Annotated in this window: 60 protein-coding genes and 2 riboswitches (1 of these 62 cut by a window edge); of the genes, 32 read left to right on the top strand and 28 right to left on the bottom strand. The window is 72.3% G+C overall.

Annotated features, from left to right (window positions below; all coding sequences use genetic code 11):
- Positions 1 to 17: 17 nt before the first annotated feature.
- Entirely contained in the window at positions 18 to 1,403 is a 1,386-nt protein-coding gene (locus L7N97_RS12045) for an IS701 family transposase (RefSeq protein WP_237478510.1), read from the bottom strand.
- A gap of 107 nt (positions 1,404 to 1,510) precedes the next feature.
- Between L7N97_RS12045 and L7N97_RS12040 the strand changes: the two genes are divergently transcribed.
- Entirely contained in the window at positions 1,511 to 1,792 is a 282-nt protein-coding gene (locus L7N97_RS12040; RefSeq protein ID WP_237478198.1) for a hypothetical protein, read from the top strand.
- 59 nt (positions 1,793 to 1,851) lie between these two features.
- On the opposite strand, the gene recA is transcribed toward L7N97_RS12040, so the two are convergent.
- From recA to L7N97_RS11995, 9 genes are all read right to left on the bottom strand, one after another.
- Complete coding sequence (gene recA, locus L7N97_RS12035) at positions 1,852 to 2,943, bottom strand: recombinase RecA (protein ID WP_237478509.1); 1,092 nt, start codon at positions 2,941 to 2,943, stop codon at positions 1,852 to 1,854.
- A 245-nt stretch (positions 2,944 to 3,188) separates the two neighbouring features.
- Positions 3,189 to 3,458 (bottom strand): hypothetical protein, encoded by a 270-nt coding sequence (locus L7N97_RS12030; RefSeq protein WP_237478508.1) that lies wholly within the window; start codon positions 3,456 to 3,458, stop codon positions 3,189 to 3,191.
- Between the two features lies 1 nt (position 3,459).
- Positions 3,460 to 3,978 carry a Panacea domain-containing protein gene (locus L7N97_RS12025; protein WP_237478507.1) on the bottom strand — a complete coding sequence of 173 codons (519 nt, stop codon included), beginning with the start codon at positions 3,976 to 3,978 and terminating at the stop codon, positions 3,460 to 3,462.
- Positions 3,979 to 4,156: 178 nt separating this feature from the next.
- A complete protein-coding gene (rpsD, locus tag L7N97_RS12020) occupies positions 4,157 to 4,774 on the bottom strand; it encodes a 30S ribosomal protein S4 (protein ID WP_237478506.1) in 618 nt (205 codons plus the stop codon).
- 243 nt (positions 4,775 to 5,017) lie between these two features.
- Positions 5,018 to 5,962 carry a flagellin N-terminal helical domain-containing protein gene (locus L7N97_RS12015; RefSeq protein WP_237478505.1) on the bottom strand — a complete coding sequence of 315 codons (945 nt, stop codon included), beginning with the start codon at positions 5,960 to 5,962 and terminating at the stop codon, positions 5,018 to 5,020.
- A 383-nt stretch (positions 5,963 to 6,345) separates the two neighbouring features.
- A complete protein-coding gene (locus L7N97_RS12010) occupies positions 6,346 to 7,575 on the bottom strand; it encodes an aspartate aminotransferase family protein (protein ID WP_237478504.1) in 1,230 nt (409 codons plus the stop codon).
- Positions 7,572 to 8,603, bottom strand: coding sequence for a phosphotransferase (locus L7N97_RS12005; RefSeq protein ID WP_237478503.1), 1,032 nt, complete (start codon positions 8,601 to 8,603; stop codon positions 7,572 to 7,574). Before L7N97_RS12005 ends, L7N97_RS12010 begins: the two co-directional genes overlap by 4 nt.
- Before the next feature lie 91 nt (positions 8,604 to 8,694).
- Positions 8,695 to 9,210: a Shedu anti-phage system protein SduA domain-containing protein gene (locus L7N97_RS12000; protein ID WP_237478502.1), complete on the bottom strand. Its 516-nt coding sequence runs from the start codon at positions 9,208 to 9,210 to the stop codon at positions 8,695 to 8,697.
- 115 nt (positions 9,211 to 9,325) lie between these two features.
- Positions 9,326 to 9,592: a hypothetical protein gene (locus tag L7N97_RS11995; RefSeq protein WP_237478501.1), complete on the bottom strand. Its 267-nt coding sequence runs from the start codon at positions 9,590 to 9,592 to the stop codon at positions 9,326 to 9,328.
- A gap of 211 nt (positions 9,593 to 9,803) precedes the next feature.
- Here L7N97_RS11995 and L7N97_RS11990 point away from each other — a divergent pair, with 211 nt between their 5' ends.
- The 3 genes from L7N97_RS11990 to L7N97_RS11980 all read left to right on the top strand — a co-directional run bounded on the left by L7N97_RS11990 (position 9,804) and on the right by L7N97_RS11980 (position 11,626).
- Entirely contained in the window at positions 9,804 to 10,019 is a 216-nt protein-coding gene (locus tag L7N97_RS11990; RefSeq protein WP_237478500.1) for a hypothetical protein, read from the top strand.
- 112 nt (positions 10,020 to 10,131) lie between these two features.
- Positions 10,132 to 10,710, top strand: a complete 579-nt coding sequence (locus tag L7N97_RS11985; RefSeq protein WP_237478499.1) for a DUF1134 domain-containing protein — start codon at positions 10,132 to 10,134, stop codon at positions 10,708 to 10,710.
- Between the two features lie 31 nt (positions 10,711 to 10,741).
- On the top strand, positions 10,742 to 11,626 hold the full coding sequence (locus L7N97_RS11980; protein WP_237478498.1) for a coiled-coil domain-containing protein: 885 nt from the start codon (positions 10,742 to 10,744) through the stop codon (positions 11,624 to 11,626).
- Between the two features lie 57 nt (positions 11,627 to 11,683).
- Here the strand turns inward: L7N97_RS11980 and L7N97_RS11975 are convergent, their stop codons facing one another.
- A complete protein-coding gene (locus L7N97_RS11975; RefSeq protein WP_237478497.1) occupies positions 11,684 to 12,142 on the bottom strand; it encodes a hypothetical protein in 459 nt (152 codons plus the stop codon).
- An 81-nt stretch (positions 12,143 to 12,223) separates the two neighbouring features.
- Positions 12,224 to 13,255: a GTPase ObgE gene (gene obgE, locus L7N97_RS11970; protein WP_237478496.1), complete on the bottom strand. Its 1,032-nt coding sequence runs from the start codon at positions 13,253 to 13,255 to the stop codon at positions 12,224 to 12,226.
- Between the two features lie 348 nt (positions 13,256 to 13,603).
- On the opposite strand from obgE, the gene L7N97_RS11965 reads away from it, so the two are divergent.
- On the top strand, positions 13,604 to 13,885 hold the full coding sequence (locus tag L7N97_RS11965) for a hypothetical protein (protein WP_237478495.1): 282 nt from the start codon (positions 13,604 to 13,606) through the stop codon (positions 13,883 to 13,885).
- Between the two features lie 39 nt (positions 13,886 to 13,924).
- On the opposite strand, the gene L7N97_RS11960 is transcribed toward L7N97_RS11965, so the two are convergent.
- A complete protein-coding gene (locus L7N97_RS11960; protein WP_237478494.1) occupies positions 13,925 to 14,608 on the bottom strand; it encodes an MgtC/SapB family protein in 684 nt (227 codons plus the stop codon).
- Between the two features lie 221 nt (positions 14,609 to 14,829).
- Here L7N97_RS11960 and L7N97_RS11955 point away from each other — a divergent pair, with 221 nt between their 5' ends.
- Positions 14,830 to 15,297 carry an SRPBCC family protein gene (locus L7N97_RS11955; protein WP_237478493.1) on the top strand — a complete coding sequence of 156 codons (468 nt, stop codon included), beginning with the start codon at positions 14,830 to 14,832 and terminating at the stop codon, positions 15,295 to 15,297.
- A gap of 15 nt (positions 15,298 to 15,312) precedes the next feature.
- On the opposite strand, the gene L7N97_RS11950 is transcribed toward L7N97_RS11955, so the two are convergent.
- From L7N97_RS11950 to L7N97_RS11940, 3 genes are all read right to left on the bottom strand, one after another.
- On the bottom strand, positions 15,313 to 16,572 hold the full coding sequence (locus L7N97_RS11950) for a D-amino acid dehydrogenase (protein ID WP_237478492.1): 1,260 nt from the start codon (positions 16,570 to 16,572) through the stop codon (positions 15,313 to 15,315).
- Between the two features lie 72 nt (positions 16,573 to 16,644).
- Positions 16,645 to 16,751: riboswitch (glycine riboswitch) on the bottom strand.
- A gap of 1 nt (position 16,752) precedes the next feature.
- Positions 16,753 to 16,845: riboswitch (glycine riboswitch) on the bottom strand.
- A 77-nt stretch (positions 16,846 to 16,922) separates the two neighbouring features.
- Entirely contained in the window at positions 16,923 to 17,696 is a 774-nt protein-coding gene (locus L7N97_RS11945; protein ID WP_237478491.1) for a class I SAM-dependent methyltransferase, read from the bottom strand.
- 148 nt (positions 17,697 to 17,844) lie between these two features.
- On the bottom strand, positions 17,845 to 18,681 hold the full coding sequence (locus L7N97_RS11940; RefSeq protein ID WP_237478490.1) for a pyruvate, water dikinase regulatory protein: 837 nt from the start codon (positions 18,679 to 18,681) through the stop codon (positions 17,845 to 17,847).
- A gap of 534 nt (positions 18,682 to 19,215) precedes the next feature.
- On the opposite strand from L7N97_RS11940, the gene hemE reads away from it, so the two are divergent.
- The 9 genes from hemE to ilvC all read left to right on the top strand — a co-directional run bounded on the left by hemE (position 19,216) and on the right by ilvC (position 25,289).
- Positions 19,216 to 20,277: a uroporphyrinogen decarboxylase gene (gene hemE / locus L7N97_RS11935; protein ID WP_428980986.1), complete on the top strand. Its 1,062-nt coding sequence runs from the start codon at positions 19,216 to 19,218 to the stop codon at positions 20,275 to 20,277.
- Between the two features lie 24 nt (positions 20,278 to 20,301).
- Complete coding sequence (gene hemJ, locus L7N97_RS11930) at positions 20,302 to 20,733, top strand: protoporphyrinogen oxidase HemJ (RefSeq protein ID WP_237478489.1); 432 nt, start codon at positions 20,302 to 20,304, stop codon at positions 20,731 to 20,733.
- Positions 20,734 to 20,871: 138 nt separating this feature from the next.
- Positions 20,872 to 21,816 carry a lysylphosphatidylglycerol synthase transmembrane domain-containing protein gene (locus L7N97_RS11925; RefSeq protein WP_237478488.1) on the top strand — a complete coding sequence of 315 codons (945 nt, stop codon included), beginning with the start codon at positions 20,872 to 20,874 and terminating at the stop codon, positions 21,814 to 21,816.
- A gap of 43 nt (positions 21,817 to 21,859) precedes the next feature.
- A complete protein-coding gene (locus L7N97_RS11920; RefSeq protein ID WP_237478487.1) occupies positions 21,860 to 22,930 on the top strand; it encodes an AI-2E family transporter in 1,071 nt (356 codons plus the stop codon).
- A gap of 68 nt (positions 22,931 to 22,998) precedes the next feature.
- On the top strand, positions 22,999 to 23,202 hold the full coding sequence (locus L7N97_RS11915) for a type II toxin-antitoxin system VapB family antitoxin (protein WP_237478486.1): 204 nt from the start codon (positions 22,999 to 23,001) through the stop codon (positions 23,200 to 23,202).
- On the top strand, positions 23,202 to 23,564 hold the full coding sequence (locus tag L7N97_RS11910; RefSeq protein ID WP_237478485.1) for a PIN domain-containing protein: 363 nt from the start codon (positions 23,202 to 23,204) through the stop codon (positions 23,562 to 23,564). Before L7N97_RS11915 ends, L7N97_RS11910 begins: the two co-directional genes overlap by 1 nt.
- 49 nt (positions 23,565 to 23,613) lie before the next feature.
- A complete protein-coding gene (locus L7N97_RS11905; protein ID WP_237478484.1) occupies positions 23,614 to 23,874 on the top strand; it encodes a ribbon-helix-helix domain-containing protein in 261 nt (86 codons plus the stop codon).
- On the top strand, positions 23,874 to 24,173 hold the full coding sequence (locus L7N97_RS11900; protein WP_237478483.1) for a type II toxin-antitoxin system RelE/ParE family toxin: 300 nt from the start codon (positions 23,874 to 23,876) through the stop codon (positions 24,171 to 24,173). The genes L7N97_RS11905 and L7N97_RS11900 overlap by 1 nt, the downstream gene beginning before the upstream one ends.
- 15 nt (positions 24,174 to 24,188) lie before the next feature.
- Entirely contained in the window at positions 24,189 to 25,289 is a 1,101-nt protein-coding gene (gene ilvC, locus L7N97_RS11895) for a ketol-acid reductoisomerase (RefSeq protein WP_255721651.1), read from the top strand.
- A 40-nt stretch (positions 25,290 to 25,329) separates the two neighbouring features.
- On the opposite strand, the gene L7N97_RS11890 is transcribed toward ilvC, so the two are convergent.
- Positions 25,330 to 26,337, bottom strand: coding sequence for a hypothetical protein (locus L7N97_RS11890; RefSeq protein WP_237478481.1), 1,008 nt, complete (start codon positions 26,335 to 26,337; stop codon positions 25,330 to 25,332).
- Positions 26,312 to 27,676, bottom strand: coding sequence for an MBOAT family O-acyltransferase (locus L7N97_RS11885; protein ID WP_237478480.1), 1,365 nt, complete (start codon positions 27,674 to 27,676; stop codon positions 26,312 to 26,314). Before L7N97_RS11885 ends, L7N97_RS11890 begins: the two co-directional genes overlap by 26 nt.
- Before the next feature lie 97 nt (positions 27,677 to 27,773).
- On the opposite strand from L7N97_RS11885, the gene pdxY reads away from it, so the two are divergent.
- The 4 genes from pdxY (at position 27,774) to L7N97_RS11865 (ending at position 30,927) form a co-directional block, all read left to right on the top strand.
- Positions 27,774 to 28,622 (top strand): pyridoxal kinase PdxY, encoded by an 849-nt coding sequence (gene pdxY / locus L7N97_RS11880; RefSeq protein ID WP_237478479.1) that lies wholly within the window; start codon positions 27,774 to 27,776, stop codon positions 28,620 to 28,622.
- Between the two features lie 85 nt (positions 28,623 to 28,707).
- A complete protein-coding gene (locus L7N97_RS11875; RefSeq protein WP_237478478.1) occupies positions 28,708 to 29,235 on the top strand; it encodes a Dps family protein in 528 nt (175 codons plus the stop codon).
- A gap of 79 nt (positions 29,236 to 29,314) precedes the next feature.
- Positions 29,315 to 30,196, top strand: a complete 882-nt coding sequence (locus tag L7N97_RS11870; RefSeq protein WP_237478477.1) for a PhzF family phenazine biosynthesis protein — start codon at positions 29,315 to 29,317, stop codon at positions 30,194 to 30,196.
- The gene (locus tag L7N97_RS11865) at positions 30,193 to 30,927 is read left to right on the top strand and encodes an NUDIX hydrolase (RefSeq protein ID WP_237478476.1); all 735 of its coding nucleotides are present in this window, start codon (positions 30,193 to 30,195) and stop codon (positions 30,925 to 30,927) included. The genes L7N97_RS11870 and L7N97_RS11865 overlap by 4 nt, the downstream gene beginning before the upstream one ends.
- Here L7N97_RS11865 and L7N97_RS11860 read toward each other — a convergent pair.
- From L7N97_RS11860 to L7N97_RS11850, 3 genes are all read right to left on the bottom strand, one after another.
- Positions 30,905 to 31,249, bottom strand: coding sequence for a hypothetical protein (locus L7N97_RS11860; protein WP_237478475.1), 345 nt, complete (start codon positions 31,247 to 31,249; stop codon positions 30,905 to 30,907). The two genes, L7N97_RS11865 and L7N97_RS11860, sit on opposite strands and share 23 nt — an antisense overlap.
- A 138-nt stretch (positions 31,250 to 31,387) precedes the next feature.
- On the bottom strand, positions 31,388 to 31,723 hold the full coding sequence (locus L7N97_RS11855; protein ID WP_237478474.1) for a hypothetical protein: 336 nt from the start codon (positions 31,721 to 31,723) through the stop codon (positions 31,388 to 31,390).
- Positions 31,724 to 31,903: 180 nt separating this feature from the next.
- Positions 31,904 to 32,860 carry a cation diffusion facilitator family transporter gene (locus L7N97_RS11850; protein WP_237478473.1) on the bottom strand — a complete coding sequence of 319 codons (957 nt, stop codon included), beginning with the start codon at positions 32,858 to 32,860 and terminating at the stop codon, positions 31,904 to 31,906.
- Between the two features lie 290 nt (positions 32,861 to 33,150).
- On the opposite strand from L7N97_RS11850, the gene L7N97_RS11845 reads away from it, so the two are divergent.
- A complete protein-coding gene (locus L7N97_RS11845) occupies positions 33,151 to 34,566 on the top strand; it encodes a DUF2254 family protein (protein ID WP_237478472.1) in 1,416 nt (471 codons plus the stop codon).
- A gap of 9 nt (positions 34,567 to 34,575) precedes the next feature.
- On the opposite strand, the gene L7N97_RS11840 is transcribed toward L7N97_RS11845, so the two are convergent.
- Entirely contained in the window at positions 34,576 to 35,271 is a 696-nt protein-coding gene (locus L7N97_RS11840) for a L,D-transpeptidase (RefSeq protein ID WP_237478471.1), read from the bottom strand.
- A gap of 213 nt (positions 35,272 to 35,484) precedes the next feature.
- Here L7N97_RS11840 and L7N97_RS11835 point away from each other — a divergent pair, with 213 nt between their 5' ends.
- Complete coding sequence (locus L7N97_RS11835; protein ID WP_237478470.1) at positions 35,485 to 36,894, top strand: FAD/NAD(P)-binding protein; 1,410 nt, start codon at positions 35,485 to 35,487, stop codon at positions 36,892 to 36,894.
- A 40-nt stretch (positions 36,895 to 36,934) separates the two neighbouring features.
- On the opposite strand, the gene L7N97_RS11830 is transcribed toward L7N97_RS11835, so the two are convergent.
- Positions 36,935 to 37,639: a 2OG-Fe(II) oxygenase family protein gene (locus L7N97_RS11830; RefSeq protein WP_237478469.1), complete on the bottom strand. Its 705-nt coding sequence runs from the start codon at positions 37,637 to 37,639 to the stop codon at positions 36,935 to 36,937.
- 211 nt (positions 37,640 to 37,850) lie between these two features.
- On the opposite strand from L7N97_RS11830, the gene trxB reads away from it, so the two are divergent.
- Both trxB and L7N97_RS11820 read left to right on the top strand, forming a co-directional pair.
- On the top strand, positions 37,851 to 38,852 hold the full coding sequence (gene trxB / locus L7N97_RS11825) for a thioredoxin-disulfide reductase (protein ID WP_237478468.1): 1,002 nt from the start codon (positions 37,851 to 37,853) through the stop codon (positions 38,850 to 38,852).
- A gap of 132 nt (positions 38,853 to 38,984) precedes the next feature.
- Positions 38,985 to 39,878, top strand: a complete 894-nt coding sequence (locus tag L7N97_RS11820) for a LysR family transcriptional regulator (protein ID WP_237478467.1) — start codon at positions 38,985 to 38,987, stop codon at positions 39,876 to 39,878.
- Between the two features lie 181 nt (positions 39,879 to 40,059).
- Here the strand turns inward: L7N97_RS11820 and L7N97_RS11815 are convergent, their stop codons facing one another.
- Genes L7N97_RS11815 through ribD form a run of 3 tightly spaced genes read right to left on the bottom strand, consistent with a single transcriptional unit; the run spans position 40,060 to position 44,695 of the window.
- A complete protein-coding gene (locus L7N97_RS11815; protein ID WP_237478466.1) occupies positions 40,060 to 42,573 on the bottom strand; it encodes a response regulator in 2,514 nt (837 codons plus the stop codon).
- Positions 42,574 to 42,575: 2 nt separating this feature from the next.
- Entirely contained in the window at positions 42,576 to 43,649 is a 1,074-nt protein-coding gene (gene ribA, locus L7N97_RS11810) for a GTP cyclohydrolase II (RefSeq protein ID WP_237478465.1), read from the bottom strand.
- A gap of 26 nt (positions 43,650 to 43,675) precedes the next feature.
- Positions 43,676 to 44,695, bottom strand: coding sequence for a bifunctional diaminohydroxyphosphoribosylaminopyrimidine deaminase/5-amino-6-(5-phosphoribosylamino)uracil reductase RibD (gene ribD / locus L7N97_RS11805; protein WP_237478464.1), 1,020 nt, complete (start codon positions 44,693 to 44,695; stop codon positions 43,676 to 43,678).
- A 193-nt stretch (positions 44,696 to 44,888) separates the two neighbouring features.
- Here ribD and hpf point away from each other — a divergent pair, with 193 nt between their 5' ends.
- Positions 44,889 to 45,539, top strand: a complete 651-nt coding sequence (gene hpf, locus L7N97_RS11800) for a ribosome hibernation-promoting factor, HPF/YfiA family (RefSeq protein ID WP_237478463.1) — start codon at positions 44,889 to 44,891, stop codon at positions 45,537 to 45,539.
- A gap of 103 nt (positions 45,540 to 45,642) precedes the next feature.
- Entirely contained in the window at positions 45,643 to 46,107 is a 465-nt protein-coding gene (locus L7N97_RS11795; RefSeq protein WP_237478462.1) for a PTS sugar transporter subunit IIA, read from the top strand.
- A gap of 18 nt (positions 46,108 to 46,125) precedes the next feature.
- On the opposite strand, the gene L7N97_RS11790 is transcribed toward L7N97_RS11795, so the two are convergent.
- Positions 46,126 to 47,010, bottom strand: coding sequence for a methyltransferase domain-containing protein (locus L7N97_RS11790; RefSeq protein WP_237478461.1), 885 nt, complete (start codon positions 47,008 to 47,010; stop codon positions 46,126 to 46,128).
- Positions 47,011 to 47,085: 75 nt separating this feature from the next.
- Between L7N97_RS11790 and L7N97_RS11785 the strand changes: the two genes are divergently transcribed.
- From L7N97_RS11785 to L7N97_RS11775, 3 genes are all read left to right on the top strand, one after another.
- Entirely contained in the window at positions 47,086 to 48,237 is a 1,152-nt protein-coding gene (locus tag L7N97_RS11785) for an SPL family radical SAM protein (protein WP_237478460.1), read from the top strand.
- A gap of 262 nt (positions 48,238 to 48,499) precedes the next feature.
- Entirely contained in the window at positions 48,500 to 48,736 is a 237-nt protein-coding gene (locus L7N97_RS11780) for a hypothetical protein (RefSeq protein WP_237478459.1), read from the top strand.
- 59 nt (positions 48,737 to 48,795) lie between these two features.
- Positions 48,796 to 50,397 carry an OpgD/OpgG family glucan biosynthesis protein gene (locus tag L7N97_RS11775; RefSeq protein WP_237478458.1) on the top strand — a complete coding sequence of 534 codons (1,602 nt, stop codon included), beginning with the start codon at positions 48,796 to 48,798 and terminating at the stop codon, positions 50,395 to 50,397.
- Between the two features lie 120 nt (positions 50,398 to 50,517).
- Here the strand turns inward: L7N97_RS11775 and L7N97_RS11770 are convergent, their stop codons facing one another.
- On the bottom strand, positions 50,518 to 51,666 hold the full coding sequence (locus L7N97_RS11770) for a hypothetical protein (RefSeq protein ID WP_237478457.1): 1,149 nt from the start codon (positions 51,664 to 51,666) through the stop codon (positions 50,518 to 50,520).
- 370 nt (positions 51,667 to 52,036) lie between these two features.
- Between L7N97_RS11770 and L7N97_RS11765 the strand changes: the two genes are divergently transcribed.
- The 4 genes from L7N97_RS11765 to L7N97_RS11750 form a co-directional block, all read left to right on the top strand.
- Positions 52,037 to 52,357: a c-type cytochrome gene (locus L7N97_RS11765; RefSeq protein ID WP_237482203.1), complete on the top strand. Its 321-nt coding sequence runs from the start codon at positions 52,037 to 52,039 to the stop codon at positions 52,355 to 52,357.
- Between the two features lie 2 nt (positions 52,358 to 52,359).
- Positions 52,360 to 52,755 (top strand): VOC family protein, encoded by a 396-nt coding sequence (locus L7N97_RS11760; protein ID WP_237478456.1) that lies wholly within the window; start codon positions 52,360 to 52,362, stop codon positions 52,753 to 52,755.
- 79 nt (positions 52,756 to 52,834) lie between these two features.
- On the top strand, positions 52,835 to 53,383 hold the full coding sequence (locus L7N97_RS11755; protein WP_237478455.1) for a twin-arginine translocation signal domain-containing protein: 549 nt from the start codon (positions 52,835 to 52,837) through the stop codon (positions 53,381 to 53,383).
- A 59-nt stretch (positions 53,384 to 53,442) separates the two neighbouring features.
- A protein-coding gene (locus L7N97_RS11750) for a GMC family oxidoreductase (RefSeq protein ID WP_237478454.1) crosses the window boundary here: on the top strand, positions 53,443 to 54,105 show its 5' end (the start). Its footprint extends 912 nt past the window's final position; 663 of the gene's 1,575 nt are visible here — the first part of the coding sequence; its start codon is at positions 53,443 to 53,445; its stop codon lies off the right edge, out of view.

Here is a 54,105-nt window from a genome sequence, read left to right as displayed (position 1 = left end):
GCTCGACTTTACGCATTTCAGGCAGCGCGGCACAGTGTGTCGATCCACCGGTCGAGGAGGTCGGGGTGAATTTTGACGGGGTCTCGGCTGGGCGGGGACGTTGATGAAATCTGCGGCCACCATAACGCGCGGCGGACGTCGGCGAGCGCGTCGCTGAAGGTTGGCAGGCGTTTGTCGTACCAAGCTGCGGTCTGTGGGCGGATCGGTCCGGCCCGGGTGTGCAGCTCGTGTGCCCAGAGCGTGACGAGGGAGTACAAGGCGAGCAAGGCAGGTGTGGTGCGCAGGATGGCCTTGTCGGACCATTGGCGCTGGGTCTCGACGCCGAGGTGCCGGCGGACCTCCTGGAAGGTGGTCTCGATGCGCCAGCGCATGACGAACCGCGTGAGGATCGCCTCGGCGGTGAGGTCGGCGTCGGTGCACAGGAACGCCTGCGCGTCACGGGTGCCGGACGGATCGCGCACCAGCACCCAGCGGATCGGCTGGGGCGGCAGGCCGGCCTTGGACCAGAGCGCCGTGGCCGAGGTGTATTCGAGCCTGCAGGTTTGGCCGCCGTACCATTCGGTCAGCGTCACCTTTGTCCAGACGGTGGCCGGGTCGCGCAGCACGGCATCGAGCTTGGGCACTCGCTTTCCTTTCAGGGCGGGGCGGCCGCGCCGGCCTGGAACGCGCGCGGGGGCGGGTTCGAACAGGTTGGCGTCGAGGCGCAACCGCGTGATCAGGGTGACGTGGCGGCGCACGGCGGCGATGAGGTCGAGCGCGGCGAAGCTGCTGTCGGCCACCACGGTGACGCGGCGGCTCCCCAGCCAGCGACTGCTCTGCAGGATGGCCTGACGCGCCCAGTCGGTCAGGGTCTTGTGGCGCTGGCGATGCGCCTGGCTCCAGCGCTCCGAGGGGGCCAGCACGGTGAGAAAGGGCAGCGCCCAGCGCCGGCCCGCGAAGGGGACCGGGAGCATGACGGCCAGCACGAGCCAGCGCAGGCCGCTGGTCTTGACGAAATGGCCTTTGGACGAACGGACGGGGTCACGATAGATGCCGCGCGCCGCGATCTTCGGCCCCCATCGTCGCTCCACGGTGTCGTCGATGCCGATGATCACCTCGCCGTCCGGCGACAGCACGGCGACGAGGTGCCCGAGCAGCCTGCGCGCCACGTCGCGCGCATCCCACCGCGCCCGGCTCAGGACGTCGTGGTATCGACCGAAGCCGGGTTTTCCGGCCAGTCCCATCACGCGCAGGGCTTGCGTCACGGTTCGTCCGCCGGGCGACAACACCGCACCGGCCACCAGCACGAGGACTCGGGTCCAGACTGGTGCAGTGAAGCACGGGCGCAGTACGGTCAGCCATGTCGACAAGATCGCTGGCACAGCGGAAAGGTCGGAAGGGGGGCGTTGGCGATGGGGTCTCATCCCGGCCGTAGAATCGCATCGCCGTTGTTCAGCAAGCCCTGCATCCAGCCCATCAGAGCGCAAACGGTCCGTGACGGGACCAGTCCCTCGGAATATCCTGCGCCGCCATGGACGACGACGTCATCATGCGCATCGCGCAGTTTCGAAGCCCGCGTGGTTCTCTCGTGGCCGAGCGGCGCAACCGGGGCTACACGCTCTACGATGCGCGGTCGGGCACACCCGTCGCCCGCCTGCGACCGGCAAAACCCGACGGCCACTTCGAAGTTCTATACTGGTCCCTGTGGAAGGAGCGCTGGTCCTCGACCGGCCCCTTCGGCAGCACTATCCTCGCCCTCGACGACGCCCTCACCTGCATCGCAGCCGAGGACATCTTCTGGGTCAGCACCTGATGCGCCTCCAAAAATGCGGAAAGTCGAGTTCAGGATACGTCAACCTGTGGTCCGGCGGATCACTCCGCCGGCGGCGTGTCGTCGTCCTCGTCGGTCTCGGGCCCGCCCGTCTCCAGGATGCGGTCGGCGATGAGGCCCGAGTTCTCGCGGATGGCGGCCTCGACCTTGCGGGCGACGTCCGGGTTGGTCTTGAAGAAGGTTTTGGCGTTCTCGCGGCCCTGGCCGAGCCGCTGGCTGTCGTAGGAGAACCAGGCGCCGGACTTCTCGACGATGCCGGCCTTGACGCCGAGGTCGATCAGCTCGCCGACCTTGGAGATGCCTTCGCCGTACATGATGTCGAACTCGACCTGCTTGAAGGGCGGGGCGACCTTGTTCTTCACCACCTTCACGCGCGTCGAGTTGCCGGTCACCTCGTCGCGGTCCTTGATCGAGCCGGTGCGGCGGATGTCGAGGCGGACGGAGGCGTAGAACTTCAGCGCGTTGCCGCCCGTGGTGGTCTCGGGCGAGCCGTACATCACGCCGATCTTCATGCGGATCTGGTTGATGAAGATCACCATGGTGTTCGACCGCGAGATCGAGGCGGTGAGCTTGCGCAGCGCCTGGCTCATCAGGCGGGCCTGGAGGCCGGGCTGCACGTCGCCCATCTCGCCCTCGATCTCGGCGCGCGGCGTCAGCGCCGCCACCGAGTCGACCACCAGCACGTCGATCGCGCCCGAGCGCACCAGCGTGTCGGTGATCTCCAGCGCCTGCTCGCCCGTGTCGGGCTGCGAGATCAGGAGGTCGTCGAGGTTCACGCCGAGCTTGCGGGCGTAGACGGGGTCGAGCGCGTGCTCGGCGTCCACGAAGGCGCAGACGCCGCCGTTGCGCTGGGCTTCCGCGATGCAGTGCAGCGTCAGCGTGGTCTTGCCGGACGATTCCGGCCCGTAGATCTCGATCACGCGGCCGCGCGGCAGGCCGCCGACGCCGAGCGCGATGTCGAGGCCCAGCGAGCCGGTCGAGATCGTCTCGATCTCGACGGCCTTCTGGTTCTTGCCGAGCCGCATGATGGAGCCCTTGCCGAAGGCCCGCTCGATCTGCGACAGCGCTGCATCGAGCGCCTTGGTCTTGTCCACGGAGGATCCTTCAACGAGGCGGAGGTTGCTCTGGCTCACGGCGTGCTGTCCTTCTGACACGGGCGATCCCGCCCCGCAACTGAGGTGAATGTACTCGTTTTGTTCTCGCCCGCAAGGGCCGGGACGGGACGCGGCGAAAAGATTCCGGCGGGCCGAAGTCCCCGCGCGGCCGGGCCTTGATGCACCCGGTCGTTGCGGTCATCCCGACCTGTGGAACGAACCCCGCGACTGCTTCGCCTACGGGCGGGCGCGGTGACGGGTCGAGCCGAACCGCGGACGCGCGTTCAAGCCGGGCCGATCTCCTCGACATGACGGAGCGTCACGGTGCGATCGGCTTCGATGGTGAAGACGACGTAGAGGGAGGGCACGCCGTCCAGAGGCGCGGTTCGAGCGTAGCGAAAACTGAACAGGTCGCTCTCGAACCTGTCGAAGCCGAAGGGGTTGCGGCGCAGACCGTCGATGACGGCGTCCAGCGCTGGATCGATGATGCGATAGCCGCCCAATCCGGCGACGCAGGCTTCGAACTCCGGGCTGTAGACGATCGTCCGATCCATCTCAGAGCGACGTCCAGCCTTTCGCGGCCGCCATGGCCCCGAAGCGCAGTCGCTCGTCGGCCGTCATCTTGCCGTCGGACAGAAACACGGCCTCGTAAGGGATCGGGTCGAGGAACTTCCGGCTCCTCCAGGCGACGCCGTGGGACAGGTCGCTCGCCTGAGTGGCCGACATGGACCAGTAGAAGCGGATCGCCTCTTCCACGTAGTCGATGTCGTCCGGGCTGAACGCCCTCAGGCTGGGCGCGACATTGGCGACCGGCCGGAGTTCGACGTAGCCGTCGGCCATCTCCCGGCGCGAGAAGGCGATCGAGCCCTCCGCTTCGAGCTCGGCCAGGACCAGCGGCATCTCGAGCGGCGCCGGGCCCGCGGCGAGCTTCTGATAGGTGCGGCCGGTCACGGGCAGGCGGCGCTCGGCATAGGCCCGGAAGTCGGCCCGCCAGAGGATCTTGTTGAGCTTCACCTTGCCGAACCGGTCGGCGGCGCTGCAGCGCTGGCAGACGAAGAGCACCAGCTCGCGCAACCTGGCCTGGCCACCCGGAAGCTCGATGCGAAACGAAAGGGGCCCGCGCTCGCTCATGGTGCCAGCATAGCGTGTCGGGGCGGACCACGCCAAACTTTCGATCGCGCTGCATCGGTGAGGGACATGAAAAAGGCCGCCCGGAGGCGGCCTTCCCTGTCGCTCGCGCGGGACCCGAGGATCAGCGCGAATAGAACTCGATGACGAGGTTCGGCTCCATCTGGACCGGGTAGGGCACCTCGGTCAGGCCCGGCACGCGGGTCATGACGGCGGTCTTCTTGGCGGCGTCGTGCTCGAAGTAGTCCGGCACGTCGCGCTCGCCGAGCTGGCCGGCCTCGATCACCACCGCGAGCTCGCGCGAGGAGTCCTTGACCTCGATCTTGTCGCCGACCTTCACGAGGTAGGAGGCGATGTTGACGCGCTTGCCGTTGACGCGGATGTGGCCGTGGTTGACGAACTGGCGGGCCGCGAAGATCGTCGCGACGAACTTGCAGCGGTACACCACCATGTCGAGGCGGCGCTCGAGCAGGCCGACGAGGTTCTGCGAGCTGTCGCCCTTCAGGCGGATCGCCTCCGCGTAATACTTGCGGAACTGCTTCTCGGAGATGTTGCCGTAGTAGCCCTTGAGCTTCTGCTTGGCCTTGAGCTGGGTGCCGAAGTCGGTCGGCTTGCCCTTGCGGCGCTGGCCGTGCTGGCCGGGGCCGTATTCGCGGCGGTTCACCGGGCTCTTCGGGCGGCCCCAGATGTTCTGGCCGAGGCGGCGGTCGATCTTGTACTTGGACTGTAAGCGCTTGGTCATCGCGTCCTCTCTGTTCACAAGGTGAGGAACGCGCCCTCCTCCGCCGGACCGCGAGGTCCGGCCGACAGGCAGCTCACCGATGGAATGGGAACGGCCGCGGGTGCGTCGCCGGGGCCCTTGCGGCCCCGAGCATGTTCACCCCCGCGCGGCCCGGACGGCCCCGCGGGGGTGAGGGTGGCTGGTTAATCGCGGGGCGGGAGCCTGTCAACCTTCGGGGTCGAGGACGCCGCCCGGTGCTGCGCCTTACTGGCCGAACAGCTTGAGGATGAGCTGGCTGTTCTGGTTGGCGATGGACAGGGCCTGGATGCCGAGCTGCTGCTGGGTCTGCAGGGCCTGCAGGCGCGTCGAGGCGACGTTCATGTCGGCGTCCACCAGCGAGCCGACGCCCGACGTCACGGCGTCCGACAGCGACTGCACGTAGCTCTGCTGGTTGGTGATGACCGAGGACGCGGTGCCGAGCTGGGTGCCGGCGCCCGTGACCTGGGTGATCAGGGCGTCCACCGCGGTCTGCAGCGTCTTGAGGTCGGTCGCGCTGGCGCTGGTGATGTCCACCGCGAGCAGGCTGCCCGCCGCGTAGGTGCCCGCGCTGCCGGCCGTGCCGGCGGTGCCGTTGGCGCCCGTGCCGAGGCCGCTGATCGCCAGCGCCAGGATGCCGCCCGAGCCGGCCACCTGCGTGCCGGCCGTGCCCACCGTGTTGACCTGCAGGGTCTGCACGGAGGTCGTGCCCGAGGAGCTGCGGGTGAAGGAGGCCACGAAGGAGGCGCCGCTGGCCTGCGACCCGTCGAGCAGGTTGACGCCGTTGAAGGAGGCCGAGGACAGGATCGAGATCAGGCTCTTCTGCTGGGCCGAGATGTCGGTCTGCACGCTGGCCTGGGAGGTGCCCGGCTGCTGCGCGGTGACGAGGTCGGCCTTGATCTTGTTCAGCAGCGTCAGCGTCGAGGTGACGGCCGCCGTGGAGGTGCTGACCACGGAGGCGCCAAGGTTCAGCGCGTCCGACACCGCCGAGAGCGCGCCGGTGTCGGACTTCAGCGTGGAGGAGATCGACCAGTAGGCCGCGTTGTCGGACGCCGTCGCGACCTTGAGGCCGGAGGAGATCTGCGACTGCGTGGTGTTGAGCGCCTTCTGCGTCGCAGACAGGTTCTGCAGCGCCGTCATGGCGGAGGCGTTGGTGAGGATGCTTGAACTCATGGCGGCGAACTCGCGGGGTTTGGGCTCGATCTCAGACGGGTCCCGGCACGCCGTCCCTGGGCGCATCGATCAGGCGCGCCCGCGCAGGGAACTCCGGTCCGACTTGCGGCCACCCTGGCGCGCTAACCTTACCGCGGCCTGAATGGTGAACGGGCCCCTCCGCCGCGGCGGGCGCGTGAACCAAGACGTAGTTAACGGAACGTTCCGTAGGCGCCCTTCCGCAGCGCGGGCCGGCGGGCTAACCCCCGTTGACGCGACACCTCCGGAGCCCGCATGAGCCGAAACCCCGCCGACCGAGACGCCGACCGCCTGGACGGCCTCGAGATGCGCTTCGCCGAGCAGGAGCGGCGGCTGCCGGCGGAGCCGGACGCCCCGCCGCCCCACTATTGAAGGCGGTCCCCCGACAGCGCCTCGTCCATCCGGTCCGCCAGGAGAACGGCGTGCCCGGCCCCGAAGACCAGCGGCGGGCGGATCTTGATCACGTCGGCCGCGGCTCCGCAGAGCCCGACCAGCACGCCCCGCCGCCGCAGCCCCTCGACCAGCCGCGCCGCCGCGGCGGGCCCGGCCGCCACCTCGACCCCGAGGTAGAGCCCCGCGCCGCGCACGGCGCCGAGGCACCCGTGACGCGCCGCGAGGGCGAGCAGCCGCGCGCGCAGCAGCGCGCCGGACGCGGCGGCCCGCGCTATCAGCCCCTCGTCGCGGATCACGTCGAGCACGGCGAGCCCCACGGCGGCCGACACGGGGCTGCCGCCGAAGGTGTTGAAGTAGCGCGAGCGCGCGCCGAACTCCGCGAGATGCTCGGGCCGCGCCATCACGGCCGCGACCGGGTGGCCGGCGCCGAGCGGCTTGCCGGCGGTGACGAGATCCGGCACGATCCCGTGGCGCGCGAAGCCCCACATGTGCGTGCCGGTGCGGCCGAGCCCGGCCTGCACCTCGTCGGCGATCACCAGCGCGCCCGCGCGCCGCGCCGACGCGCAGGCCCCCGCCACGAGGCCGGGCGGGTCCGGGAACACGCCGTCGCTGGTGAACAGCGTGTCGAACAGCAGCGCCGCCGGGCGCACCCCCGCCGCGGCGAGCGCGTCGAAGGCGCCCGCGACGTCGCGGGCGAAGGTTTCGGGGTCGCGCGGCGCCGGCACGGTGCGGACGTGGGGGCCGAGCGCCACGCCGGCGCCGAGCGAGGGCGACATCTCGGCGAGCGCCGCCGTGACGCCGTGGTAGGCGTTGGCGGTGACGACCACGCCGGTGCCGCCCGTGACGCAGCGCGCGATGCGCAGCGCCAGGTCGTTGGCCTCGCTGCCCGTGCAGGTGAACATGGCCTGCGAGATCGGCGGCGGGCAGGTCGCCAGCAGCCGCTCCGCGTAGTCGAGCACGGCGTCGTGCAGGTAGCGGGTGTGGGTGTTGAGCGCCGCGGCCTGCCGGGCGAGCGCCTCGACGACGCGCGGATGGCAGTGCCCGACGGAGGGCACGTTGTTGTAGGCGTCGAGCACGCGGCGCCCGTCCGCCTCGATCAGCCACACGCCCTCGCCCCGCACGGGGCGCAGCGGCTCGGCGTAGAGCAGCCTGTAGGCGGGGCCGAGCAGCCGGCGGCGGCGGTCGAGCGCGGATTCGCTCATGGCGAGGCTCCCGGGGCGCGCAGGCGCGCCACCACGCGGTCGCGGCCGCGGCGGGGCGGCAGCGCCATCGCGCGGTCGAGGGCGAGGTAGGCCCCGGCGGCGTGGCGCGTCGCGTGGCCGCCCTCCTCCCGGGCGGCGCGCCACTCGTACATCAGCACCCGGAGGGCGAGGCGCGCGAGGGCGAGGTCGAACAGGATCTCGGCCTCGGCGGCGGCGAGCGGCTCCGCCCGCGCCCAGCCCGCGGCGAAATCGGCGACGGCCTCGGCGGGGTCCGCGTCGCCGAGGCCGTAGGTGCAGGCCACGGCCAGCTCCGCGACCCGCGGCCCGTGCAGCAGGTCGCCGAAGTCGATCACGCCCGCGACCGCCCCGGCGTCGACGAGGACGTTGGCGCCGTTGAGGTCGTTGTGGATCGGGCCCGCTGGCAGGGCCGCGGCGGCGGGCCGGACCTCGGCGGCGAAGCGCTCCAGGAAGGCCGCCAGCCAGTCGCCGCGGCGCCGGTCCGCCATCGCGGCGGCGACCGGCGCCATGCGGTCGAGCCGCATCAGGTCCCAGGGCAGGCTGCGGCGCAGCGCGGGATGGCCGAAGCCGCCCAGCGCCGCGCTCAGGGCCGCGGCGGCCCCGCCCACGGCGGCCCTGAGCGCCGCCGCGGGCGGAGCGGCGTCCCACGCCCGACCCTCCACGAACGTGGTCAGCATCGCCTCGGCGCCCCCGACCGCGAAGGTTTCGGCGCCGTCCCGCGCGGGGATCAGGCGCGGCACGGCGAAGGGCAGCCGCCGTCCTCCGAGGTGGAGCAGCACGGCGCGCGCGAGGGACCGCGCTTCGGGCGGCTCGGCGGCGTTGAACAGCTTGAGGACGGCGCGGGACCCGTCGGGCCGGCGGACCAGCATGTTGCGGTCGCGCTCGCCCGGCAGCGCGCTCACGCGCGCCTCGATCGCGTGGTGAACGCGCAAGGCGTCGACGAGGAGGGCCTCGTCGACGGCCGGCGGCGGCGTGGTGAGCAGGTCCATGCCGGCGGGGGATGGAGGCACGGCGGGGCTCCCTCGAGACAGGCTCGCAGGAGCATCGGCCGGGGGGCCGGGGTCAAGGGGCGGTGATCGCGACATTGCGAGGGTGAGATCGTCAGGCCTCGGCAGCGCAGCTGCGTGCGAAATCGAGCGTACTCTCGAAATGCTGAATCAGGTCATCGTAGGTCTGAAACAGGATTCTGCAGCTCGCGATCGACGTCTTGCCGTGTCGCCACATCAGTCTCGACCTTTCATGCCCGACGAGGGACGCGTCGCGCCCGCACACGAGCACGTAGGTCTCGCTCGACTGCTCCACCCCGAGGGCGGATTGGAAAATCCGGGACTGCTGTGACTCGTTCTTGGCCCATGACCAGTCCGCGATCTGACTGAAGCCATGCTGGATCTGCTGACCCCAATGCCGCATCTGATTGGTGCCGCCCGGTCCGAAGATGCTGTTCTCTTCGGCTCCCTCGAATTCGATCAGGACGAAATGCTGTCCATGTCCGGCGATGAAATCCGCGCGAAACACGCCGGCGATCTCGAATTCGAATTTCTGCACCGTCGGATACCGACGGCCGTCATACATGCCCATCAACGGACCGAGAGCGGGGAAGCTCCTCAGCTTCGCCACGACCTCACGCTCCCCGCAGTATGGGGTGGCACTCAGCCATTCGCGCAATGCAGACAGTTCCGCCTCCGCCGCGGCCAGCGAGAAGCGAGGTGAGCCAGCCAGAACCGACACAGCATCAAACCAACTTCTGATCGTCGGTGAACAACGACAGGATCAGGAAGCCCCCGTGCTCGAGCCTCTTCGCCACGACCCTGTAACCCTTGATCCGGAAGATGAGATGCCCGGATGTCGCATCGACCTTGTAATCGGCCACCTCTGCCGTGCTCAGTTCGTGGACGATGTCTGGATCGACGTCACGCGCCGCCATGCGGAACCTGGCGTGTTCAGACAAAAAGAGATGAACGGGACCCTCGCTGAGGATCGGGTTCGGAGCCATGCCCACGGCGTCGTCTCCATGCCAGCCGGTGTTGGGACTATAGGCTGGTATCACGCGCGGACCAAACCGCGGCGTCCTCCATGTGATCGAGCGCCGCACAGCCTTCGCCCGCGCGGCGCGCAGGCCAGGGCTGCATCGGCGGGTCCGGGAAAGCCCCGCTTCCGCCCACAATCCCGCCCAGGCTCGCGCCAGATCGACGTTTGCCGAGGACACAGCGATGACGCGTACCCTGCTCCCCGTGGCCCTGGCGGCCGCGCTGCTCGCCGCCGCGGCGGCTCCCGCCCTCGCGGTGTCGATCAAGCACACCAGCCGCGTCGACGGCGATCCCGAGGCCGCCGCGGCTCCCCGCTCCGCGAGCCGCGCGACGCCGCCGGCCGACACCAGCGGGCCGCACTATTTCGACAAGCTCCACGAGAACGGCACCCGCGGCTGACGCCACGCGCCGGACACGATCCGGCCCTATGCGGGAGGCCCGATCGCGTTCTATGACGGGTCGCGGCGCGGCGCCCTCCCGGCGGCGCGCCATCCGTGCGAGGCTGTGACCGATGGTGGAGTTGTCGCGGAGGTCGGTGCTGGCGGCTTTGGCCGGTGCCGCGATGCCGGCCGTGATCCCGGCCGCCTCCCGGGCGCAGGGCGCGCCGCAGCGCTTCTCCACCGAGGACCTCGTCGACAAGGGGCACCACTTCTTCGGCAGCGTGTCGCGCGGCATCGCGCTGACCATCGAGGAAGCGGCGCGGCGCTTCGGCCAGCCCAACGGCTACATCCTGGGCCAGGAGGCCGGGGGCGCCTTCATCGGCGGCCTGCGCTACGGCGAGGGCCTGATGTACACCCGCAACGCCGGCGACCAGAAGGTCTACTGGGAAGGGCCGTCAATCGGCTTCGACGCCGGCGCCGACGGCGACCGCACCATGATGCTCGTCTACGGGCTGCCCTCCACGCAGGCGATCTTCCAGCGCTTCGGCGGGGTCGACGGCTCGGCCTATTTCATCGGCGGCTTCGGCTTCACGGCGCTGACCAACGACCGCGTCGTGGTGGTGCCGATCCGCTCGGGGGTGGGAGGGCGGCTCGGCATCGCCCTGTCGTACCTGAAGTTCACGCCGCGACCGACCTGGAACCCGTTCTGACACGGCGGCCCTCCCACGCAGCGGGCGGCGCGTGATCCTCGACGTCCTCGTCTTCGCGCTCGGCTTCATGGTGGCCGGGCTCCTGGCGCTGGCGGCCCTGCCGGCCGTGTGGCGGCGCGCCCTGCGCCTGACGGACGAGCGGCTGAGCCGCCTCGTGCCGCTGTCGGCGGAGGAGATCGCGGCCGAGCGCGACCACCTGCGCGCCGCCCACGCGGTGGAGCAGCGGCGCCTGGAGCAGAGGCTCGAAGGCTCCGAGACCGACCGGGCCGCGCTGCGCGTCGAGGCGGCGCGGCGCGAGGGCCGCGTCGCGATGCTCGACGAGGCCGCCGTCCGCGCCCAGGTGCGGATCGCCGAGCGCGACGCCGAACTCGCCGCGGTCCGCCGCGAGGCGGCCGAGCTGTGGGCCGGCCACGGCGCCGAGGCCCTGGCGCTCGACGCGCTGGCCCGGCTCGCGGACCGGCGGCTGGAGGAGATCGCGGCGCTGGAAGCCGAGCGCGACGCGCTGCGCCACGATGTGGACCGCAACCGCGGCAGCCTGGCGGGGCTGGAAACGCGGCTGATCGGTGCGGAAGCGCGCGGCGGCGACCTCGAACGGGAGCTCGCGCAGGCGCGGCGGGACGCGGCGGCGGCGGCCGAGCGACCGGTTTCGGAGCGCGGCGCGGCGGCGCCGGCCCCGGCGCACGCGGACCAGGCCCACGAGATCGAGGCCTTGAGGGCCGAGCTGGCCTTCATGGCCGAGCAGGCCCTCTCGGCGGAGCGCCGCGCCACGGAGAGCCTCAAGGCCTGCGAGGCGCTGAAGGCGGAGCGCGCCGCCTCGGTCCCCGCGGGTCCGCGCGGCGACGCGGACCTCCGGGCCGCCGTCGCGGCGCTGGCGGACGAACTCATAGGCGCCGTGCGCCCGCCCGCGGGGGCGTGACCGGGCTCCACCGCCGCTTCACGCGCCGAGCGGGATCCCGCCCGATCGCGATCGGACCTACCCGCAGGTCGCGTAATGCTGGCGCAGGACGTCGTAGCCCATCATCTGCGGCCGGCCGGAGGGCAGCCCGCCGTAATGGGCCTTGAGCCACTGCTGGACGAAGGGCGGGTAGACGTCCGTGATGGCCTCCCCGATGTCGGTGATGGCCATGGTCCCCGTCCCCTTGGTGGGCTGGTGGAAGCCGAAGCGGGCGGCGGGCCCGACGCAGATGCGGTCCGGCGGCAGCGCGAGGATCAGCGCGCAGGCCGACACGCAGGCGCCCGTCACGCGCACGTGCGTCCCGGCCCTGTCGTAGTCGATGACCCGCGCCACGTGGGCCCGGATGTTGCCGCCGTTCTGGCCCGCGATCGTGACCTCGGCGGCGGGCGGCGGCAGGTCCATCGGGACGTAACCGCCCCCACCCGGCGGCACGCTCGTCAGCGCCATCACGATCGCGAGTTTGTCGGCCATGCTCATGGTGATCTCGTTCCACCCGGGGACGAGTCAGCTTGAGCTAAATGTTATCGAATGTCATCGTCTCGCTGCGGCGTGCGACGTTCAGGGTCGCCACGGCGGCGCCTCGGCCTCCGCGGCCTCGCGGTTGTGCTGGTCGATCGTGCGCAGCAGCCCGCCCAGCGCCTCCGTCACGCCGATGCCCGCCACGGCGGACAGCTTCAGGGGATCGCGCTTGGCGGCGCGCTTCAGACGCGCCATCTGGGTCTTCAGCGTGTCGGGGTCGACGGCGTCGACCTTGCTGAGCGCCACGATCTCGGGCTTGTCGATCAGCCCCGCCCCGTAGGCTTCGAGCTCGTGGCGGATGGTCTTGTACACCTCGCCGGCGTGGTCGCCGGTGGCGTCGACGAGGTGGAGCAGCACGTTGCAGCGCTCGAGGTGCCCGAGGAAGCGGTCGCCGAGGCCGAGCCCCTCGTGGGCGCCCTCGATCAGGCCGGGGATGTCGGCCAGCACGAACTCGCGGTCGCCGACCCGCACGACGCCGAGGCCGGGCTTCAGCGTGGTGAACGGATAGTCGGCGATCTTGGGCTTGGCGGCCGACACGGTGGCGAGGAAGGTCGACTTGCCGGCGTTGGGCAGCCCGACGAGCCCCGCCTCGGCGATCAGCTTCAGCCGCAGCCAGACGGTGCGCTCGATGCCCTCCTGGCCGGGGTTGGCGCGGTAGGGCGCGCGGTTGGTCGAGGTGGTGAAGTAGGTGTTGCCGAAGCCGCCGTTGCCGCCCCGCGCCAGCACGATCTTCTGGCCCTCCTCGGTGAGGTCGGCCAGCAGGGTCTCGCCGTCCTCCTCAAAGATCTGCGTCCCGGCCGGCACCTTCAGCACGGCGTCGGCGCCCTTGCCGCCGTGCCGGTTCTGGCCCATGCCGTGCATGCCGGTCTTGCCCTTGAAGTGCTGCTGATAGCGGTAGTCGATCAGCGTGTTGAGCCCCTGCACGCATTCGACCACGACGTCGCCGCCCTTGCCGCCGTCGCCGCCGTCGGGGCCGCCGAACTCGATGAACTTCTCGCGGCGGAACGAGACGCAGCCCGCGCCCCCGTCGCCCGAGCGGATGTAGACCTTGGCTTCGTCGAGGAACTTCATGGGGCGGAGATAGGGGTTCGCGGCGCCGCGGTCGAGGGCCGAGGCGACGTCAAGGCTCCGGGGCTCGAAACCGATCCGCCGATCGCCGCAGCCGGCGAGGCACGGAGGGCACCGGATCGGGACGCCGCCGCGTCGATCCACGGCCGTGCCGCGGAGAGTCTTCACGACCGGGCACGGACGGGACGATCGCGTTTCCCGCACGGCGCCCGGCGGCTATTCTCATCCATCGAGCACTCACCATCATTTGTTACAGTGCATTTTTCTCGATCTTGTGTAAAATTCGATCAAAAATCGATGCGATGTTTGATCGTCGGCGTCGCATGATCTTCATCCGAGCAGGAGGTTCGGATGAAGATCACGGCCAGGCAAGCATATGTTCTCGACAATCTGCACAGGATCACCATGCGTCCGGTCGGGGGCAGGCCGGCGCCCTTCCTCGACGGCGAGCCTTGCCGGCTCCAGATCAATTCGCTGGCGGCGAAGAGGCTGATCGCGTTCGACGGGCTCGGGCAGCCGGTGAAGATCGGCGATCACGACGGCATCTTCGTCACGCGGCGCGAGCGGGCGCGGCCGCGGGCGTCGCCCGGCGCCGGACCGGCCGAACAGGACAGGTCCTCCGGATCGTGCTGAGGTGGGCGGTCGATGCGGCTCCGGCGTGCCGGCCGCCAGTCAGGCCGTCTTGGCCTTGCCGACCTCCACGGAATGCACCCCCGGCGCGTCCTTCAGCGTCTCGGCGCCGGCGTCGATGTCGCGGCGCGACACGCGGGTCAGGGCCACGGTGGTGTGTTCCAGGTCGTTCGCCGTCGGCACCACGGTGACGCGCTTGATCTGGCCGCCGCGCAGACCGAGGATGCGCTTCAGCTCGTCGAGCGTGACGGCGTCGCGCTCGTGGTCGATCTCCAGGATGCAGCTCTGTACCCGGGCGCGGTAGGCCTCCTCCAGCGGCTTCACCCCGACCAGGATCGCCAGGATGATGGCGGTGGACAGGCCGGCCGCGAAGAAGAGGCCGCCGCCGGCGGCGAGGCCCACCGCCGCCACGGCCCAGACGCTGGCCGCGGTGGTGAGGCCGCGCACCACCTGCCCGCGCGCGATGATGGAGCCCGCGCCGAGGAAGCCGATGCCCGACACGACCTGGGCGGCGATGCGGGAGGGGTCGAGCGTGACGTGCTCCATGCGGATCGCGTGCTCGAATCCGTAGGCCGACACGATCATCAGGAGGCAGGCGCCGACGCTGACCAGCATGTGGGTGCGGATGCCGGCCGCCCACATCAGCCGCTCGCGCTCGAAGCCGATGAGGCTGCCGAACAGCGCCGCCACGGCGAGGCGCAGCGCGATGTCGAAATCGGAGATCATGGGGTCAGACTAGCGTCACCGCCGCCCCGCCGCCAGCAGCGCCCGCTCGACGGCTTCGACCGGCTCTCCGTCTACGGCCCGGTCGGCGACCGGATCGAGCCGATGCGGGCACGGTCCTGGCGAGGCGTCATGCCCCTCGCCGCGCCGGAAGCACACGGTCGAGCGATGGACGCCGCCCGTCCCCGCTGCCATCCTGGGCGCGTCCCACCCGAGACCGCGCCATGACGCCCGACGACGACCGCGACCTCGTCCTCAACCGCTTCGTCAACGCGCCGCCGGCGGCGCTCTACCGCTGCTGGACCGAGCCGGACCTCCTCAAGCGCTGGTTCGCCCCCGAGCCCTGGACGGTGCCGGTGGCGGAGCTCGACCTGCGCGTCGGGGGCGCGAGCCTCGTCGTGATGCGCGGCCCCGACGGCACCGACTACCCGAACCGCGGCGTCTACCTGGAGCTCGTGCCGGACGAGCGCATCGTCTTCACCGACGCCTACGTCGACGCCTGGACGCCCTCCCCCAAGCCCTTCATGACCGTCGCGCTCGCCTTCACGCCCCACGAGGCGGGGTGGACCCACTACACGATCCGGGCCCGCCACTGGACCGCGGCCGACCGCGAGGCCCACGAGGCGATGGGCTTCCACCAGGGCTGGGGACGCTGCGCCGACCAGTTGGCGCGCCTCGCCGAAGGGCTGTAGGCGCGCCGGGGACGCTCAGGCGGCGCGGCGCAGCCCGACCGCCTCGGCGTGGCCCACCTCCTCGGCGACCAGCTCGGCGGTGGCGGCCGACAGCGTCCAGCCGAGGTGGCCGTGGCCGGTGTTGTAGAACACGCCGGGGCGCTTGCCGCGGCCGACGCGCGGCAGCATGTCGGGCATCATCGGGCGGAGGCCCGCCCAGGGCACGACCTTGGAGGTGTCGACGGCGGGGAAGAGCTGCCGCGTCCAGTCCACCAGCGGCTTCACGCGGTCGGCGCGGATGTCGCGGTTCTCGCCGTTGAACTCGGCCGTGCCGGCGACGCGGAAACGGTCCTGCCCGAGGCGGCTCGACACGATCTTGGTCTCGTCGTCGAGCAGGCTCACCCAGGGCGCCGCGCGGCGGCTCTCGCCCTGGAGGTCGACGGTGATCGAGTAGCCCTTCACGGGGTAGATGTTGACGCGGTCGCCGAGGCCGTGGGCGAGCGCGCGGCTGGCGAGCCCGGCGCAGATCACCACGCCGTCGACCGTCATCGACTCCGGGGCGCCCGGTGCGGCGCCGTGCTGGTGGGCGGGCGACCAGCGCACCGCGTAGCCCTCGGCCTGCGGCTCCACGGCCGACACGTCGGCGTCGTAGACGAACGTCGCCCCGCGCCGCAGGCAGGCCTGCGCCAGGCCGCGGGTGAAGCGGTGGATGTCGCCGGTGCAGTCCGACTCCGTGAAGAAGCCGCCGAAATAGTCTCCGTGCAGCGCGGGCTCGATCGCCTTCATCTCGGAGGGCGTGACCGGGCGCCGGTCGAGCCCGCCCCGGCGCAGCAGCCCGTTGACGTGGGCGGCGTGGTCGTAGCCCGCCCGGTTGCGGTAGACGTGCAGGATGCCGCGCTTCTCGAGGTCGAAGTCGATGCTTTCGCGGGCCGCGACGGCGAAGAGGCGCTCGCGCGCCGCGATGGCGAGCTTGGTGGTCGCGACCGTGTTGGCCTCGTAGCGCGGGATGTTGGCGACGAACTCGGCCAGCCAGGAATACTTGTGCCAGGAGGGCCGCGGGTTCAGCAGCAGCGGCGCGTCGCCCTTCGCGAGCCACTTCAGGCCCTTGAGCACCGTGCCCCAGGAGTTCCACACTTCCGCGTTGCTGGCCGACAGCTGGCCGCCGTTGGCGAAGGAGGTTTCCATCGCGGCGTAGCGCTGGCGGTCGAACACCGTGACGCTGAAGCCGCGGTCGAGCAGCGAATAGGCGGTGGTGATGCCGGTGATGCCGGCGCCGATGACGGCGATGTGGTTCATGGGGGATGCACCTAGTGACAGCGGGACGGCGCAGAACCCGGGCCGCGCGCCGCGGCCGTCCGGTCCTGGCCCCTCTCTGTCACGGGTGCCTGAGAGATTGGCCGATCGCGGGTTGATCCCGCGCGGCGTCCCCTTCGGCGGGCGCGATGGGCGAAAACCCCGCGCCTCTCTCCAGAGTGCTCTCGCGCCGTGGTCCTTTTGCCTGAGAGTTTCCGGGGCGGTTGCTCCGTCGGCGCCCCGGATCGGGTCCGGGGTCTCTCCCGCAGCGCTTGGCGAGCCAGGGGAAGATGACAGGTCGGAGGGCGCGCCGCAACCCCGTGGTCCGACGATTGGTCAGGTCCGGGACAGCCTCAGGCGCATGTCCCCAGCTTCCGCAGCCACAGGCTCACCTCCGGCGCGCTGGGCGCGAGCGGCAGCGTCTCCACGACCGTCCCGGCCAGCAGCGCCGTGCGGGTCGCGACGTAGCGGCTGGCGAAGACCACCTCCCATCCGCCCCCGCCGAGCAGCGCCCCCACGGCCGTCTGTTCGGTGTAGCGGCGGCCCGCCCAGGCGCGCGGGTAGCCGTCGGGCAGGAACACGTCGTGGACGTGCACCAGCGCGCCGGCGGGCAGGCGCGGCAGCACGTCGAGCAGCAGCCGGTCGACCTCGCCGCCCTCCTCCACCACGTGGCTGGAATCGATGAACACGACGTCGTTCGCCGCGAAGGCCGCCGCGGCTTCCGCGTCCTCCGGCCCGAAGGGCCGCGCCGCGTGGCGCAGCGGCAGCCCGGCGAGCGGCGCGCGGGGCCGGGGATCGACGCAGGCGAAATCGGTCGCGAGGCCGCCGTCGGCGATCGCCTGGGCCATGAAGCGGGACGAGTGCCCGCAGCCGACCTCCAGGATGCGCGCCGGCCGCGCCTCGCGGACGATCGTGTAGGCCGCGACGGCGTCGAGCCGCGGGAACCATTCCTGCTCGAACCGGGCCGGCCGCTCGCCCGCGAGGCCGGGGCCGCCGCGGAGGATGCGGGCGAAGTCGGCGGCATGGCGCTCCGCCGCCCGGAGCACGGCGCGGAAGGAGGGCTCGGCCGCGGCGAAGAGCGGCATCAGGGCCGGGTAGGCCGGCCGAACGTCGGGCGGAAGGATCATGGAAGACGGGGCTGCGGAAATGCGGGCATTTCCGCAGCCCTTAACACGGGACGGCGCGACCGAGTCCCGTCGTCCACACCGGACATGACAGTATTGCGCGGGCCGAGACTTTCATTCGATGCAGTCGACCATCCGAGATTGCACCGGATCACCCCTGGGTGATGAACTTCATGCGGTGGGCCTTGTGCAGGTCGATGATGGCGGCGGCCGTCTCCTCGATCGAGCGGCGCGTCACGTCGATGGTCGGCCAGCCGTGCTGGGCGAAGAGCCGCCGCGAGGAGGCGATCTCCTCCGACACCGACATGCGGTCGACGTAGGGCGTCTCCTTGTCGGCGGCGTTGAGCGACAGGAGCCTGTTCTGGCGGATCTGCACGATGCGCTCTGGCGAGGCGAGCAGCCCCACCACCAGCGGGTTCCTCAGCCTCTCCAGGCCCGGCGGCAGCGGCACGCCCGGCACCAGCGGAATGTTGGCGGTGCGGACGCCGCGGTTGGCGAGGTAGATGCTCGTCGGCGTCTTCGAGGTGCGGCTGACGCCGATCAGCAGCACGTCGGCCTCCTCGTAGCCCTCCGCGGTCTGCCCGTCGTCGTGCATCATCGTGTAGTTCAGCGCGTCGATGCGCTTGAAATAGTCGGCGTTGAGCATGTGCTGGGCGCCTGGCTTGGGCGTCGAGGCCGTGCCGAGGTAGGAGCCGAACAGCGACAGGATCGGCTGCAGCACCGACAGGCAGGGCGAGCCGGACTCGCGGCAGGCCTCCTCCAGGCGCAGGCTCAGCTCCTGGTCGACCAGCGTGAACAGCACGATGCCGGGCGCCGCCTCGATCTCCGCGATGGCGCGGTCGAGCTGCGCCCGCGAGCGCACCAGCGGGTAAACGTGCTCGATCGACGACACGTCCTGGTACTGGGCCGCCACCGCGCGGCTGGCCGCGATCAGCGTCTCGCCCGTCGAGTCCGAGATCAGGTGCAGGTGGAAATAGTGCCGTCCCATGGGGGCGTCCGATCGGTGCCGCGTTCGGCACCGCTTTAGCACGGTTTCCGGAGGGCGGCGCCCTTCGGGGCGGAGCCGCGCGACGGTCGACCCTGAAACCTGCGCGGCCGGAGTTTTCCCGTGCCGGGACTCCGCGCAAGCCGCCGAAGAGTCACGCTGAATCCGGGGTCCAGGCCGGTTTTCCCGCCCACCCGCGGCCGCCTGTGGACGGATTCCGCGAAAATCGCCCCCGCCCCGGACCCCTGTGGGAAAGCCCGGTTTCGGCCCCCAGCCGTGGGCCGGTGGAGCCATCGCGGGGCCGTGCCTGTCGACAGGGGGGATTGTGGGGACAAGTCGGCCGGCGGTCCCGACCGGGCGGGGTTCAAGCCGCTGCGGAGTCTGCGGAATCCGGAGCTGTCCCGGGGGCGGCCCGGGAAGGGCTTGACTCCGCCGAGTCCGGGCGCGGCGGTGGGACATGTTGTGTCCACCCTTGGATGACGCTAATCCGGCCCCCCAGCAGACTCAGCAAATCCAAGATTCTAAAAGGATTCTTTTTTGGAAGATCCGATCCGCCGATCCGCCGGAGGCGACCCGGGCGAAGCCTCGCTCTTCCTGCGCGTCCTCGACGGCGAGGTGGCGCCGAAGCCCCCCGTCTGGCTGATGCGCCAGGCCGGCCGCTACCTGCCGGAATACCGCGAGGTCCGCGCCACGGCGCCGACCTTCCTCGACCTCTGCTACGACCCGAAGCGCGCCGCCGAGGTGACGCTGCAGCCGATCCGCCGCTTCGGCTTCGACGCCGCGATCCTGTTCTCCGACATCCTCGTAGTGCCGGACGCGCTCGGGCTGCCGACCGCCTTCGAGAGCGGCCACGGCCCCAAGCTGAAGCCGGTCACCACGGCCGAGGGGTTCTCGGAGCTGCACGAGGCGGTCGACATGGGCCGGCTGGCGCCGGTGCTGGAGACCGTGGAGCGCGTGCGCGGTGCGCTCGGGCCCGAGACGGCGCTGATCGGCTTCTGCGGCGCGCCCTTCACGGTGGCGAGCTACATGGTGGCCGGCTCCGGCACGCCGGACCAGGGGCCGGCGCGCGACCTCGCCTACCGGGACCCGGAGCTGTTCGGGCGGATCATCGACCGGGTGACCGAGGCCTCGGTCACCTACCTGTCGGCCCAGCTCGATGCCGGCGCCGACGCCGTGATGATTTTCGACAGCTGGGCCGGCGTGCTGCCGCGGCTCGAATACGAGCGCTGGTCGCAGGCGCCGATCGAGCGCATCGTCGCCGGCGTGCGGGCACGCCGGCCGGGCGCGCGCATCGTCGGCTTCCCGCGCGTGTCGGGCGGGCAGCTGCTGCGCGCCGCTGAGAGCGGCGTGACCGCGCTCGGGCTCGACATCGTCGTGGACCCGCACTGGGCCGACGCGGCGCTGCCGCGCGCGCTGCCCGTGCAGGGCAACCTCGACCCGAAAGCGCTGATCGCCGGCGGCCGGGCGCTCGACGCGGCGGTGGACGATATCCGCGGCGCCTTCGCGCGCCGCCCGCACGTGTTCAACCTCGGCCACGGCATCACGCCCGACACGCCCATCCCGCACGTCCAGCGGCTGGTGGCGCGGCTGCGGGCCTGACCGGACCGACCACAGGACTCCCCGATGGAAGACTATTACCTCTGGTTCAAGGCGCTGCACGTCGTCACCATCATCGCCTGGATGGTGGGGATGCTCTACCTGCCGCGGCTGATGGTGTACCACGCGACCGTCGGCCCCAACACGCCGCAGTCCGAGACGTTCAAGGTGATGGAGCGGCGCCTGTACCGCGGCATCCTCACCCCCGCCATGCTGGCGGCCTGGGCCACCGGCCTCTGGATCGCCTACCAGGGCGGCTGGTTCCACGCCCACTGGCTGCACGGCAAGATCCTGCTCGTGGTGCTGATGACGGGTGTGCACGGCGTGCTCGGCGCCAACGTCCGCCGCTTCGCGGGCGACGCCAACGCCAAGTCGGCGACCTACTTTCGCGTGGTGAACGAGATCCCGACCGTGCTGCTGATCGGCATCGTGATCCTGGTCGTCGTGAAGCCGTTCTGAGCCTCACTCCAACCTCATCGGCGGGCACCACCCTGCGGCGAGCCCATCGGGCTCGCCGCTTCGCTTTGCGGGGCGTTATCGGGTAGAAGGCGCGGACCGCCGGGGCACGCCGGCCGGTCCCGGCCACAAGGGACAGTCTTGAAACGCTACCTGAACTTCCTTTGGCCGGTGATCGGGCTCGGTGCCGTCGCCTTGTCGCTGTGGCTGCTGTTCCGGGAACTGCATCACGACGATGTCACGCTCGACAAGGTCGGTGCCGCCTTCGCGGCCATCCCGGCGGGCCGGTGGGTGCTGGCGGTGATCTCCACGCTCGTGGCCTACGCGGCGCTGGCCTGGTACGACCGCATCGCGCTGTTCCACCTCGGTTTCAGCCTGTCCTGGCGCTTCATCTCGGCGGTGTCCTTCACCACCTACGCGCTCAGCCACAACATCGGCATGTCGATGTTCTCGGGCGCCATGGTGCGCTACCGCGCCTATTCGACCAAGGGGCTGACGGTGGGCGACGTCGGCGTGCTGGTGGCCTTCTGCTCCTTCACCTTCGCGCTCGGCACGGTGCTGCTCGGGGGCGTCGTGCTCACCTTCGAGCCCGACATCACGGCCCGCCTGTTCCAGTTCGAGCCCTGGCTGGCGCGCCTCGCCGGCCTCGCCATGCTGCTCTTCGTGGCGCTCTACATCGGCGGCGCCGCGCTGCACCTGCGCCCGCTCGTCATCGGCACCTTCAAGCTCGTCTACCCGCGCCTGCCCGTCGCCGCGCGCCAGCTCCTCGCGGGGCCCCTGGAGCTGCTCGGGGCGGCCGGCATCATCTGGTGCGCGCTTCCCGCCGAGCACAACCCGGGCTTCTTCATCGTGCTCGGCGTGTTCCTGGCCTCCTTCTCGGCAGCGCTGCTCAGCCACGCGCCGGGCGGGCTCGGCGTGCTGGAGTTCGTCTTCGTGAAGGCGCTGCCCGACGCGCCGCCGCAGGACGTCGTGGCGGCCCTGCTCGTGTTCCGCCTGCTCTACCTCGTCATCCCGCTGCTGCTCGGCATCGTCTGCGTGGTGCTGTTCGAGCGCGGCCGCCTCGTGCGCCAGCCGGCGCTGGAATGAACGCCCGGCACCCCGGCGCCGGAACGATACGGAAAGCCCACCCATGACCATCCCCGTCGCGCCGCCCGGCTCCGCCGACCTCGATTGGCAGCGCCGCCGGGCGCTCGCGGCCGAGCGCACCGCGCGCATCCTCGCCTGGGCCTTCGGCACGCTGGTCGCCGTGGCGGTGTGCTGGGCCCTGTCCGACATCGTGCTCGTGGTCTTCGCCGCGGCCCTGCTCGGCTGCCTCCTGCGCGGCGGCGCGGAATCCCTGTCGAAGCGCGTCGGCGGGCCCGTGGGCCTGTGGCTCGCCGTCATCGTGCTGCTGCTGCTCGGCTTCCTGGGATTCGAGATCTTCGTGCGCGGGCCGATCATCGCGGGCCAGCTCCGCGACATCTGGGGCGAGCTGCGCGGCCAGGTGACGGACCTGTGGGGGCGCTACGGCCAGGCCGAATGGGTGCAGCCGATCCTCGGCCGCGTGAAGGACTATTTCCAGGACGGCACGCACCAGATCGCCGGCATGGCGGCCGGCGTCGGCACCTCGACGCTCGGAGGCCTCGGCACGCTGCTGGTGATGGTGGTGACGGCAATCTTCTTCGCCATCGACCCCGAGCTCTACGTGTCCGGCATCGCCAAGCTGATGCCCAAGGACTGGCGCCCGCACACCCGCGACACGATGGGCGCCATGGCCCACGTGCTGCGCTGGTGGTTCATCGGCCAGTTCCTCGACATGGTGGCCGTGGGCGTGCTGACCGGCATCGGCCTCTATTTCATCGGCGTGAAGCTCGCCTTTACGCTGGCGCTGATCGCCGCGATCTTCAACTTCGTGCCCTACATCGGCGCGCTGGCCGGCGCCGTGCCGGCGGTGCTGATCGCGCTCGGCCAGGGGCCGCAGACCGCGATCTATACGGCGGTGCTGTTCCTGGTCGTGCAGACGCTGGAAGGCAACCTCATCGCGCCGCTGATCCAGAAGCGCACGGTGGAGCTGGCGCCCGTGCTCACCATCCTGTCGCAGACCGTGCTGGGCTCGCTGTTCGGCCCGCTCGGCCTCGTGCTGGCGACGCCGGTGACGGCGGCCGGCGTCGAGCTCGTGAAGAAGGTGTGGGTCGAGGAGGTGCTCGACGACGAGGCCTGACCTCGACGGACGGACCGGCGCGGGATATCCGAAGCGGGATATCGGCCTATGCCGGAAAGGATATCCCCGTGCCGCTCTACATCCGCGACGACGCCGTGGCCGAGCTCGCCCGCGCCGTGCAGGCCGCGTCCGGCGCCCGCACGGTGACGGACGCGGTGCGGGCCGCCCTGGAGCGCGAGCGGGACCGGCTGAGGAACAGCCTGCCACCCAGCGCCCGGCTCGGCAAGGCCCTGGCGCTGGCCGACGCGATCGCGCCCCAGGGCGCCCCATGATGGTCGACGCCTCCGCGATCGTGTCGATCCTGGCGCGCCGGCCGGGGTCGGATGCGCTGCTGGCGCGGCTCGACGCGTACGGCGGCCCGTTCCTGGCGACGCCGGTAGCGCTGCTCGACGCGGCCGCGGGGCTCGCCCGCGCCAAGGCCGGCGGCCGGACGGTCACCCCCACCCTGCTCGGGCGCGCCCGCGAGGCGGTGGCGGAACTCGCGGCGGCGCTGGCCTTGCGCGAGGTGCCGGTGTCGGCCGACCTCGGGCGCCGCGCCGCCGACCTGCTCGCGGCGGAGGGTGGCGAGCCCGGCCGGGCGCTCAGCGCCGCCGCGGCGCGGGCCTACCGGGTTGAGCTGCTCGCCGCGGGGTGATGCGGGCGGGGCGGGAGCGCGCTATGCTGGTCCTGCCGGAGATCCAGCCATGACGGTCACCCTGTCCCCCGACCAGCTCGCCTGGATCGAGGCCCGCGTCGCCAAGGGCGATTACCCCGACGTGGACGAGGCCGTCCGCGATCTCCTCGCGACCGGCATCGCGGAACACGAGGAAGCGGAGACCGACGACATGGCCTGGGCCAAGCCGCTGGTCGACGAGGCTTTGGCAGAACGCGAACGTGGTGAGTTCACCGTCATCCATGACATCGACGCCTTCCTGAGAGGCATCTTCCGTCCCGAGCGCGGGTGATGGCCCGGATCGACATCGGTCCATCTGCGAAGGCGGATCTCGCCCGGATCGTGGCGGACATGCGCGGTCGAGGCAGAGACCGCGCTGCTGACGAGCTGGAAGCGGAACTCGGCGTCGTCCTACATCGCCTCGCCGCCTTCCCCGAGACCGGTTCGCCCCGGCCGGGTTTGGGCCTCGGAGTCCGCAGCGCGGCCGTCAGACCCTACGTCGTCCTTCACGAGTATGACCGCACGACAGACACGGTCTCGGTCCTCCGCGTGCTCCACGGCCGGCGCCGCCTCTCCCTCGACGCGCCCTGACCGCCGCCCCGACCCATGCGCGCATGCGGGTTGCCGCGCGTCCCCCCGCCGCATAGAAGGGCGGCTCAGTCAAGCGGACAGGGACACCAGGGGACCATGCGCGTCTATTACGATCGGGATGCCGATCTGAACCTCATCAAGGGCAAGAAGGTCGCGGTGGTGGGCTACGGCTCCCAGGGTCACGCGCACGTGCTCAACATGCGCGACTCGGGCGTCAAGGACGTCGTGGTGGCGCTGCGCGAGGGCTCGGCCTCCGCCAAGAAGGCCGAGGGGGAGGGCCTGAAGGTCATGACCCCGGCCGAGGCCGCCAAGTGGGCCGACGTCGTCATGATGCTGACGCCGGACGAGCTGCAGGCCGAGATCTATGCCGCCGACCTCGCCCCCAACATGAAGCAGGGCGCCGCGCTGCTGTTCGCCCACGGCCTCAACGTCCACTTCAACCTGATCCACCCGCGCGCCGACCTCGACGTGCTGATGATCGCCCCGAAGGGCCCCGGCCACACGGTGCGCTCCGAGTATCAGCGCGGCGGCGGCGTCCCCTGCCTCATCGCCATCGCGCAGGACGCCTCCGGCAACGCCCACGACCTCGGCCTCTCCTACGCCTCGGCGATCGGCGGCGGGCGCGCCGGCATCATCGAGACCACCTTCAAGGAGGAATGCGAGACCGACCTGTTCGGCGAGCAGGCCGTGCTGTGCGGCGGCCTCGTCGAGCTGATCCGCGCCGGCTTCGAGACGCTGGTCGAGGCCGGCTACGCCCCCGAGATGGCCTATTTCGAGTGCCTCCACGAGGTGAAGCTGATCGTCGACCTCATCTACGAGGGCGGCATCGCCAACATGAACTACTCGATCTCCAACACGGCCGAATACGGCGAATACGTCACCGGCCCGCGCATCGTCACGCCCGAAACCAAGGCCGAGATGAAGCGCGTGCTCCACGACATCCAGTCGGGCAAGTTCACCCGCGACTGGATGCTGGAGAACAAGGTCGCCCAGACCTCGTTCAAGGCCACCCGCGCCAAGAACAACGCCCACCAGATCGAGCAGGTCGGCGAGAAGCTGCGCGGCATGATGCCCTGGATCGCCAAGAACAAGATGGTCGACAAGGCCCGGAACTAGTCGACTTTCATCCCCCTTCCGCCCAAGCGGGAGGGGGACGCTACTGTGCGTTGGGCGTTGTGCCCATGATCGGCAGCGCCGCCGCGATCGCGGCCTCCACCCGGCGCGCGACCGGCTCGCCATAATGGCCGTCGTCGAACCATTGTGCGTCGTCCGCGGCGCCGGGATCGCCCCGGCGCAGGTCGACGAGGATCGTCCCGGCGTGGCGCGCCGCGAGACGCTCCGTCGCCCTCAGGCAGGCCGCCTCGGCCCGCGCCGGGGTCGAGGCCGGCGGCGGCAGCGCCGAGGCGTGGACGGGCGGGCGCACCAGCGCCACCCGCGCGTCGCCGGGCAGGTGCGCCAGCCGCTCGCCGAGCCGGTCGAGCGCCGGGAAGCGGCGCGCGTCGTCGATCACCTCCCCGGCCGGTCCGGCGGGCTCGGCCCGCGCGGGCGCGGCGAAGCTCGGCGTCCGGCCCGCGGCGTAGTTCCAGTAGCCGTCCCGCCGCGCCGGGGCGGCGAGGCCCAGCAGGAACCCGACGCGCCGGGCCGCCTGCTCCAGCGCCGCGAAGCGCATCAGCCCGCCGAGGTAGGCCGCCGGGCTCGGGTCGTAGAGCCAGAACGGGAACGGGTTCGTCATCGGCAGGGCGGGGTCCTCGGTGCACCAGGCGGGGTCGAGGCCGAGCGCCAGCGCCCGCGTGCCTTCGCCGTGGTGGCGCAGGAAGGCGTCGAGGATCGCCAGCTGCTCGCGCGGCCCCGTGCCCGGCACGGCCAGCGACACGAAGTGGAACCCGGTCGCGCGCGACAGCGCGGCGGGATCGACGAGCTGGATGTGCGAGTTGCCGATCACGGCGGCGTCGAAGGCGGGGTCCCGGACCCGGCTGGCGTCGGCGACGCGCGGCGCCGCCTCGGGCGTGCCGCGGTGCGGCTCGCCGAAGGCGCCGCGGTCGTAGGGGTCGAGCAGCGCCACCGCGGCCAGCAGCCCCACGGTCAGCGCGGCCAGGGTGCCGAAAAAGGTCGCGACGAAGCCGCGCCAAGCCGCCGCGTCAGAACTGGAAGTAGACGAATTCATAGTTCTCGCCGTCGCCGAGCTTGAACAGGAGCAGCGCCGCCAGCGCCGCCAGCGCGGCGGCCCCGAGCCGCGCGGGCCGCATGCGCCAGACCGCGTCCCAGGCCACGGGGCCGAGCATCGCGGCCCCGGCCGCGATCGCGAGCGTCAGGGTCCGGAAGCCGCCGCCCCACGGGGCGAGCCCCGCGAGGCTGCCGTAGAGCGACAGCGCGCTCGCGAAGGTGGGCATGCGGAACGGCACCCAGAGCAGCGTGACGAAGGCGAAGGTGAGCGCCCAGCCGAGCGCGGCCGGCATGCGCCAGCCCCGACGGCGCCAGAACAGGCCCGCCGTGAGCCCGAGGCCGTGGCCCGCGCCCCAGGCCAGGAAGGTGAGGTTGGCGCCGTGCCACAGGCCGCCGAGCGTCATGGTGGCGAACAGCGCGCCGACCTCGACGGAGAGGCCGTGGCGGTTGCCGCCGAGCGGGATGTACAGGTAGTCGCGCAGGAAGCGCGACAGCGTGATGTGCCAGCGCCGCCAGAAGTCCTGCAGCGACGCCGCCCGGTAGGGCGCCCGGAAGTTCTCCGGCAGCACGATGCCGAACAGCAGGGCGATGCCCAGCGCCATGTCGGTGTAGCCCGAGAAGTCGAAGTAGATCTGGAAGGCGAAGCCGAGCACCGCGTGCCAGGCCTCGGCCCCGGTGGCCTGCGCGCCGGCCGTCACCTTGGCGAAGACGGGCGCGATGGCGCCCGCGATGCCGTCGCCGAGCAGCACCTTCTTGGCGAGGCCGATCGTCAGGAGCGCGAGGCCCCGGCCGAAGCGGGCCGCGGCGTCCGGCCGGCGGTAGGGCCGCTCGTCGAGCTGGTGCATCATCTCGCGCCAGCGCACCAGCGGCCCCGCCAGCACCTGCGGGAAGAACGCGATGTAGGCGGCGTAGCGCGCGAGGCCGAAGCGCGGCGCGACGCCCGCCCGCAGGTCGCTCAGGTACATGATGTGGTGGAAGGTGAAGAAGGAGATGCCGAGCGGCAGCGCGAGGCCGATCCCCGGCGCGGCGGCCCCGAGGGCGAGGCTCAGGGCGAAGTCGAGGTATTTGTAGACCCCGAGCAGCAGGAGGTCGGCCGCGATCGCGATCCCGACCACGGCGCGCCATCCGGTCCGCGCGAAGAGCTGGGCTGCGAGCCAGTTGAACAGCACGGAGGCCGCCAGCAGCGGCGCGAAGCGGACGTCCCACAGGCCGTAGAACACGAACGACAGGCCGACGAGCGTGCCGAGGCGCCACTCGGGCCTGTAGCGCTCGACGAGGACGTGGAGCGCCACGGCGGCGGGGAGGAAGCCGAGCAGGAACGGCAGCGCGTTGAACAGCATGGGCCCGTTCGGTCGGAAGCTCGGATCCAGCGGTCTGTTTGACCGCGCCGCGCTGATCCCGCAAGCCGGTGGCGTGCGAACCTCGGGAGAGCCGGCCGTGAACATCCTGTCGATCCAGTCCCACGTCGCCTACGGCCACGTCGGCAACGCGGCCGCGGTGTTCCCGCTGCAGCGGATGGGCCACGAGGTGTGGCCGATCCACACGGTGCAGTTCTCCAACCACACGGGCTACGGCGCCTGGCGCGGCCAGGTGTTCGACGCCGGGCTGATCGCCGACTGCGTGCTCGGCCTCGACGAGCGCGGCGCCCTCGCGCGCTGCGACGGCGTCCTGTCGGGCTACATGGGCTCGGCCGACACGGGGACCGCCATCCTCGACGCCCTCGCCCGCGTGCGCGCCGCGAGCCCTGCGGCGCTCTACTGCTGCGACCCCGTGATCGGCGACACGGACACGGGCGTCTTCGTGCGGCCGGGGATCGCGGACTTCATGCGCGAGCGCGCGCTGCCGGCCGCCGACGTCCTCACGCCCAACCAGTTCGAGCTCGACCTCCTGTGCGGCGGCGAGAGCCGCTCGGCCGCGGGCCTCGCCCGCGCCCTGTCGGGGCTCCACGCGCGCGGGCCGCGCGCCGTGCTGGTGACGTCCCACCTCGGCGAGACCACGCCCGCCGACGCGCTCGACCTCGTCGCGTCCGGCGACGGCGGCGCGTGGCGGGTCCGCACGCCGCGGCTGCCGCTCTCGGTGAACGGCGCCGGCGACGCGGTGGCGGCGCTGTTCTTCGCGCGCTACCTCGAGGAGGGCTCGGTGCCGGGCGCCCTCGCCCACGCGGCCTCGGCGGTGTTCGGCCTGCTCAGCGCCACGCTGGAGGCGGGCACGCGGGAGCTGGCGCTGGTGGCCGCGCAGGACGAGTTCGTGCGGCCGAGCCGGGCCTTCGCGCCCGAGCCGGTCTGATCGGCACTTTCTGCCGCAGCGCGGGAACACCTGTCCGCCGCGGCGATTGTGAGGGGGCATTTCCGAACCGCCGGAGGAGAGAACCATGGCCACCGAGGCCCGCGACACCGACCCCGCCTCCCTGAACACCCCCAACGACCTCGGCGACAACGGCCGCCAGGCCATCGCCGACTCGGTCAACAAGCTCGTGGCCGACGCCTTCGTGCTCTACACGAAGACCAAGAACTTCCACTGGCACATGACGGGCCCGCACTTCCGCGACTACCACCGCCTGCTCGACGACCACGGCGACGCGATCTTCGCCACCACCGACCCGCTGGCCGAGCGCGTGCGCAAGCTCGGCAAGAAGACCATCCACTCCATGGGCGAGATGATCAAGATCTCGCACCTCAGCGAGAACGATTCCACCTTCGTGTCGCCGCTCGACATGCTGAAGGAGCTGATGAGCGACAACAAGAAGATGGCCGCCGCCATGCGCGAGACGCACGAACTCTGCGATGAGCACAAGGACGTGGCCACCGCGAGCCTGCTCGAGGAATATATCGACGCGACCGAGCTGCGCACGTGGTTCCTGTTCGAGACGATCCAGGGCGCCGACCAGTCCGGCCACTGAGCCCGGTCGACCAACCCAGGACAGGCGGCCTCCGGGCCGCCTTTTTCGTTTCCGGCGCCGGCGTGGTACGGGGGGCGCCATGCGCCTCCGCTTCCACACGCTCGACGTCTTCACCGACGCGCCGCTCAGCGGCAACCCGCTCGCCGTGGTGCACGGGGCCGACGGGCTCGACGCCGCCCTCATGCAGGCCGTGGCGCGCGAGTTCAACCTCGCCGAGACGGTCTTCCTGCTTGAGCCGCGCGACCCCGTGAACACGGCGCGCCTGCGCATCTTCACCCCCGAGCGCGAGCTGCCCTTCGCGGGCCATCCCACGGTCGGCACCGCCGTCCTGCTGGCCGAGCTGCGCGCGCCCGAGATCGTGGCCCGGGGCGAGCTCGGCCTCGTGCTGGAGGAGGCGATCGGCCCCGTCCACTGCACGGCGCGGCGCGCTCATGGCCGCCCGCGCGCGAGCTTCGTCCTCCCCCGCCTGCCGGAGGGCGCCGGCGAACCCCTGCCCGACGCCCTCCTCGCGGCGGCGCTGGGGATCGACCCCGCCGCCATCGGCTCAGGCCTCCACCGGCCCGCGCTCCTGTCGGCCGGCGTGCCCTTCACCACCGTGCCGCTCGCCTCCGCCGAGGCCGTCGACCGCCTGGAGCCGCGGCCCGCGCACTGGCCGGCGGAGCTGCGCGTCTACGCCTACGCGCCGGACGGGCCCGGCCGCTACCGCGCCCGCATGTTCGCCTGGCGCTCGGGCGTCTACGAGGACCCGGCGACCGGCTCGGCCGCCGCCGCCTTCGCGGGCGCGGTGATGCGCTTCGACGCCCCGCCCGACGGCAGCCACGCGCTGGAGATCCGCCAGGGCGCGGCGATGGGCCGGCCGAGCCTGATCGGGCTCGGGCTGGAGGTGGAAGGCGGCGCGCTCGCCTCCGCCTCGATCGGCGGCGGCGCCGTGATCCTGTGCGACGGGACGATCAGCCTGTGACCGTGGGCGCGCCCGCCGGCCCGCAGGAGGTCGTGGAGGTCGACGCCGTCGACTGCCTGTTCGAGCCCCGCCCCTGGCCCTTCGCCGAGGAGCGCGCGGCCGACATCGCCGCCCACTGGGCCGCCGCGCTGGCCCGCAAGCCCAGGATGTTCGACGGCCGCGTGCTCCTGATGCACCGCGGCGCGGTCGAGGCGGACGCCGGCGGGCGGCGCACCTTCCGCGGCGCCTACCTCGAGACGAGCTTCAGCGCCTTCCTGTTCTGGCGCGACGTCGGCCTGCCGCCGGCCGGCGTGCGCAACGGCTTCGGCATGGCCTGCCTCCAGGCGGCGGACGGCGCCTTCGTGCTGGGCGAGATGGGGGGCCACACGGCCAACGCCGGCGCGGTCTACTTCGCCTCCGGCACGCCGGACCCGAGCGACGTGCGGGACGGGCGCGTCGACATCGCGGGCTCGATCGGGCGCGAGCTCGGCGAGGAGACCGGGCTCGACCCCGCCGCGCTCGCCTTCGACCCCGGCATGACGCTGGTGATGGACGGGTGCCGCGTCGGCTTCATGAAGCGGGTTCGCTCCCCCGAGGGCGCGGAAGCGCTGGTGGAGCGCATCCACGCCTTCCTGGCGCGCGACCCCGAGCCGGAGCTGGCCCGCATGCACGTGATCCGCTCGGCGGCCGAGATCGGCCCGGCCGTGCAGGTGACGGCGGCGGCCTATCTCAGGGCGAAACTTTCGCGTTGAAGTCCTTCAGGTCCGGCGGCCGACGGCTTGAGGCGGCCATGGCCGCGGCGGCCCGATCCGCCTGTCCGGCCTCGCACAGATGAGCGGCCCGGTCGATCGCGTTCTGCGCCACGTTGAAGGCGTCGAGGTCCGGGGGCTTCAGGGCGGAATATTCGGCCTCAGCGCCCTGCCAGCGGGCCATCATCGGCGCGCAGACGTTGCCGTCCGGCAGCGGGGCGGCTGTCGCCGCCGGGTCCGCCGCCAGGGCCGGCCCCGCCGTCCCGAGGAGCAGGGCGGCGATCGACAGGCTGCCCGCGCCCGCGGCCCGCGAGAAGACGTTCATTCCGAAGCTCCGATCCGGTGGTGTCCGCTCCTCCAACGCGCTGCCCCGGCCATCGGTGGCGCCCCCGCCCCCGCATCGCCCGCGGACGTCGCGCGCCGCCGCGCCGCGGAAGGACGGAGGCCGATCCGGCGCCGAGTCCTACGGGGGATAGCCGTGCCGGCGCTTCGACTCCGCCACCGCGCGGCGCGCCTGCGCGTCCTGCCCGGCCTCGCAGAGGTGGGAGGCGCGGTCGATCTCGTTCTGGATCTGGTCGTAGACGGACGTGTCCATGTGGCCGCCCTGGTTCTCGCGGCCCGAGAAGTCCTGCCAGCGGGCGATCACCCCGGCGCAGCCGTTGCCGTTCGGCACGGGATCGGCGGCCGGGGGATCGTCATCCTGCGCCAGGGCCGGCGCGGCGCCCGCGACGAGGAAGCCCAGAGCGAGCGCGAAGGCCGGCAGCGCCGAGCGCGCGCGGGCGAAGAAACGGGACGCCATGGATGAAGCTCCAGCTCAGTCTCGGCCGATGTCCGGCGCTTCCTTGTGCACCGACTTGTCCAAACGGATGGATCATCCGTTCGGGTCGGACCACTAGCGCGTCCGCGCGGGGCTGTCAGGGTGGGGCAGGATCCCGAGCGGGTCCGCGGACCCGCGCCGGCGCGCGTGGTGGAGGCCCGCTCAGCCATCCCGGTCGGCGGACCGCGAAGCGGGTCCGGACTGGAACTCGACGAAGACGCGCCGGACCTTGTCGTGACGGCGCTTCAGTTCCCGCTCCAGACGCGTCGCGAGGCGCTCGACGTCGCCGCCGCGTTCGTCGTCGGCCACGTCGAGGCTCAGGTTGACCAGGATGTCGGACGGCCCGAGGTGCTGGGTGAGCACCTCGTTGACGTGCCGCACGCTCGGCTCGGCGAGGGCGAGCGCGCGGACGGCCTCGACCACCTCGGGGTCGGCGGCCTCGCCGATCAGGAGGCCGTGGGTCTCGATCAGGAGGAAGAAGGCCACGGCGACGAGCAGGACGCCGATGCCGATCGAGGCGGCGCCGTCGAGGACCGGCAGGCCGAGGAGCGCCGACAGACCGACGCCCAGCGCCGCCAGCACCAGGCCGGCGACCGCCGCCGTGTCCTCGGCGATCAGGACGAAGAGGCTCGGATCCTTGCTGCGCCGGATGGTCGACAGCGGCGAGCCCGAGCCTTTCGGCAGCGAGGTGTAAGCCGTGAACAGGGAATAGCCCTCGGAGGCCAGGGCGAAGGCCAGGATGGCGAGGTTGACGGCGATCCCCGGCAGGTGGAGCCCGAACAGGTCGACGTCGCCGGTCTCCTCGGGGTGCCGGATCTTGCCGATGCCCTCGTAGATCGAATACAGGCCGCCCGCCGTGAAGATCAGGAGCGAGACCACGAAGGAGTAGAAGTAGACCTCGCGCCCGTATCCGAACGGGTGGGCCTCGTCGGCCGGCTTCTCAGCGCGCTTGAGGCCGAGCAACAGCAGCCCCTGGTCGGCGGTGTCGACGACCGAGTGCACGCCTTCCGCCAGCATCGAGGCGCTGCCGGTCAGCCACGCCCCCACGAACTTCGCGACCGCGATCGCCAGGTTGGCCCCCGCTGCCGTAACGATCGCCCCCGTGCTCTCCCCTGCCATTCTCTTCTCCGACAACGAACTGGATCGCGATCGGGCCGGACAGGCCGTGGCGATCGCGCCACATCGATCGTGCGAGCCGTGGAGGGGAGCCGCGAACCGCAGGTGCGCCGCCCGGGCACCCCGCGGACGCGCGAGCAACGTGCGGCGGCCGCATCGGTTCGGCCCGGCATCCGCCCCGCGCCCCGCATTTCGCGCCCGTTCCGGCGCGAAGCACGGCACGCCCGGCCGCCCTCGGCGGTTATGGGTGGCGCGCATCCGCCCGCGCCACGATGACCTTGGAACCCGAGCCCATGCCGAAGACGATCGCTGCCGAGATTCCGCTCCGGATCGTCGCCTCCTTCCGGCGCGCCTTCGGGCAGTTCCTGGCGGTGCCGCTCGCCGTGGTCCTCGGCTTCGTGCTGGCGGCCGTCCTCATCTACTGGGCCGACACGACCTGGTCGGATGGCCGTGTGCCCTCCGGCTTCGGCTGGCTCGGCGCGCTGCTCGGCGACAGCGGGTCGCTCGCCACGCTGCTGTCCACCGTGGCGTCCAGCATCATCACCGTGACGTCGATCATCTTCTCGCTGCTGCTCATCGCCCTGCAGCAGGGGGCGTCGGCCCTCACCACGCAGGTGACGGACCAGTTCCTGATGCGGCGCGCCAACCAGTTCTACTTCGGCTTCTTCATCGGCCTGTCGGTCTTCGTGCTGGTCAACCTCGTCACGGCGAGCGGCATCCATCGCCCGGTGTTCGGCACCGCGATCGCCCTCGTGCTCACCGCGGTCGCGCTCTGCATGATCGTCGTGATGATCTACAACACCATCGACCAGATGCGGCCGCGGCAGATCGTGCGCACCATCCAGCGGCACGTGCTCGCCGCCCGGACCGTGCAGACGGGGCTGCTGCGCAGGAGCAGGCGCAAGCCCCGTCCGGACTGGCCGGTCGTCGGCACGGTGCGGGTCGAGGGGTCAGGCCACATCGTCGGCATCGACGCGGACGGGCTGCAGGGCGCGCTCGGCGGGTTGAGCCCCGTCGAGGTGGAGCTGCTGGTGCCGCTCGGACGCTACCTCGCCTTCGACGAGCGGGTGGCGGTGATCCGCGCGCCCGCCGGCGAGCCGCCCGACGCCGAGGCACGGGAGAAGGTGCGGCGCGCCGTCCTCGCGGCCCTCGCCTTCGACGACGACCGCGACCTCAAGGGCGACGCCGCCTACGGCATCCACCAGCTCGCGACCATCGGCTGGACGACGGGGTCGACGTCGAAGTCGAACCCGGATCCCGTCCAGGCCGTCGTCGAAAGCCTGCGCGACATCCTGTTCCGCTGGGCGGCGGAGGGCGACGTGCCGAGCGACCCCGCGTCCGCGCTGGTGATCGCCGACGCGGCGCCCGGCGAAGCCATCGACGCGATCGAGACCCTGATCCTGGTCTCGTCGGAGTCCCTCCAGGCCCAGGTGCTCGCCGAAGCGCTGCGGACGGTCGCGGCCCTGCTCCCCCGCGTGCCCGAGGGCTGGGCGCTCCGGCTGGTCGACGTGGTGCGCCGCGCCCTGTCGAGCCTCGGCGAGCACGTGCTGACCCGCGAGCTGGAGCAGGCCATCGACGCGCTGGCGGAGGCCCTCGACGAGCGGCAGCATCCGGAGGTGGCGAGGGACCTGCGCGTCGCGACGGCGCGGCTCGCCTCGACCCTGGGCGCCCTCAATTCCCGTTCGACCCGCGTGCCGGTACAGGGTTGAGGCCGCCCCCTACCCCTCCAGCATCACCACCTTCGTCTTCACCGGCGTGCGAGCGTAGAGGTGGATCATGTCCTGGCTCAGCAGCCCGACGCAGCCGCTGGTGATGCCGTGGCCGATCGTGTCCGGGTCGCTGTTGGCGTAGATCGTGTAGAGCGTGTACTTGCCGTCCTGGTACAGGTGCAGCGTGCGGGCGCCGAGCGGGTTGTCGAGGCCGCCGGGCATGCCGTGAGCATACTTCGCGGCCTCGGGCTGGCGGGCGATCATCTCCTTCGGCGGCGTCCAGGTCGCCCATTCCGACTTGCGGCCCACATAAGCGTCGCCGTGCCACAGGAAGCCGTCGCGGCCCACGTTGGCGCCGTAGCGGGTCGCCGTGCCGTCGCCCTCGATCCGGTAGAGGTAGTGCTCCTTGGGGTCGACCACGATCGTGCCGGCCGCCTCCTTTGTCTCGTAGGGCACGACGCGGCGGTACCATTTCGGGTCGAGCTTGGAGATGTCGACCGCGGGGATGGGGAACTTCTCGTCCGGCAGCGGGCCGTAGGCCTTGGCGGCCTCGGCCAGGAAGGCGGCGTCCGAGGTCGCGCAGCCGGCGAGGCCCAGCGCGCCGAGCCCCGCGGCCGAGCCGAGCAGGAACGACCTGCGGCTGAGCGCGCCCGCCCGGCGCCCGAACGGGGCGGCCGCGCCGGCCTCCGCGATGTCCTCGACCATGTGCGTCCACGCTCCCGACGGCGGCCCGACCCGCGGGACGGCGCGCCGCCGACAACCGGCGCACGTCCCGCTCGACCGGGGATAGCCGATGCGCGGCCGGGTCGGCAAGGCCGGCTATCCCATCGTGGGACGGGGTGGAGGCCCCCGGCCGGGGCGTGGTAGCGCTGGGGCCCGTGAGGCCGCGCGGCGGCGCGGACGTGAGGAGTCTCCACCATGCCCCAAGGCGACGCGCCCCGCCTCGTCATCCTCGGCGGCGGCCTCACCGGCGCGGCCCTGGCGATCCACGCGCTGCGGGCCCACGCGGCGGATGTCGCGGCCGGCCCGCTCCGCATCGACGTGGTCGAGCCCGCGGCGGCGCTCGGCCGCGGCGCCGCCTACGGCACGGCGGACCCGGAGCACCGCATCAACGTGCCGAGCCACCGGATGAGCCTCCTGCCCGAGGAGCCCGACCACCTCACGCGATGGCTCTTCGCCCAGGGCCACCTGCCTGACGCGGGGAGCACGGCGGCTCCCGGCGAACACTACGTGCCCCGCGCGCTGTTCGGCGCCTACGCGGCGGAGACCCTGGCCGAGGCCGCGCGGGCGGCCGGCCCGCGCGCGGCGCTGCGCCACCGCCGCGCGCGCGCGTCCTCCGTCTCGCCCCGCGGCGCGGGCTGGCGCGTGACGCTCGACGACGGGCGGAGCCTCGACGCCGAGGCCGTGGCGGTCTGCACCGGCCATCCCGCGCCGGTGCCGCCCTGCCCCGTATCCGAGGCCGCGCGGGCGCATCCGGGCTACGTGCCCGACCCGTGGCGCGCGCAAGCCTTTGGGCGCCTGCCGCCGGAGGGCACCGTGCTGATCGTCGGCACCGGGCTCACCATGCTGGACGCTGTCGCGACTCTCCACCGCACGGGCCACCGGGGTTCCGTGCTGGCCGTGTCGCGCCGCGGGCTGCTGCCGCGGCCGCAGGGCGCCTTCCCGGACGGCTTCGACCCCTTCGCCGACGCGCCCCTGCCCCGCACCGCCGTGGAGCTGCTGCGCGTGCTGCGGGGCGGGATCGCGCGGCTGTCGCCGGACCACGGCTGGCAGGAGGTGGCGGACGCCTTCCGGGCGCGGCTGACCCCGATGTGGCGCGCCCTGCCCGCGGCCGAGCAGCGCCGCGTCGCGCGCCGGCTGCTGCCCTACTGGGAGGTCCACCGCTTCCGCGCGGCGCCGCAGCCCTCCATGCTGGTCGAGCGCTGGCGGGCCGAGGGCCGGCTCGCCATCGCGCGCGCGGCCGTGACGGGGATCGACGCGGAGGGCGGGCGGCTCGCGGCGGAGCTCGGCGGGACGGGGCGGCGCCTCTTCGACGCCGCCGTGATCTGCACCGGGCCGGCGGCGGCGGTGCGGGCCGACCCGCTGCTGCGCGGGCTCGTGGAGGCCGGCCTCGCGCGGCCGGACGGCGTCGGCGCGGGGGTCGCGGTCGACCCCGAGGGGCGGCTGCTCGACGGCCGGGGCGCGGCCTCGGACACCTTGCGCGCCTTCGGGCCGATCACGCGCGGCTCGTTCGGCGAGATGACCGGCGAGCCCGACATCACCCGCCACCTCGCCCGCTCGGTGCCGGGGCTGCTCGCCGCGCTGGAGGGCGCGCGGGCGGCGGCGTGAGAGAGCGCCCTTCTCCCCGGAGGGGAGAAGGTCAGACGCGTCAGGCCGCGCGGACGGGCGCCTCGGGGTAGGACAGCTGCTCGCGGGCGCGCCACTCGTCGGTGACGTAGTTCAGGATCACGGAGCGGCGCACGCCCTCGATGGGCCGCTTCTCGAAGCCGTGCCAGGTGTCGGAGCCCGGCACGAAGATCATGGCCGAGTTCGGCGTGAAGGGCGGCGCGCCGACGTGCTCGGTCTTGGACGCATAGATGTCGGTGCCGAGCGTCTCGTGGCCGGGGCCGTCCGACAGGTAGATCAGGCAGGTGAACTTCTTCACGCCGAGGTCGGTGTGGGGCTCGAGCCAGAAGCCGTCGACGTCCTGCGCGTATTCGAGGCGCAGGTAGGTGCCGTCGAGCGGGGCGCCGAAGGCGCGGGCGAACGCGCCCACGATCTCCGGGTCCTGTAGCGCTTCGGCGACGCGGCCCATCACGGGGTGCTCGGCGTTGGTCGCCGCGTCGAAGTAGCGGCGCGTGTCGTTGTGCAGCTCGCGCTTGCCCGACACGCCGTCGAGGCCCGGCGCCCGGAACGGCAGGGTCGCCAGCTCCTTGGCCACGTCGGCGGGGAACAGGTCCTGCACGATGAAGTAGGGATAGGGCTTCTCGTGGCCCTGCCGGGCCGCGATGCTGGCCCGCACGGCGGCCTTGATGTCGTCGACGCTCGCGCCAGGGGAGGGGGTCGCGCTCTGGGCCGCGGTGCTGGACGCCATGGGTTCGGTCTCGCGTGGGGCCGCGCGGGGCAGCCGGGGATGAAGCGGCCGGCAAACTAGGACCGGCGCGCCGGTGCCGCAAGCGCGGGGCCGCGCGCGCATCCCTGCCCCGCGGGCGCCGGCGGCTTGCGACCCCGCGGGGCGGTTCCTATACCTCGCACACCATGCGGCCGCGCGGGCGGCACGCCCTCCCCTGCCCCGGTGAACCGCCATGTCCGCCAGCCACGCCGTGAAGACGCTCATCATCGGGGCCGGGCCGGCCGGCTACACGGCGGCCGTCTACGCGGCCCGCGCCGGGCTCGACCCCGTCGTGATCCAGGGCCTGCAGCCCGGCGGCCAGCTCACCATCACCACCGACGTCGAGAACTGGCCGGGCGAGCTGTCGATCCTCGGGCCCGACCTCACCGAGAAGATGGGACGGCAGGCCGAGCACGCCGGGGCGAAGCTCGTCTTCGACCTCGTCACCGACATCGACGTGTCGCGGCGCCCGTTCCGCGTCGCGACCGACGGCGGCGACACCTACCTCGCCGACACGGTCATCATCGCCACCGGCGCCCAGGCGAAGTGGCTGGGCCTCCCCTCCGAGAGCGCCTTCATGGGCGCGGGGGTGAGCGGCTGCGCGGTTTGCGACGGCGCCTTCTTCCGCGGCAAGGAGGTCGTGGTGGTGGGCGGCGGCAACACCGCCGTCGAGGACGCGCTCTACCTCACCCACCACGCGAGCCGGGTGACGCTGGTGCACCGGCGCGACCACCTGCGCGCCGAGAAGGTCCTGCAGACGCGCCTGTTCAAGCACCCCAAGGTGGAGGTGCTGTGGAACCACGCCGTCGACGAGATCCTGGGCGAGGGGGTGCCGGCCCGCGTCACCGGTGTGCGGCTGCGCGACACGCTGACGGGCGCCCCCACGGTGCTGCGCGCCGACGGCGTGTTCGTCGCCATCGGCCACTCGCCCGCGACGGAAGTGTTCCGCGGCAAGGTGCCGACCGACTGCGAGGGCTACATCCTGACGCGGCCCGACTCCACCGCGACCGAGATCCCGGGGCTCTTCGCCGCCGGCGACGTCAAGGACAAGGTGTACCGCCAAGCCGTGACGGCGGCCGGCATGGGCTGCATGGCGGCGCTGGAGGCGGAGAAGTTCCTCGCCGAGCATTCCCCCGACCCGGCGACACGCGCCGAGGAGCGGCGGGAGGAGCAGATGATCGGGGCCTGGGAGTAGAGGTTCGTCCACCAAGCCCGTCATTTGCGGTGGCGTCCCGCCGCCGCCGATGGGACAGTCTTTTCCCTGCCGTCCCTCGACGCCGCCCCCCTGCCGCGCGACAATGGGGGTGCAGCCATGCGGGAGGCGACGGTGGATTGGGACAAGTTGCGGGTCTTCCAGGCGGCCGCCGATGCCGGATCCTTCACCCACGCGGGCCAGGTCCTGAACCTCAGCCAGTCGGCCGTGAGCCGCCAGATCAGCGCGCTCGAGACCGAGCTCGAAACGCCGCTGTTCCACCGCCACGCCCGCGGGCTCATCCTCACCGAGCAGGGCGAGCTGCTGTTCCGCACCGTCCAGGACGTAATGCTGAAGCTCGACGCGGTGCGGAGCCACCTCACCGACAGCCGCGAGAAGCCGCACGGCGACCTGCGCATCACCACCACCTTCGCGCTGGGCACGAGCTGGCTGTCGCCGCGCCTCGGCGAATTCCTGGACCTCTACCCGGACATCAAGCTGCAGGTGATCCTCACCGACGAGGAGCTCGACCTCGGCATGCGCGAGGCCGACATCGGGCTGCGCCTGCGCGAGCCCACCCAGCCGGACCTGATCCGGCGGCGGCTCTTCACCGTGCACTACCACGCCTATGCGGCGCCGAGCTACCTGAAGCGCCACGGCCAGCCGAAGTCGGTCGACGACCTCGGCAAGCATCGGCTGATCGGCTACAGCGGCTCGCCCTCCAACTACCTCGTGTCGCTGCTGAACTCGCTCCAGTCGGCCGGGCGGGACGCGAAATCGCTGCGCTCCTCGACGGTGACGATCAACAACATGATCGCGAGCTACCACGCCGTGCAGAGCGGCGCCGGCATCGGCGTGCTGCCCGACTACCTGGCCGACGCCGACAGCACGCTCGTACAGGTGCTGCCCAACGTCGACATGCCGGAACTCGACTGCTACTTCGTCTACCCCGAGGAGCTGAAGAGCGTGGCGCGCGTGCAGGTGCTGCGCGACTTCCTCGTCGCCAACGCGCAGCGCTGGCGGTTCTGAGGCGGCGCGGGAGGGCAGGAGCTCCACGCTCCCCGGTGTCGTCCGGGGCTTGACCCGGGACCCAGCCGAACGGCCGGGTGCCCCTGTCGACCGTCGAGCCCGGCCGCACCGCTGGTTCCCGGCTTCAGGCCGGGACGACCAGGTCCGGAGGGCAGGCCCGCGCTCCCCTCGCCTCGTCGCCTCAGCCCGCCGCCATCTCCGGCACGAGGCGGCGCAGCTCGGCCCGCAGCTCGTCGAGGTCGAGGCTCCCCTTCTGCAGCACGCGGTCGACGCTGCGCTCGAGGTCGGCGCGCTCGGCGCGCGTCACCTCCTTGGCGGTCAGCACCACCACGTGGACGCGGTCGGCGTCGCGCCGCGCCCGGAGCGCGCGCAGGAACGCGAAGCCGTCCATCACCGGCATCATCAGGTCGAGGACGACGAGGTCCGGCATCGCGCGCTCGACCTTGTCGAGCGCGTCCTGTCCGTTCACCGCGACGTCGGTGATCCAGCCGTCGCGTGACAGCATGGCGCCGACCCAGCCCCTGGCGTCGGCTTCGTCGTCGACCACCAGCACGCGCCGGCCCCCGCCGCCCGCCTCGAAGCGCTCCATCACGCGCTTCAGCTGCGCCCAGTCGACCGGCTTGGTCAGGTACTCGTTCGCCCCCATGGCGAAGCCGACGCTGCGTTCGTGCAGCACGGAGATCATGATCACCGGGGTGTCGTTCAGCACCGGGTCCGAGCGCAGCGCCTGCAGCATGCCCCAGCCGTTGACGCCCGGCATCTCGACGTCGAGCAGCACCACCTTGGGCCGGTACTGCCGCGCCAGGGCCAGACCCTCGCGGCCGTCGCGCGCGGTCTTCACCGTGAAGCCCTCGCGCTCCAGGAAGCGGGTGAGGAGGTCGCGGGCCGCGGAATCGTCGTCCACCACGAGCACGATGTCGCCCCGCACCGGCGCGGCCGGCGCGTCCTCTCCCTCGTCGCGCGCGGCGCCCTCGTCGAGGCGCGCCGGCAGGCTGATCGTGAAGGTCGAGCCCACCCCGTAGACGCTGTCCACGGTCACGTCGCCGCCGAGCTTGCGGCAGAAGGCGCGGGTGATCGACAGGCCGAGCCCCGTGCCGCCGAACTGCCGCGTGGTCGACTCGTCCGCCTGCACGAAGCGGCCGAACAGCTTGGTCAGCTGCTCCGGCGTCATGCCGATGCCGGTGTCGTCGACCGAGAAGGACAGCCAGTCCTCGCCCCCGTCGCTGACGCGGGCGGCGCGCAGCGTCACGGTGCCGTTCTCCGTGAACTTGGCGGCGTTGCCGATGAGGTTCAGCAGGCACTGCCGGACCTTCACCTCGTCGGTGTGCATGGAGCCGAGGCCGTCCGGCAGCGCCAGCACGAGGCGGTTGTTCTTCTTGGCGACGAGCGGCGTCGCGGCGGCCACCACCTCGTCCACCATCGCGGCCACGTCGAAGCGCACGGCCTCGACCGTCATGCGGCCGGCCTCGATCTTCGACAGGTCGAGCACGTCGTTGATGAGGCCGAGCAGGTGGCGGGCGTTGGCCTCGATCTTCTTGACGTCCTCGACGAGCCCGCCGTGGCCGAGCTCCTCGATCTCCTCCGCCACCATGCCGCTGTAGCCGATCACGGCCGAGAGCGGCGTGCGCAGCTCGTGGCTCATGTTGGCGATGAACTGGCTCTTCGCGCGGTTGGCGCTCTCGGCCGCCTCGCGCGCGGCGTCGAGCCGGGCCTCGGCGAGGCGCTGCTCGGTGATGTCCGTGTGGACGCCGACCCACTCGCGCACCGCGCCCGCCTCGTCGAGGATCGGCACCGCGCGGATCGCGAAGGTGCCGTAGCGGCCGTCGTGCCGGCGCACGCGGTGCTCGAAGACGAAGGTCTTGCGCTCCGCCACGGCCTCGTTCCAGGCCGCCACGGTCGGGTCCACGTCGTCGGGATGGACGGCCGCGGCCCAGCCGAAGCCCTGGTACTCGTCCCGGCTCTGGCCCGTCAGCGCCCCCCAGCCCTGCTGCTCGCCTTCCATGCGGCCTTCGGCGCTGTTGGTCCACAGCACGCCCTGCACGGCCGCGATGGCGGCGCGGAAGCGCGCCTCGGAGGCCTGCCGCTCCCGGTTCTCGGCCTCGATGGAGCGGAACAGGCGGGCGTTGTCGATCGCCACCGCGGTCTGGGCCGCGAAGCCGACGATGAAGCGCTCCTCGCGCTCGCCGAAGCGGCCGGGCTCGGGGTGGCCGAACAGCAGCGCGCCCGTGATGCCGGCCGTGCGCGACACCACCGAGGCCGCGAGGTAGCTGCGCACCGGCAGGTGCCCCTTGGGCATGCCGCCCATGGAGCCGTAGCGCGGGTCGTTCGGCACGTCGTCCGAGCGGACCACGCCCTCGTTGCGGAAGCTCGGGCGGAACAGCGAGGTTTCCCGCGGCAGGCCGAAGCGCGTGAAGGCGGTGAGCGGCGCGCCCGTGAGGCTCGCGAGCTTCCAGCATTCGGGCTCGCCGGGCGCCGTGACGACGCGCTCGAAGAAGGAGCCGTATTTCGCCCCCGTCAGCCGCGTAGCCGTGTCGATGATGGACTGGGTGAGGGTGTCGAGGTCGAGGTCGGCGGCCAGCGTCAGGTTGAGCTGGGTGAGCTGCTCCAGCTCGGACGCGAGCCGGTCGCCCGATGGGCCGGCCCCGGACTTCTGCTCGACGTCGGACACGCTGCCTCCCCCGGGATGGTCCGCCATGGTCATTGTTCCGAAACGACCTTCAGGCGCGCGAGGTCGTGCCCCAGCTTGACGCGCTTGGTTTCGAGGTAGGTCGCGTTGTGGGGGTTCGGGCCGATGCGCAGGGACCGGCGCTCGGCCACCACGACGCCGTAGCGCTCCAGCGCGGCGCGCTTGCGCGGGTTGTTGGACAGCAGCCGCAGCCGCGCGATGCCGAGCTCCCGCAGGATCTGCACCGCCGTGCCGTAGTCGCGCATGTCGGCCGGGAAGCCGAGCTCGGCGTTGGCCTCCACGGTGTCCAGCCCCCGCTCCTGCAGCGCGTAGGCGCGGATCTTGTTGGCGAGGCCGATGCCGCGCCCTTCCTGGCCGCGCAGGTAGACCACGGCGCCGCCCTGGGGGTCGTCGCCGATCTGCTTCAGGGCGCGGCGGAGCTGGTCGCCGCAGTCGCAGCGCAGCGAGCCCAGCGCGTCGCCGGTGAGGCATTCCGAGTGCAGCCGCACCAGGGGCTCGGGGCCGAGGGGCGCGCCCGAGGCGGGGCCGCCGGGGCGCCGCACCAGCGCCAGGTGTTCGGTGCCGTCGAGCAGCCCGCGGAAGGCGTGCACCTCCAGGGGCTCGTCGGAATACAGCGAGGGCAGCTGCGCCGAGGCGACCCGCTCGACGATCGTTTCGCGGGCGAGCCTGTGCGCCACAACGTCCTGGATCGACACGAGCGGCAGGCCGAGCCGCTCCGCGAAGGCGGCGGGCGCGCCGGCCGCGGCCAGCACGCCGCCGCGCAGCGCCGCGGCGCGCAGGACCGCGGGGCCCGGGGCGCCCGCCGCCGCGACGAGGTCGTGCGCCGCCTCGACGGGCTCGGGGAACAGCAGCACGCCCCCGATGCGGGGGGCCACCTGCAGGAACTCGATCCGGCCCGGCCCGGCGTCGAGCGTCGCCCGCGGGTCGAGCGCGGCCGTGAGCGGGCCGTGCCCCTCGCGCGTGACCACGTCGAGGTCCAGCGGGGTCGGGGCGACCACGTGGGCGGCGCCCTCGCGCGCCTCGTCGACCAGCACCACCGATCCGCCCGCCCGCAGGCCGGCCATCGCCTCGTCCCAACGCACCATAGACGCTCCGTCCCCCCGCGCGGCCATCAGGACAGCTCCAGGGTCTCGACCGCGCCGCCACGGCGCCGAACCTCGGCCCGGTCCGGGGCGGCGCCCCGGCCCTTGCGGATCACCACCCACTCGTCCCACAGACCCGCCGCGGCGACGGACTCCAGCACGGCGGGCCCGGCCTCGACCAGCACCTCCAGGGCGCCGGCCGCGCCGAGCCGGTCCAGCGCCGTCCCGATGTCATCGCTCCTGAAGGCGTCGAGGTTACGCGAGGCCGCGCGCTCCAGCCAGGCGGCGGGCACGCGGCCGCGGCGGTCCAGCACGGCGAGCTGGCGCCGGCGGCCGGGATGGTCGGGCACGCGGCGCACGTCGAAGCCGGGATCGTCGCCGAGCACGGTGCCGGAGCCGGTCAGGACCGCGTCGGCGCGGCGCCGCAGCGCGTGGGCGAGGCGCAGCGCCGGCTCGGAGGTGAAGGTCTTGGCGCCGGGCGGCGGGATCATCGAGCCCGCGGGATCGAGCGCCTGCTTGACCGTGACATAGGGGCGCCCCGTCGTGGCGCGCTTGGCGAAGGGCGCGATCAGGGCCCGGCAGCCGTCCGCGAGCGCCGCGCAGCCGGGGAGGCCGTCGGCCATCAGCACGTCGAGGCCGGCGCGGGCGAGCCGCCCGGCCCCGCCGCCCGCCACGGCGGGGTTGGGGTCGACGGCGCCCACCACGACGCGGCGCGCCGGCGTCGACAGGATCGCTTCCGTGCAGGGCGGGGTGCGGCCGTGGTGGTCGCAGGGCTCCAGCGTCACCACGACCGTGTGGACGCGGCCGACCGTGCCGGCCGCGCGGGCCTGCGCGATGGCGCCGGCCTCGGCGTGGGCCGTGCCGGCGCGGCGGTGGGCGTCGAGGGCGACCACGCGCCCCTCGGCGTCGAGGAGGCAGCAGCCGACGGTGGGGTTGGGGGCGGTGGCGCCCCGGAAGCGGGACGCGGCGTCGATCGCCAGCCGCAGCGCGGAAGCGAGGTCCTGCGGGGCGGCGGGCGGCGCGGGGAGGGTGGGATCCGGGAACGGCAAGGGACGAGGCCCCGAGGGCGGTTGAGGGATCCAGCGCCGGACGGGCCGGCCCGCGGCGGAGCCCTTGACGTAATGCGGAGGCCTGCCCCCCGCAAGCCGGGGCGCCGGCGGGCCACGGGACCCGGCCGGAACCATTCGTCCGCGCCGGCCGTAGACTGCGTCATCCTGGCACCCTCGACGAGGGGCCGGGTCCGTGTCGAGGGAGGAGCTGAACATGGTGCTGCGCGTGTCGGGCAAGAACCTGGACATCGGCGAGTCCCTGCAGGCCCACGCGCGGGAGCGCGTCGGCGGCGCCCTGGCCAAGTATTTCGACCGCGAGGCCACGGGTCACGTCACGCTGCAGCCCGACGGCTCCGCGTTCCGCGCCGACATGGTGCTCCACCTCCCCGCCGGCATCACGCTCCAGTCCGAGGGCCACGCCCACGACCCCTACGCCACGGTCAACCAGGCCGTGGAACGCCTGGAGAAGCGCCTCCGCCGGCACAAGCGGCGCCTCAAGGACCGCGGCGCCCATCGGGGCCGGCCGGACGCCACCCTGTCGGCCGCGCCCGAGCCCGACGACGCCGCGGAAGCGCCGAGGGTCAGCTACCGCACGCTGGAGGCCCCGGAGGGCGAGGAGGTGGCGCCGGACTTCAGCGCCACCGTAGTGGCGGAGTCGAGCGTGGCGGTCCGCACCCTGTCGGTGTCGGCGGCGGTTCTGGAGCTCGACATGTCGGGCGCCCAGCTCCTGATGTTCCGCCCGAGCGCCGCGGGCGAGCTCAACGTGGTGTATCGGCGCAGCGATGGCCATATCGGGTGGATCGACCCCGCCCGGCCGGCCGGGGGATTGGCCGAGCGCCCCTGACCCGTGCTATGCGGTCCGCCGCTCCGGCGACGGGCCGCCGTCAGAGGCACCCCTGGCACGGAAGTTGCCGTGTTCGGCACGCCGCCTATGGGTTCGAGACGAGATGTCGCTCAACGATCTGATCACCGTCGATGCCATCCTGCCGGCGCTGCGCGTGAACACCAAGAAGTCGGCGCTGCACGAGATGAGCGAGCGCGCATCCGCGATCTCGGGCCTCGGCGCGCGCGAGATCTACGATGCCGTGCTGCAGCGCGAGCGGCTGGGCTCGACGGGGGTGGGCAACGGCATCGCGATCCCGCACGGCAAGCTCGTCAACTGCGACCGCATCGTCGGCGTCTTCGCCCGGCTGGAGCGGCCCATTGAGTTCGAGTCGCTCGACGGCGCGCCGGTCGACCTCGCCTTCCTGCTCGTGGCGCCGGAAGCCTCGGGCGCCGACCACCTCAAGGCGCTGGCCCGCATCGCCCGCATGCTGCGCGAGCCGCGCATCGTGGCAAAGCTCCGCGCCACGCGCGACGCGGCGGGCCTCTACGGCGTGCTGACCCAGCAGCCGACCTCCAACGCGGCCTGAGGGGCCGCCGGAGCCGGCCTACTCCCGCGCCTTCAGCAGCGCCGCTTCGAGCGACGCCTTGGCGGAGCCGGGCTTGAGCGGCTTCTGCTGGCTCTCGTGTGGGGCCCAGCCGGACAGCCACACGGCGTCGAAGGTGGCGCGCAGCCGCCCGTCCGGGTCCGAGAACCGCTCGGCATAGACCGCCGCGGCGCGCGCGAGCACGGTGCGGGGCAGCGGCCCGCGGTGGCGCAGCGCCAGCGCGTTGGTGGCGCCCATGTCGCGCAGGTCGGTGAACAGCCGGCCGAGCGCGCGGTAGCGCACCACCAGCGGCTCGACGTCGGTCACCGGCAGCGCGAAGCCGGCCCGCTGCAGCAGCCCGCCGAGGTCGCGCAGGTCCGAGAAGGGCGCCACGCGCGGGCTCGCGCCGCCCGACACCTCGCTCTCCGCCGCCGACAGGGCGGAGCGAAGCTCGGTCAGGGTGTTGCCGCCGAGCAGGCAGCACAGGAACAGCCCGTCGGGCTTGAGCGCGCGGCGCGCCTGCACCAGCGCGCCCGGCAGGTCGTTGACGGCGTGCAGCGACAGGCACGACACGGCGAGGTCGAAGCTGCCGGCGCCGAAGGGCTGGCGCTCCTCGTCGCCGACCACCGTGCGCCAGCGCGCGTCCGGCGCCTCGGGCAGCGGCGCGAAACGCGTGATCTCGGCCTCGGGCCGCGCCGCGCTGAGCGCCCGCGCCACGTCGGGCCGGGGGCTGCCGAGGTCGAGCACGCGGCGGAAGTCGCGCTTGACCACGCTCAGGCGCTCGACGAGGTCCTCCGCCGCGCGGGCGAGCAGGAAGTGCTCCGCGCCGGAGGCCGCCGCGCGGGCCAGGCGGCGCCGGATCAGGGCGCGGTCGAAGATCGTCGGGGCTTGCGGTCGGTCGGTCACGGCTCCGATATGGCCCCTCGCGCGGGAGCGTCAAAGGGCTGCGGCGCCGGCCTCCGCGCTCGCGCGTTGGCGCGCATGGACACCGACACGACCGCCCCGGCGCCGCACCTGTTCTCCGGCGCCGCGGCGCCCCTGCTCCATCCGGAAGCGCTGCCGCCGCTGCGGCACCATCGCCTGTGGCGGCCGAAGCGCGTGCTCGTCACGCGGAGCGCCCGCGCCTTCCCGCGCGCGCTCCTGATGGCGGAGCGGGCCGCGGCGCTCGGCGCCGAGGTGGTGGAGCTGCCGAACGACCGGCTGACCGGGCTGACCTCCGGCGAGGGGGCGGCCGCCGACTACCGGCTCGCCAAGGCCACGATGGCGGTGGTGGTGGCCTCGGCGGCGAAGCGGCGGCTCCAGCCGATCCCGCCCTCGGCCGACTGGCGCTTCGACCTCGCCGAGGGCTGCCCGGCGCACTGCCAGTACTGCTACCTCGCGGGCTCGCTGGCGGGGCCGCCGATCACCCGCGCCTACGCCAACGTCGAGGAGATCCTTTCCGGCCTCGCCGACTACGTGGGCAAGGGCACGATCACCAGCGCCTCGGCCGAGCGCTCGGGCGAGGGCACGACCTTCGAGGCCTCCTGCTACGCCGACCCGCTCGGCGTCGAGCACCTCACGGGCTCGCTGTCGGAGGCGGTGCGCTTCTTCGGGCGCTGGGACGCGCCCGTGCAGCTCCGCTTCACCACCAAGTTCGCGGACGTGTCGCCGCTGCTCGGCCTCGACCACCGCGGGCGCACGCGCGTACGCATGTCGGTCAACGCCGCGCACCTGATCCGCTTCGAGGGCGGCACGAGCCCCCTGCCCGAGCGGCTGCGCGCCCTCGGCGAGCTCGCCCGCGCGGGTTATAGGGTCGGGCTGACGGTGGCGCCGATCCAGCCGGTCGACGACTGGCGCGCCGGCTATGCCGCGCTCTTCGCCGCCGCGGCGCGCGAGCTCGGCGGCGCGCCGAACCTCGACCTCACGGCGGAGCTGATCACCCACCGCTTCACGCCGAAGTCGAAGGGCGTGCTCCAGGGCTGGTACCCGGCCTCGAAGCTCGAGATGGACGAGGAGAAGCGGAGCCGCAAGCTGACCAAGTTCGGCTCGGTCAAGCACGTCTACCCCGCCGCCACGATGAAGGAGATGCGCGCCGAGCTGACGGCGCTGCTCGCGCTCCACCTGCCGGCCGCGCGGGTGCTCTACTGGACGTGACGGATGGGCCTCGGCGTCTCGCTCCGCCTCCGACGCTGTCATCCCGGGCGGAGCGCAGCGGCGCCCCGGGACCCAGCCGCGCGGCCGGGCTGAACCTGCCGAGGCCTGGCCCGGCCGGTCGGCTGGGTCCCGGCTCAGGGCCGGGACGACGCCGGAAGGCGTGACGCGCAACGCTGCCCGCGCTGCGGTCCCGGTCCTCGCCTTGCAACCCACCCTGCCCCGCTATAGGTCAAGCCAGGGCCGCACACCTCCGGAGTTCATTTTGGCGCAAGCGCGGATCATCAACTGGGGCAACCTCACCACCATCGTGTCGGTGTGCATCCTGGTGGGCACGGAGCTGGTCGGCATGTCCTGGGCGGCCGGTTGGGCGCTCGGCGGCCTGTTCGGCCTCGCCCCCGCCATCGCGCGCGGCGTGGAGATCGTGTTCGGCCTGTCGGGCTTCGTCGGCCTCTACTTCTTCATGCGCGCCGCCGTCAGGGTCGAGCCACTCAGCCACTGAGTCACGGGCCGTCGAGGCTCCCCGCGCTCCCCTCCCCCGTCTCCACAGAGCTCCTCCCCATGACCGACACCGACCGCCGCTCGCTGCTGACGGCCCTGGCGGCCGCCTCGGCCTTCGGGCTCCTGCCCGCGGCCGTGACGCCCGCCGACGCGCAGACCGCGGCCGGCGCCGGCGCGCTGAAGCTCGCCGACCCGAAGCCCTTCTCGTTCGACGCGCTGAAGGCCGAGGCCAAGGCCATGGCGGGCCAGCCCTACAAGGCGCCGATGCTGCCGGCGAACGACATCGTCAAGCAGCTCGACTACGAGAAGTGGGGGCAGATCACCTTCAACACCGACGAGGCGCTGTTCGCGGACGGCCCCGGCGAGTTCCCGGTGACGTTCTTCCACCTCGGCATGTTCTTCGCCAAATCGGTCGACATGCTGGTGGTCAAGGACGGCGTGTCGCGCGAGATCGTCTACGACCAGTCGATGTTCAACATCCCGGCGGACTCGCCGGCGCGCAAGCTGCCGAAGGGCATCGGCTTCGCGGGCTTCCGGGTGCAGGAGCCGCGGAACGGCAAGCTCGACTGGCGCAAGAACGACTGGGCGGCCTTCCTCGGCGCCTCCTACTTCCGCGCCATCGGCGAGCTCTACCAGTACGGCCAGTCGGCCCGCGGCGTCGCCATCGACACGGCCGTGGCCGACCGCCCGGAGGAGTTTCCGGACTTCACGAAGTTCTTCATCGAGACGCCGGCGGGCGACGGCGACACACTCACGGTCTACGCGCTGCTCGACGGCCCCTCGGTGACGGGCGCCTACAAGTTCCTGATGACGCGCGCCAAGGGCGTGATCATCGAGATCGACCACACGCTGCACCTGCGCAAGGACGTGACGCGGCTCGGCATCGCGCCGCTGACCACCATGTACTGGTTCTCCGAGACCGCGAAGCCCACCGCGATCGACTGGCGGCCGGAGGTGCACGATTCCGACGGCCTGGCGCTGTGGACCGGCTCCGGCGAGCGGCTGTGGCGCGCGCTGAACAACCCGCCGCGCACCACCGCCTCGGCCTTCTCGGACGTGTCGCCGAAGGGCTTCGGCACGATGCAGCGCGACCGCATCTTCGACCATTACATCGACGGCGTGTACTACGACCGGCGCCCGAGCGTGTGGGTGGAGCCGCTCGGCAGCTGGGGCGCCGGCTCGGTTCAGCTCATCGAGATCCCCACCGACGACGAGATCCACGACAACGTCGTGGCCATGTGGGTTCCCAAGGACGCCGCCAAGGCCGGCAACGATTACGCGTTCCACTACAAGCAATATTGGCTCGCCTACGAGCCTTTCCCGGCGCCGCTCGCCAAGGTGACGGCGACGCGCCTCGGCCGCGGCGGCCAGCCCGGCCAGCCCCGCCCGCCGGGCGTGCGCAAGTTCATGGTGGAGTTCCTCGGCGGCCCGCTGGAGTCCCTGCCCTACGGCACCAAGCCCGAGCACGTCGTGACGGCGTCGCGCGGGACGATCGGGCCCTACCAGATCACCGAAGCCGTGGCGGACGGCGTGCCGGGTCACTGGATGACCTCCTTCGACCTGTCGGTCGACGGCACCGACCCGGTGGAGTTGCGCATGTACCTCAAGAGCGGCGGCGAGACGCTCAGCGAGACCTGGCTGTTCCAGTACCACCCATTCTGAGGAGCCGCGGGGGGCGAACCGAGGTGGAGGTCGGGCGTCTGCCGGCCTTCGGTGCCCGGCTTCGAACCCCCGCGGAATCGCTCCTTGTCTGCCCTGTCTCTTCCGCCTGACCGGCCGACCTCACAGCACGAAGTCGACCGTCAGCGCTTCCGCCGGCACCGGCATGGAGAACTCGAAGGCCATGCCGCGCGGCAGCACCCGCACCGCCTTGGCGCGGCGGCTGCCCACCGTCACCATGCTGCCGATCCACAGGCCCGGCAGGTTGCCCTCGATCGCGACGCCCGACTGCGACACGTCGATGATCAGGGCGTTGAGCCTGCGGCCGTCCTCCGTCGCGATGAGCGTGCGCGTGTTGCGCGGCTTGATGCGGGCGTGCCGACGCGCCTTGACGGCGGGGGCGCCGGCACGCCCTGCGTTGGCGGCGGGCGATGCCGGAGGGGCCGCGGCCGACGCGCGGCGCGCCACTGCGACCCGCTCGGCGTGCAGCCGTTCGCGGGCTTCGAGGTCGGTCAGCGCCTCGGTGATCTCCCGCGGCAGGGTCCAGGGTGCCGCGCCCGTCTCCCGCGCCCCGGTCCGGGCGGGAGCGGGATCGGACGGGGAGGCCGGCGCGCGCGACCGCGCCGTCGGGGCGGGGCGGGGCGCCGGGGAAGCGGAGGACGGTTCGCGCCGAGGCTCGTCGGTCGCCGCGATGCGCTCGGCCAAGCGCTGCTCGCGCCGCGCGATGTCGGCCCGCGCGCGGGCGACGGCGCGGTCCTGACGGCGCGAGCGACGCCGCGCGGCGCGGTCCGGCCGGCGCAGGCCGTCCATCAGGCGGCGGAGAACTCCCTCCCGCCTGACCGGCGGTGCCCGCGACGGGCCGGGACCGGGCGGGGGCGCGGCGGGGGCCGCCCCGGCCGAGCGGCGCTCCGCTCCGACGACCGCGCGGCGGATGCAGAGCGCCACCGGCACGCCGGCCGCCGCGACCGCCGCCGTGAGGGCCGCGGGCTCGTAGGGGCCGAGGTCGGGCCGGAAGCCGGCCAGCGCGGCGAGCGAGCCGACGCCGGCCGCGCCCGCCAGGGCGGCGCCGGCCGCCCAGGTCCGCTGCCAGGGCGCCAGGGGAGCGGTGCCCTGGTCGGCCGTCAGCGAGGCCCGCAGGGCGGCGTCGAGCACCGCCGTCGAGCGCGCCAGCATGGCGTTCCACCGCCCCCGGTTCGGCCGGAGGCTGACGATCGCATCGTCGGGTCCCGACGGCGGATCGACGGCGGAGGGCCTGGTCAGCGTGACGTCCATGGATCGGCTCTCCGCTGCTCCCCGGCCGCCGCCCGCATCGCCGGACGCGCGTTGCACATCCCTTGATGGAGGTTCAACCCCTAAGGCCCGGTTGATATGTGGCCGCGAATTGCACGGAGACGGGGAGCGCGGGCGCCGTCGACCGCGCGGCACCGGCGATTTTTTCGGGGGCGCCAAAGCCCGCTACCACCACGGCGGCGGCGATGCTCCCTAACCTGTGCGCGAGGTCGACGCCCGGAGGAAGCCCTCGACGGCTTTCCCACAGAGGCGGAACGACCGCGGGAGGGGCTGACGAATGCGGGCGACGACACGTGCGGTCTTCATCGGGCTCCTGTCCGCGGCGGCCCTGGCGAACTCCGCCTCGGCCCAGATGGCCGCCCCGGAAGCGTCGGCGCCGGACGGCGCGAAGCTGTTCAAGAACCAGTGCGCGGCCTGCCACACGATCCACGCGTCGGATCCCAAGCGGCAGGGACCGACGCTCGAAGGCGTCTACGGCCGCAAAGCCGGCTCGGTGGCCGACTATCACTACTCGGCGGGGTTCGAGAAGGCCGATTGGAACTGGGACGAGGCCCACCTCGACCCGTGGCTGACCAACCCGCAGGCCGTGATCCCCGGCGCCATCATGCCTTACAAGCAGGCCAAGCCGGAGGTCAGAAAGGCCATCATCGACTACCTGAAGGACCTCCACTGACCATGGCCAAGCCCGTCCATTCCATGATCCGCGTGCGCGACGAGAAGCGCAGCACCGACTACTATGCCCGCGCCTTCGGATTGGAGCAGGCCGAGAAGTTCGACTTCGGCGGTTTCGCGCTGATCTACCTGCGCCACCCGTCCTCGCCGTTCGAACTGGAGCTCACGGTCAACAAGGACCAGGAGAAGGACTACGACCTCGGCAACGGCTACGGCCACCTCGCCGTCGTGGTCGACGACGTGGACGCCGAGCACGCCCGCTTCGAGCGCGAAGGCTTCCCCGCCACCGCCCCGAAGGACTTCAAGCACGAGGGCCAGACCCTCGCCCGCTTCTTCTTCGCCACCGACCCCGACGGCTACAAGATCGAGGTCATCCAGCGCGGCGGCCGCTTCGGCTGACGCATCGACGGCCCGTCGGAGACAGGCGGCACGAGACCGCCCCTCCGGCGAGGCCCAAGCCCCCTCCGGAGGAACTGCCATGAGAGAGATCGATCCGCGCAGCCGCTACAGCCGGCGCACCTTCCTGAAGGGCGCGGCCTCGGCCGCCCCCGCCGCCGCCATCGCGGCCGGCACCGGGCTCAGCATCACCGACGCCTGGGCCGAGGACGCGCAGGCCCTGAGCGCGCCGCAGCTCAAGACCATGGTGAAGATGGCGCGGGACATCTACCCGCACGACTTCCTCGGCGACGTCTACTACATCACCGCCATCAAGCCCTGGGACAAGAAGGCCGCCGGCGACGCCGGCATCAAGACCATGCTGACCGAGGGCGTCGGCCGGCTCGACGCCGATGCCAAGGACCGCTTCAAGGTCGCCTACGTGGACGTGCCCTGGGAGGCGGACCGCGTGGTGCTGCTGCAGGGCATCGAGCACACCGACTTTTTCAAGAAGATCCGGGCCGACATGGTCGTGTCACTGTACAACCAGCACGACCTTTGGCCGAAGTTCGGATACGAGGGCTCCTCGGCCGAGTACGGCGGCTATCTCAACCGCGGCTTCAACGACATCGACTGGCTCCCGAAGGTGTAGGCACCCAGTCGAGCGAAGGAAAAATCACCAAGGGACAGAACGGTCGGAGGAAACGCGAGATGGCACAGGCACAGTTCGACAAGAACGACGACAGCGTCGTCGTCATCGTCGGCTCGGGGGCGGGCGGCGGCACGCTCGGCAACGAGCTGGCCCAGAAGGGCATCAAGGTCGTGATCCTGGAGGCGGGCTCCCGCAACGAGATCGCCGATTTCATCAACGACGAGTGGGAAAGCTTCGCCCAGCTCGCCTGGACCGACATGCGCACCACCTCGGGCTCGTGGCGCGTCGCCCACGACTTCCCGAACCTGCCAGCCTGGATCGTGAAGTCGGTCGGCGGCTCCACGGTGCACTGGGCGGGCGCCTCGCTCCGCTTCGAGCCGCACGAGTTCCAGATCAAGTCGACCTACGGCGGCCTCGACGGCGCCAACCTGCTCGACTGGCCGATCACCCGCGCCGACCTCGACCCCTGGTACGAGAAGGCCGAGTACAAGATGGGCGTGACCCGCACCAACAACATCCCCGGCCTGCCCGGCAACAACAACTTCAAGGTCATGGAGGCCGGCGCCCGCAAGATCGGCTACAAGGAGGTCCACACCGGCCGCATGGCCATCAACTCGCAGCCGCGCATGGGCCGCGGCTCGTGCCAGCAGATCGGCTTCTGCTTCCAGGGCTGCAAGTCGGGCGCGAAGTGGTCGACGCTCTACACCGAGATCCCGGCCGGC

It is taken from the genome of Lichenibacterium dinghuense, from assembly GCF_021730615.1.
In the GTDB taxonomy this organism is placed as follows: domain Bacteria; phylum Pseudomonadota; class Alphaproteobacteria; order Rhizobiales; family Beijerinckiaceae; genus Lichenihabitans; species Lichenihabitans dinghuensis.
The sequence above is the reverse complement of the archived record's forward strand: the minus strand, read 5'-3'. Positions and strand labels throughout refer to the sequence as shown.

Bases quoted from the DNA above. Each gene is read 5' to 3' on its own strand.
- L7N97_RS12045 (WP_237478510.1), bottom strand. From the start codon at position 1,403: ATGAGACCCCATCGCCAACGCCCCCCTTCCGACCTTTCCGCTGTGCCA.
- L7N97_RS12040 (WP_237478198.1), top strand. From the start codon at position 1,511: ATGGACGACGACGTCATCATGCGCATCGCGCAGTTTCGAAGCCCGCGT.
- L7N97_RS12030 (WP_237478508.1), bottom strand. From the start codon at position 3,458: ATGGATCGGACGATCGTCTACAGCCCGGAGTTCGAAGCCTGCGTCGCC.
- rpsD (WP_237478506.1), bottom strand. From the start codon at position 4,774: ATGACCAAGCGCTTACAGTCCAAGTACAAGATCGACCGCCGCCTCGGC.
- L7N97_RS12015 (WP_237478505.1), bottom strand. From the start codon at position 5,962: ATGAGTTCAAGCATCCTCACCAACGCCTCCGCCATGACGGCGCTGCAG.
- L7N97_RS12010 (WP_237478504.1), bottom strand. From the start codon at position 7,575: ATGAGCGAATCCGCGCTCGACCGCCGCCGCCGGCTGCTCGGCCCCGCC.
- L7N97_RS11990 (WP_237478500.1), top strand. From the start codon at position 9,804: ATGACGCGTACCCTGCTCCCCGTGGCCCTGGCGGCCGCGCTGCTCGCC.
- L7N97_RS11985 (WP_237478499.1), top strand. From the start codon at position 10,132: ATGGTGGAGTTGTCGCGGAGGTCGGTGCTGGCGGCTTTGGCCGGTGCC.
- L7N97_RS11975 (WP_237478497.1), bottom strand. From the start codon at position 12,142: ATGAGCATGGCCGACAAACTCGCGATCGTGATGGCGCTGACGAGCGTG.
- obgE (WP_237478496.1), bottom strand. From the start codon at position 13,255: ATGAAGTTCCTCGACGAAGCCAAGGTCTACATCCGCTCGGGCGACGGG.
- L7N97_RS11965 (WP_237478495.1), top strand. From the start codon at position 13,604: ATGAAGATCACGGCCAGGCAAGCATATGTTCTCGACAATCTGCACAGG.
- L7N97_RS11960 (WP_237478494.1), bottom strand. From the start codon at position 14,608: ATGATCTCCGATTTCGACATCGCGCTGCGCCTCGCCGTGGCGGCGCTG.
- L7N97_RS11955 (WP_237478493.1), top strand. From the start codon at position 14,830: ATGACGCCCGACGACGACCGCGACCTCGTCCTCAACCGCTTCGTCAAC.
- L7N97_RS11950 (WP_237478492.1), bottom strand. From the start codon at position 16,572: ATGAACCACATCGCCGTCATCGGCGCCGGCATCACCGGCATCACCACC.
- L7N97_RS11945 (WP_237478491.1), bottom strand. From the start codon at position 17,696: ATGATCCTTCCGCCCGACGTTCGGCCGGCCTACCCGGCCCTGATGCCG.
- L7N97_RS11940 (WP_237478490.1), bottom strand. From the start codon at position 18,681: ATGGGACGGCACTATTTCCACCTGCACCTGATCTCGGACTCGACGGGC.
- hemJ (WP_237478489.1), top strand. From the start codon at position 20,302: ATGGAAGACTATTACCTCTGGTTCAAGGCGCTGCACGTCGTCACCATC.
- L7N97_RS11920 (WP_237478487.1), top strand. From the start codon at position 21,860: ATGACCATCCCCGTCGCGCCGCCCGGCTCCGCCGACCTCGATTGGCAG.
- L7N97_RS11910 (WP_237478485.1), top strand. From the start codon at position 23,202: ATGGTCGACGCCTCCGCGATCGTGTCGATCCTGGCGCGCCGGCCGGGG.
- L7N97_RS11905 (WP_237478484.1), top strand. From the start codon at position 23,614: ATGACGGTCACCCTGTCCCCCGACCAGCTCGCCTGGATCGAGGCCCGC.
- L7N97_RS11900 (WP_237478483.1), top strand. From the start codon at position 23,874: ATGGCCCGGATCGACATCGGTCCATCTGCGAAGGCGGATCTCGCCCGG.
- ilvC (WP_255721651.1), top strand. From the start codon at position 24,189: ATGCGCGCATGCGGGTTGCCGCGCGTCCCCCCGCCGCATAGAAGGGCG.
- L7N97_RS11890 (WP_237478481.1), bottom strand. From the start codon at position 26,337: ATGAATTCGTCTACTTCCAGTTCTGACGCGGCGGCTTGGCGCGGCTTC.
- L7N97_RS11885 (WP_237478480.1), bottom strand. From the start codon at position 27,676: ATGCTGTTCAACGCGCTGCCGTTCCTGCTCGGCTTCCTCCCCGCCGCC.
- L7N97_RS11875 (WP_237478478.1), top strand. From the start codon at position 28,708: ATGGCCACCGAGGCCCGCGACACCGACCCCGCCTCCCTGAACACCCCC.
- L7N97_RS11870 (WP_237478477.1), top strand. From the start codon at position 29,315: ATGCGCCTCCGCTTCCACACGCTCGACGTCTTCACCGACGCGCCGCTC.
- L7N97_RS11860 (WP_237478475.1), bottom strand. From the start codon at position 31,249: ATGAACGTCTTCTCGCGGGCCGCGGGCGCGGGCAGCCTGTCGATCGCC.
- L7N97_RS11855 (WP_237478474.1), bottom strand. From the start codon at position 31,723: ATGGCGTCCCGTTTCTTCGCCCGCGCGCGCTCGGCGCTGCCGGCCTTC.
- L7N97_RS11850 (WP_237478473.1), bottom strand. From the start codon at position 32,860: ATGGCAGGGGAGAGCACGGGGGCGATCGTTACGGCAGCGGGGGCCAAC.
- L7N97_RS11845 (WP_237478472.1), top strand. From the start codon at position 33,151: ATGCCGAAGACGATCGCTGCCGAGATTCCGCTCCGGATCGTCGCCTCC.
- L7N97_RS11840 (WP_237478471.1), bottom strand. From the start codon at position 35,271: ATGGTCGAGGACATCGCGGAGGCCGGCGCGGCCGCCCCGTTCGGGCGC.
- L7N97_RS11835 (WP_237478470.1), top strand. From the start codon at position 35,485: ATGCCCCAAGGCGACGCGCCCCGCCTCGTCATCCTCGGCGGCGGCCTC.
- L7N97_RS11830 (WP_237478469.1), bottom strand. From the start codon at position 37,639: ATGGCGTCCAGCACCGCGGCCCAGAGCGCGACCCCCTCCCCTGGCGCG.
- trxB (WP_237478468.1), top strand. From the start codon at position 37,851: ATGTCCGCCAGCCACGCCGTGAAGACGCTCATCATCGGGGCCGGGCCG.
- L7N97_RS11815 (WP_237478466.1), bottom strand. From the start codon at position 42,573: ATGGCGGACCATCCCGGGGGAGGCAGCGTGTCCGACGTCGAGCAGAAG.
- ribA (WP_237478465.1), bottom strand. From the start codon at position 43,649: ATGGTGCGTTGGGACGAGGCGATGGCCGGCCTGCGGGCGGGCGGATCG.
- L7N97_RS11795 (WP_237478462.1), top strand. From the start codon at position 45,643: ATGTCGCTCAACGATCTGATCACCGTCGATGCCATCCTGCCGGCGCTG.
- L7N97_RS11785 (WP_237478460.1), top strand. From the start codon at position 47,086: ATGGACACCGACACGACCGCCCCGGCGCCGCACCTGTTCTCCGGCGCC.
- L7N97_RS11775 (WP_237478458.1), top strand. From the start codon at position 48,796: ATGACCGACACCGACCGCCGCTCGCTGCTGACGGCCCTGGCGGCCGCC.
- L7N97_RS11770 (WP_237478457.1), bottom strand. From the start codon at position 51,666: ATGGACGTCACGCTGACCAGGCCCTCCGCCGTCGATCCGCCGTCGGGA.
- L7N97_RS11765 (WP_237482203.1), top strand. From the start codon at position 52,037: ATGGCCGCCCCGGAAGCGTCGGCGCCGGACGGCGCGAAGCTGTTCAAG.
- L7N97_RS11760 (WP_237478456.1), top strand. From the start codon at position 52,360: ATGGCCAAGCCCGTCCATTCCATGATCCGCGTGCGCGACGAGAAGCGC.
- L7N97_RS11755 (WP_237478455.1), top strand. From the start codon at position 52,835: ATGAGAGAGATCGATCCGCGCAGCCGCTACAGCCGGCGCACCTTCCTG.